We start from the raw sequence: 53,118 nt of genomic DNA, 5'->3' as shown, positions 1-53,118 counted from the left end.
GTGAGCGCGAGCACGTCGAGCGCGCCGCCCGGGCAGATGCCTAGCTGGCGATGGCCGTGGCGGCCCAGGTCCTGCACCGACGCGAGCACGCCGGGCTTGCGGATGACGATCATGTCTGCACGCTCTCCGCCACGAAGCGCACGCGATCGCCGGGGCGCAGCAGCGTGGGCGGCTCGGCCGCGGGGTCGAACAGCTCGAGCGGCGTGCGGCCGATCAGCTGCCAGCCGCCCGGCGACACCAGCGGATAGATGCCGGTCTGCTCGCCGCCGATACCGACCGATCGCGCGGGCACGGCAAGGCGCGGCTCGGCGCGGCGCGGCGTGGCGAGCTCGGGCGGCAGCCCGCCCATGAAACTGAAGCCGGGCAGGAAGCCCAGCAGGTAGACGACGTACTCGGCGCCGGTGTGGCGCCGCACCACCTCGGCCGGCGTGAAGCCGGTGTGCGCCGCGACGTCGGCCAGGTCGGGCCCGTGTTCGCCGCCGTAGGCGACCGGGATCTCGACCAGCCTCCCGCTGACCGCGCCGGCGGCCAGCCTGGGCCAGGCCTCGAGCACCTGGGCGGTGAGCGTGTCCAGGTCGATGACGACGGGATCGAAAGTGAGCGTGAGGTTGTTCATGCCCGGCAGCGTCTCGCCGACGCCGGGCCACTCCCGCGCATGCTCGGCCAGCGCCCAGATGCGCTGCTGCTGCGCCAGAGTGGCCGGCGCGGGCAGCTCGCACAGCAGTGCTGCATCGCCCAGCAGATGCAGGCGGGGCGGAGGGGTGCCGCTCATTGCGGCTTATTCACGGCCGAGGCTGCGGACCTTGGCGGCGAGCTGCTGCTCCACGTTCGGGGAGACGAACTTGTGGACCTCGCCGCCGAGCATGGCGATCTCGCGCACGAAGGTGCTGGAGATGAACTGGTACTTGTCGCTTGGGGTCAGGAACACGGTCTCGACGTCGGGCATCAGCGAGCGGTTCATGCCGGCGAGCTGGAACTCGTAGTCGAAGTCGGTCACGGCGCGCAGGCCGCGCACCATGGCCTTGCCGCCGCGCGCGACGACGAAGTCGCGCAGCAACCCGGAGAAGCTCTCGACGGAAACCTGGTCGCTGTAGGGCTTGACGGCCTCGCGGGCCATGTCGATGCGTTCGGACAGCGTGAACAGCGCCTTCTTGTGGTGGCCCGCCGCCACCGCGACGATCACCTTGGAAAAGAGCTGGGTGGCACGGCGCACCACGTCCTCGTGACCGAGGGTGATGGGGTCGAATGTGCCGGGATAAACCGCGATGACGTTGCTGGCCATGGTTGCTTCTTCCTCATGCTGCCGGTGCGGCTTGTCCGGCGGATTATGCAGTCCCCTGCGCCGCCGGCCTCAGCAGATGCGCGTGAACCGCGCCGGCCTTGAGGTAGCGGAACTCCGCGAGGCCAAGCGCCGCGAGCTCTTCGCCGCTCCAGCGACGCGGCGCCTCGAGGTACACAGAGCCCTCGGCGCGCAGTGCGCGCGCGGCGGCGCGAAGCGCGGGTTCGTAGAGGGCGACGTTGTCGAAGGGCGGATCGAGGAACACGGCGTCGAGGCTGCCGGCCGGCGCGCGTTCGAGCGCCGTGACGCCGTTGCCGCGCTCGATGCGCACGGCCTCGGCCTCGAGCTTGGTCTTCACGGCCTGCAGCTGGGCGACGAGCGAAGCGTCCTGCTCGCACAGCAGCACGCCGGCCGCGCCGCGCGAGGCAGCCTCGAAGCCGAGGGCGCCGGTGCCCGCGAAGGCATCCACGCACTGCCAGCCCGGCAGCTCGCCGCCACCGGCACCGGCCAGGCTCGCGAGCCAGTTGAAGATGGTCTCGCGCACGCGGTCGGGCGTGGGGCGCAGGCCGGGCTTGTCGGCCACGGCGAGGCGGGTGCGCTTCCATTCGCCGCCGATGATGCGCACCTCGCTGGGCTTCGACGGGCGCTTCACCGCAGGCTTGGACTTGCCTGCTGGCGCGGAACGGGAGGCTGGGGCGGCTTTCTTCTGGGGCATGCGGCGAGCTTAACGCCGCCGCATGCGCTGGCTCTCACGCCCCCGTCAGCGCGCGCCGCGCCAACATGGCCGCCAGCACGAGCATGGTGCCGCCGACCAGCGCGTCGAGCATCTGCCAGGCGCGCGGCCGGGCGAACACCGGCGCGAGCAGCCGCGCACCGAAGCCCAGCGAGGTGAACCACAGCACGCTCGCCGCGCTGGCCCCTGCCACGAACCAGACCTTGAGCATGCCCGCGTACTGCGCGCCCGCGCTGCCCACGAGCAGCACCGTGTCGAGGTAGACGTGCGGATTCAGCAGCGTGAAACCGGCCGCCTGCGCCACCACGGCGGTGCGCGACAGCGAGATGCCCTGCGCCGTGGCCTGCAGCGCCGCGGGCTGGCGCGAACGCCACAGCGCCCTGAGCCCGTAGGCGCACAGGAAGGCCGCGCCGAGCCCCGCGAGCACGGTGGCCAGCATCGGCCGTCCCTGGAGCACCTGCGCCATGCCGGCCACGCCGGCGCCGATCAGCACCGCGTCGCTGGCGGCGCAGAACAGCACGACCGCGCCCACATGCTCGCGACGCAAGCCCTGGCGCAGCACATAGGCGTTCTGCGCGCCGATGGCGACGATGAGGACCAGGCTCATGAAGAGCCCGTTGGCGAAGGCGGTGGTGACGTGTACGGCTTGCATGCTTCGAGGATGCCGTCCGCACCGAATTAATTCAAACTAAACTTTCTTAATCCGATTCAGTTTTTCTTCATTCAAACCATGCTGGACTACGCCGCCCTGAACGCCCTGGCCGCCGTCGTGCGCGAAGGCAGTTTCGAACGCGCCGCCCGCGCGCTGCATGTCACGCCCTCGGCGGTGTCGCAGCGCATCAGGCAGCTGGAGGAACGCACCGGCGGCGCCCTGCTGGTGCGCGGCCAGCCCTGCGTGGCCACCGAGGCCGGGCAGCAGCTGTGCCGACACGTCGAGCGCGTGGGCATGCTGGAGCACGAGCTGCGCGAGACCCTGCCCGCCCTGGGCATGGGCGGCGGCGAGGCGGGCGACGAGCGCGTCACGATACGGGTGGCCGTCAACGCCGACACCCTCGCGACCTGGTTCATCGCCGCCGCCTCGGCCTTCGCTGCGCAGGAACCGGGCGCGCTGCTCGACCTCTCGGTGGACGACCAGGACCACACGGCCGAACGGCTGCGCAGCGGCGCGGTGCTCGCGGCGGTGACGGCGCTGGCCCAGCCGGTGGCCGGCTGCAACAGCGAGGCGCTGGGCACCATGCACTACGTGGCGGCGGCCAGCCCGGAGTTCGTACGCGAGCATTTCGCAAAAGGCGTGGGCGCCCGCACGCTGGCGGAGGCGCCGAGCCTGGTGTTCGACCGCAAGGACCGGCTGCAGGCGCGCTGGGTACGGCGCATCTGCCACCGCAACGTCGAGACGCCCAGGCACTGGATCCCGTCGCCCAGCGCCTTCGTCGAGGCGGCGTGCTCGGGCATGGGCTGGGGCATGCACCCCGTCAGCATGGTGGCCGACGCACTCAGGGAAGGAAGGCTGGTCGAGCTGGTGCCGGGCTCGACGCTGCCGGTGCCGCTCTACTGGCAGCACGCGCGCGCGGCGCCGAAGCTGCTGGAGCGGTTGGGAGCCGCCGTGCGCGCAGCCGCCGGCAGCGGCCCGCACGCCTTGGGCTAGGCACTCCCCCCAGGCTTCGCGCGCTTCGTGTCGCTGCGCCCCCCTCGCCTGGGACGACACCTGCGGCCCGGCGGAGCCGGTTCCGCGGTGCCCACGAAGGAGCCTGTCGCAGGTGCCGGGAGAGGGACAGGCTACTGCTGCGCCTTGGCGGTTTTCGCGTCCTTGGCGTCCTTGGCGCCCACCACCACCGTCACCATCCGCTCGGGCTGCAGCTTGCGCTGGAAAGCAGCCTTGATGTCGGCGGCCGTGACCGCGTTCATGCGCGCGGTCCAGGTGTCGAGGTAGTCCAGCGGCAGGTCGTGCCAGGCGATGTTGGCGACGTTGCCGATCAGCTTGCGGTTGCTGTCCAGCAGCAGCGGGAAGCCGCCGATCAGGTTGTCCTTGGCGGCCTTCAGCTCGCTGGCGGTGGGGCCTTCGGCCACGAACTTCGCGAGCACCTCGCGCGACACCTTGACGGCCTCCTCGGCCTGGTCGGGCCGGGTCTGGAAGCCGACGCGGAACGCGCCCGCCTCGAGCCCCGGCGCGAAGCCGCTGTAGATGCTGTAGGTGAGGCCGCGCTTCTCGCGCACCTCGTTCATCAGGCGCGAGACGAAACCGCCGCCGCCCAGCACGTAGTTGCCCAGCGTGAGCGCGAAGTGGTCCGGGTCCTTGCGCGGGTAGCCGGGCTGGCCGATGAGGACGTGGGCCTGCGCCGAGTCGAAGGCGATGCGCTCGTCCTTCGGCCCGGTCAGCGCGGCCACCGGCGCGATGGGCGGCAGCGGCGTGCAGGCCTCGGGGCCGGGCAGGCGCGACAGCAGCGTGGTGGCGATGGTCTCGGCCTCGGCGCGCGTGACGGCACCGACGATGCTGAGCTTGGCGCGGCACGGCACGATGAGCTGCTGGTAGCGCTGGCGCATGGCGGCGGTGTCGATGCGCGCGAGCGTTTCTTCAGTCACTTCCTGGCCGTAGGGATGCGCGCCGTAGACGTCGGCCGCGAACGCGCGGCCGGCAATGGTGGCGGGCTTGGTGTTGGCTTCCTTGATGGCCGCGTTGATGCGCTCGCGCTCGCGCTGCCACACGTCGTCGGGGAAGGACGGCTCGCCGATCTCGCGCGCCGCCAGCGCCACCGCCTTTTTGAGCAGCGCCGGATCGGACAGCGAGCGCAGCGAATAGCTGGTGCGGTCGGTGCCGGCGCTCGCGTCGAAGCTGGCGCCCAGGTCGGCCCAGGCTTCGCCCAGCGCATTCTGGTCGAGCGCGGGCTCGCCGTTCCTGCCGGCGCGCACGCCCTTCTCGACCATGGTGGCAGTGGTGCTGGCGAGGCCGGCCTGCGCGGCGGGGTCGCGGCGGCTGCCGGCGTCGAAATCGATCTGCACGTCGACGATCGGCAGCGCGTTGGTCGACACCAGGTAGATCTTTGCACCGCTGGCCAGCGTCCAGTGCTGGATGGGCAGCGCGGCCTGCGCGACGGTGATGCCCGCGATGGCGGCCGCGCCCGCGAACAGGGCGCGGCGCGCGATCTTCTTGAGGAGAGTCTTCGTCATGGAATCGGGCCCTTTCAGCGCATTTCGCCGGCGGGCGCGGCAAAGCCGCGGCCACGGGGCTTGGCTTCGGGCGGCAGCGGACGCAGCGTCGCGACGGTGAGCTGGTCGTCGCCGAAGTACTTGGCGGCCACGGCCTGCACCTGCGCGGCCGTGACGGATTGCAGCCGCGCGACGATGCGCTCGCTGGCGTCGAGCGGCAGGCCCTGGATCCAGTTGCTGCCGAGTTCGCGCGCCTGCGCCATCACCGAGTCGCGCTTGTAGGTTTCGCTCGCCACCCACTGGGTCTTGACGCGTGCCAGTTCGGCTTCGCCCACGCCGTCCTTGGCGATGCGCGCCACTTGCGCACGCAGGGCGGCTTCCACCACCTCGGCGCTCTTGCCCGCGGCCGGAACGCCGTCGAGCACGAAGAGCTGCGGGCCGCGGCCGACGAAGCCCGAGTAGGCACCGGCCGAATCGGCGACGCGGTCGGGGCCCTGGGTCAGCGCGCGGTCGAGCCGGGCACCGGCGTAGCCGTCGAGCACAGCGGAAAGCACCACCAGCGCCCAGGCGTCGCTGTTCACGTCGTCGATATTGGCGAGCTGCGGCACGCGATAGGCCAGCGACACATAGGCCTGCTCGGCGGGCGCCTTCAGCTCGAGGCGTCGGATGCCGCGCTGGGCCGGCTCGGTGCGCGGCTTGCGCTCGGGCACCGCGCGCGAGGGGATGCGGCCGTAGTACTTCTCGGCCATGGCGCGCACCTGGGCCACGTCGACGTCGCCGGCCACCACGAGCACGGCGTTGGCCGGCACGTACCAGCGCTTGAAGAAGGCGCGTGCGTCCTCGGGCGTCATGGCGTCGAGGTCGCTCATCCAGCCGACCACGGGGCGGTGATAGGGAGAGGCGGTGAAGACGGCGGCGTTCTGCTGCTCGCCGAGCAGGGCGCGCGGCTGGTCTTCGGTGCGCAGGCGGCGTTCTTCCTTGACCACCTCGATCTCGCGCTTGAACTCGTCGTCGGGCCACTGGTTGTTGGCGAAGCGGTCCGATTCGAGCTTCATCACCTGTTCGAGGCTGCCGACCGGGATCTGCTGGTAGTAGCCCGTGTAGTCGCGGGTGGTGAAGGCGTTTTCCTGGCCGCCGAGGGCGGCCACGCGGCGCGAGAACTCGCCGGGCTTGATGTCCTTGGTGCCCTTGAACATCATGTGTTCGAGCGCATGCGCCACGCCGGAGGTGCCGTCGACCTCGTCGATGGAACCGACGCGCACCCAGACCATCTGAACCGCCGTGGGCGAGCGCCGGTCGGGCTGCACGATCAGCGTCATGCCGTTGGCGAGCGTGAATTGCTGGGGGCCGGGCGCCGCGGCTGCGGCGGCGGAAGACGGGCTGGAAGCCGGTGTGGACTGGGCCTGGACAGGCATGGCCCACGACGCCAGAAGCGCCATCGCCAGCACCGCACCAGACGCAGCACGGCGTGGCGGGAGGTGTTTCATAGAATGGCTCGGATTGTAAAAAGCTCCCGATGTTCAGTTTCTTCAAGAAAAAACCGCCTGCCGAAACCCCCGATGCGCCGGCGTCCACCCCGCCGGCCCCGGCGGCGCCTGCCCCGGAGCCCGCGCCGGCGCGCTCGGTGTTCTCGCCTTCGAGCTGGTTCGGCTCGAAGCCGACGGTGGAAGAAACGCCTGCCCCGCCACCCGCACCCGCTCTCACACCCGCTCTCACACCCGTTGCAGCACCGGCACCGGCGCCAGTGCCTTCGCCAGCTCCTGCGCCGGCCCCCGCACCGGTTGCATCGCCCGCTCCAGCCCCTGTTTCCGCTCCTCCGGTTGCCGCCCCCGTTCCGGCGCCAGCGCCGGTCGTCGCGCCGATTGCCGAACCCGTCATCGCCACCGAGCGCAAGGGCTGGTTCGACAAGCTCAAGACCGGCCTGCGCAAGACCGGCACCGGCATCCAGGCCGTGTTCGTCAACGCGAAGATCGATGAGGATCTGTACGAAGAGCTCGAATCCGCCCTGCTGATGGCCGACACCGGCGTGAAGGCGACCGAGTACCTGCTCGACGACCTGCGCGGCCGCGTGAAGCGCCAGATGGCCACCGACGCCTCGCAGGTCAAGGCGCTGCTGGCCGAGACTGTGGCCGACCTGCTGCGTCCGCTCGAGAAGCCGCTGGTCATCGGCCAGTTCACGCCCACCGTGATCATGGTGGCCGGCGTCAACGGCGCGGGCAAGACCACCTCCATCGGCAAGCTCACCAAGCACCTGGCGGACGAAGGCGCCTCGGTGCTGCTGGCAGCGGCCGACACCTTCCGCGCGGCGGCGCGCGAGCAGCTGCTGGTCTGGGCCGACCGCAACACCGTGGAGATCGTGAGCCAGGAAGGCGGCGACCCGTCGGCCGTGAGCTTCGACGCGGTGAACGCCGGCAAGGCGCGCGGCAAGGACGTGGTGCTGGTCGACACGGCCGGCCGCCTGCCGACGCAGCTGCACCTGATGGACGAGCTGAAGAAGATCAAGCGCGTCGTCACCAAGGCCGACGGCACGGCGCCGCACGAGGTGCTGCTGGTGATCGACGGCAACACCGGCCAGAACGCGCTGGCACAGGTCAAGGCCTTCGACGAGACGCTGGGCCTCACGGGCCTGGTCGTGACCAAGCTCGACGGCACGGCCAAGGGCGGCGTGCTGTGCGCCATCGCGCGGGAAAGGCCGATTCCGGTCTATTTCATCGGCGTGGGCGAAAAGCTGGAAGACCTGGAAACCTTCAACGCCCGCGAATTCGCGCAGGCACTGCTCGGATAAGAAAGAAAAAAACGGCCCCGGCTTGCGCCGGGGCCGCTCACTTTCTCTCTCCCCTACCTACTCCGTTCGCGAGAAACGCGATGCCTTGAAGATAGGGCACAGGGCCGGTAGCTGCCAGTGTCGAAAGTCATGGGTTTCGATGACTGTGGCGTCTATTCGCTGCATCTGGCGACAAAACAAATACAAATGAATTCAAAAGCAGGCTCAATGCCTGCGGCCGCCTTTGCCTTCATCTGGCAACCGCGACCTCGGCCATCGCCTGCAGCAGCAGATCGGCCACGACCGGCTTGAACAGCACCGGTACCCGCGATTCGCGCACGCGCTGCAGCCGGTCGGGCGAGGTCTCGCCGGTGATGAGCAGCAGCGGCGTCGTCGCCCCCTCGGCCTGGCTGAGCCGCAGGCCGGCATCGAGCCCGTCGGCGCCGTCGGCGAGCCGGTAGTCGCAAAGCAGCAGATCGAAGGGCCGCCCCTCGCGGGCCGCCAGGCGCAGCGCGGCCGCGGCGCCGGCCTCGTCCGCCACGGCATGGGCGTCGATGGCATGGGAGCGCAGCAGACCGGTCATCGCCTCGCGGATTTCCAGCTCGTCGTCGAGCAGCAGCACACGGCCGGGCAACGCCAGCGCGGAGGCGCCGCGCTCTTCGATCAGGGAGGCCGTCGCGAGCGCTCCGGCCGGCGCCAGGGCCGGAGCACTCGCCACGGGCACCACCACGCGGAAATGCGTGCCCCGCCCTGGCCGTGAGTGCATCTGCACCGGGTGCCCCAGCAGCCGGGACAGCCGCTGCACGATCGACAGCCCGATGCCCAGGCCCCGCGAGCGATCGCGGCCCGGATTGTTGATCTGATAGAACTCCTCGAAGATTCGCCCCGACTGCTCGGCCGCGATGCCGATGCCGGTGTCGCGCACCTCGATCCACACCGTTTCGCCGCGCTCGCGCGCCGTGACCGTCACACCGCCGCGCATCGTGTACTTGAGCGCGTTGTCCATCAGGTTCGACAGCATGCGGTGCAGCAGTTGCGGGTCGCTGTGCACCCACAGGCCGCTGGCGCGCACGCGCAGCTGCAGCTGCTTGTGCTCGGCGCGCGCCGCGAAGGTGTGGTTCAGCGGCAGGAACAGCGCATCGAGCTGCACCGCGCGGGGCTCCGGCGTGATCACGCCGGCGTCCAGGCGCGAGACGTCGAGCATGGTGTCGAGCGAGGCGCCCAGCGCGTTCACCGCGCGCATCAGGCGCTCGGCGTTGCGGCCCTCGGGACGGTCGCGCAGTTCGTTCTCGAGCGCGGCGCCGAAGAGCGCGATGGCATGCAGCGGCTGGCGCAGGTCGTGGCTGGCGGTGCCGAGGAAGCGGGTCTTTTCCTCGCTCGCGCGCTCGGTGGCGGCGATCTGCTCGCCGAGGCGCGCGGCGAGCGCCTCGTTCTCGAAACGCAGCATCAGCGATTCGGTCAGCAGCTTGTGCTGCCCGATGCCCGCGTACAGCGTCAGCAAGAGGTAGGCCGCGCCGGCCGCCGCCAGGAACAGGTGCAGGCCGTCGCCCTGCCACGCCAGCGCGGTGATCATGCCCAGCGACATCGGCATGGTGTAGCCGAAGAGCGCCGGCTTCAGCGGCCAGAGCGACTGCGCCGCCCGCGCGCAGCTGCCGACGATCACCGCCATCAGCAGCGAGGTCATCGGCAGGTTGTTGTGCGGCACGATGAGCCAGGGCACTACCGCCGTGACCATGCTCACCAGCGTGACCATGCGCGAGATCTTGCGCGCCCAGTAGGCGCTCTCCCGCACGGGCCTCGACGGATTCCAGCGCGGCGTGAAGAACACGTAGATGTCGGCCATCAGCAGGCCGCCCAGCCAGAACAGCAGGCTCGGGTCCTTCAGCTGCGAATAGATGATGCTGCCGAACACGACCACGAAGGCCATGTGCGTCAGCGTCGAGACGCCGTAGGTGCTGTAGACCGAGGCGACGTGCTCGCGCAGCACCCGCTGGCCGAGTTCGTGGTCGGCGACGGGGGTGCTCGGCGCGGCGGGCTGCACGCTCAATGCAGGGTGCTGATCAACTGGGCGCGCGAACGCATGCCGAACAGCAGCAGGATGGTCGAGACATGGTTCTTCACCGTGCCTTCGCTCAGGTTCGCGAGCTGGGCGATTTCCTTGTTGGCCTTGCCCTCGAGCACCCACTGCAGCACCTGCATCTGCCGCGGCGTGAGTTCCTGCCATGCGCTGGCGTGGGCGAATTCGGCATACCCGGTGAGCGCCCTGGGCACTGGCTGAGCTGGCGCGGCCTGTTGCTGCTGCGACGACGCGTCGGCGCCGCCGTCGAGCAGGCCGCAGGCGCGGATGAAGCTCACGACTTCCTTCAGGTCAGCCGACTTCGGCAGGAAGGCGGCTGCGCCGAGCGCGAGCACGCCCTGCGCCAGCGTGCTGTTGCCGGTGCCGGAGAGCACGACGATCCGCGCGTCGGGAAAGCGCATCCGGAACTCGGCCAGACCGCTCAGGCCGTGCGTGTCTGGCAGCGCCAGGTCGAGCAGCACCAGGCCGATGGACGCCTGATGGGCCTCGTACAGCCTCAGCGCGTCGGCAACGTTGCTGGCCTCGAAGACCTCGATGCTCGCACCGGACGGGCTCGCCTGGGCCTGGACCAGCGCGCAGACGCCCAGTCGCAGCAGGTCGTGGTCGTCCACGACGAGGATCGCCCGGGGCGTGCGGGCGGCCGTGCCGGTCTCCGCGGCCGGGGACAGGGGTGCGGGTGAGGAGTCGAAGGGAGGCACTCGCCGATCTTAGCGATGTAACCTTCCGGTGACAGTGTAGAAAGTCACGCCAGCCTCCGTGGTTGTAGTGCTTTATGCTACTTATTTGATAGCAATTTCACATGGCATCCGCGCTTGCCATCGGGCTTCTCTGTCGGCACCATCGAAAGTCTCGCCGCATCGCACGGCGCCCACGGAGACTTGCCATGACGCACACCGCCGCCGCCCCTCTGGAATCGAGCGACCGCAAGGTCGACCGCCTGCTCGCCCACTACGAGGAAAGCCACCGCAATCCGACCAACGAGCTGATCCACTTCGTGGCCATCCCGGCCATCATGCTGAGCATCGTCGGGCTGCTGTTCGCGATCCACCCCTGGGTGGCTTATGTCTTCGTGGCCGCCAGCCTCGTCTACTACGTGCTGCTGCGCGCCCCGGCCTTCCTAGTGGCCATGCTCGTCCTGACCGCGCTGGCCCTGGTGCTGGTGCACGCGATGGGAGGACTTGTATTGCCGGTTTCCGCCGCTATCTTTGTAGTGGCCTGGATCTTCCAGTTCGTGGGTCACAAGATCGAGGGCAAGAAGCCGTCGTTCTTCGAAGACATTCAATATCTCTGGGTCGGTCCCCTGTTCGTCTTGTCCAAGCTCTTCCTAAGACTGGGCATCCGCTGGTAGCCCCTGGCTATTCCAGCGATAGAAATTCAAGGGAACCCTTGGATTAGCACTCCCTCTAACCGAGTGCTAATATGGCCAACACAAAGGAGTTCCCCCTGATGACAACGCTGTCTGGAGTCTCTGCCAACCAGCTGGCCGTCGCCAACCCGTGGTCGATGGTTCCCCCGCTGGGCAACCTGGACGCCTACATTTCGGCCGCCAACCGCCTGCCGATGCTCACGCTCGAAGAAGAGCAGGGCTACGCACGCAAGCTGCGCGACCACAACGATCTCGAAGCCGCCGGAGCGCTCGTGCTGTCGCACCTGCGCCTCGTGGTCTCCATTTCCCGCCAGTACCTGGGCTACGGGCTGCCGCACGGCGACCTGATCCAGGAAGGCAACGTCGGTCTCATGAAGGCCGTGAAGCGCTTCGACCCCGACCAGGGCGTGCGGCTCGTGAGCTACGCCATGCACTGGATCAAGGCCGAGATTCACGAGTACATCCTGAAGAACTGGCGCATGGTCAAGGTCGCGACGACCAAGGCCCAGCGCAAGCTGTTCTTCAACCTGCGCTCGATGAAGCAGGGCTTCAAGGCCGACTCGGCCGCGGCCGATACCGGCACGCACCGCGATACGCTGAGCCCCGACGAGGTGTCGCAGATGGCGACCCGCCTCAACGTCAAGCCCGAGGAAGTGCTCGAGATGGAAACCCGCCTGTCCGGCGGCGACATCATGCTCGACCCGGGCCCGACGGACGACGGCGACGAAGCCTTCGGCCCGATCGCCTACCTGGCCGACGCCTCGCAGGAACCCACCGCCCTGCTCGAATCGCAGCAGCGCGACCGCCTGTCGAGCGACGGCATCGCGACCGCGCTCGAGGCGCTGGACGACCGCAGCCGCCGCATCGTTGAAGAGCGCTGGCTCAAGGTCAACGACGACGGCTCGGGCGGCATGACGCTGCACGACCTGGCCGCGGTTTACGGCGTGAGCGCCGAACGCATCCGCCAGATCGAAGTGGCCGCCATGAAGAAGATGAAGAAGGCGCTCGCGGACTACGCGTAAGCCAGCCCGTCGCCCGTCAGGAACAAAGCCCGGCACTGCCGGGCTTTTTCATTTGGAGAGCGTCCGCAGCGCCCGCTTCGCGATGTAGCGGGTTTCGGCCGTGTCCGACTCCGCCACCCACCGCGCGCAGAGCTTGTCGACCCATTCGGGCTGGCTCTTGCTCGCGTCGTTGAGCCAGTTCGCGACCGAGTTCTGCACGTAGCGGCTGGTATCGGCGCGCAACGGCTCGATCAGCGGCAGCGCGCGCCAGGGCTCGGTCTTGAGCGCCTCGATCTGCGCACACCACACGCCGCGCGGCCGCGTGAGCTCGCTGGCGAAGCGGCGGATGTTGGGATCGGCATCGAGCACCCATCGCTGCAGCAGCACGATCGACTCGTCGAGCGACCCGATCACCGCGTCGCGCACGGCCATCCACGCGATCTCGCGCACGCCGAAATGCGGGTCGGCGGCAAAGCGCCGCACCGCCTCCAGTTGCGCCGCCAGCGGCAGGCCCGAGAGCGTGACCCATTGCGCCGCCCAGCATCGCGCCACGTCACTGGCGTGCGTGGCCAGCCGATGGGCGACGGCATCGCGTTCGCCGTGCAGCGCCGTCAGGTCGTAGAGGGCGCGCGCGATGTGCCCGTGCCGCTGCATCGGCTTGAAAGCACCGAGCATCGCGATGGTGTCGGCCAGCCGCTCGCTTTCGGCGTCGAGCCCGATGTGCCCGGCCACGCTGCGCGCCAGCCGGGGCAGCTCGAGCGCCAGGAATTCATTGAGATTGACGGTTTCGAGCAGCCCGTCGTTGAGGGCATCAAGCACCTCTGGCGGAATCAGCGCGATGCGGAAGGCGCCCTTGCGCCCCTTCAGGTGCCCGAGCTGGTCTGCGACAGCCATCTGGTGGCGCCCCTTCTCAGGAAGCCAGCAGCGTCTTCAGGTCGGACACCATCGGCGCCACGCCCGCGCCGTAGCGCGCGTAGAGCCGCAGCCTGCCCTGCGTGTCGTAGACGTAGCTGGCGGCCGAGTGGTCCATCGAATAGCTGGTCGGCGTCTTGCCATCGACCTTCTTGTAATAGACCTTGTAGTCCTTCGCGACCGCGACCAGCTCGTCGGCCGTGGGGATCAGCGCGACGAAGCTCGGATCGAACGCGCCCATGTAGGCCTTGAGCACCTCCGCCGTGTCCCGCGCGGGGTCGACCGTGACGAACAGCACCTGCAGTTTGTCGGCGTCCTTGCCGAGCTGCTGCTTCACTTGAGCCATCTCGGTCATGGTGGTCGGACAGACGTCCGGGCACTGCGCGTAGCCGAAGAACAGCACGACCAGCTTGCCCTTGAAATCGGCCATGGTGCGGACCTTGCCGTCGGCGTCCTTCAGCGAGAAGTCCTTGGCGTAGTCGGCACCGGTGATGTCGACGGCATTGAAGCTCTGCCTGGTCTCGCTGCAGGCCGAGAGGCCCAGGCCGAGGGTGGCGCCAACGCCCACCCAGCCGGCGCCGGCAGCCATCAGTCGAAGAGCGTTGCGCTTGTTCATGGAAACGAAGTCAGTGAATGTAGTGATCGACCAGAAGCGCGAGGAACAGCACGCTCAGGTGGATCAGCGAGAAGCGGAAGGTCTTGCGCGCCAGCGTGTCGGAGTAGCTGCGCCACAGCGCGAAGGCATAGCCCGTGAAGCCGACGCTCACCGCCACGGCCACCGCGAGGTACAGCCAACCGCTCATGCCGTAGATGAAGGGCATCAGGCAGGCCGCGAAAAGGATGAAGGTGTAAAGCAGCACCTGCAGCCGCGTGAACTCGTTGCCGTGCGTGACGGGCAGCATCGGCAGCCCCGCCTTGCGGTAGTCCTCGACGCGGTAGAGCGCCAGCGCCCAGAAGTGCGGCGGCGTCCACAGGAAGATGATGAGGAAGAGAATCAGCGCCTCCGGCCCCACCTCGCCCGTCATCGCGGCCCAGCCCAGCACCGGCGGCATCGCGCCCGAGGCGCCGCCGATCACGATGTTCTGCGGTGTGAGCGGCTTGAGGATCACGGTGTAGATCACCGCATAGCCGACGAAGGTGGCGAAGGTCAGCCACATGGTGAGCGGGTTGACCATGAACCACAGCAGCGCCGAGCCGGCAGCGCACAGCAGCGCGGAGAAAACCAGGGTCTGCCTGTCGCTGAGCTCGCCGCGCGCCGTGGGGCGCCAGGCGGTGCGCTTCATCTTCGCGTCGATACCCTTCTCGACGAGGCAGTTGAACGCCGCAGCCGCGCCGGCCACCAGCCAGATGCCGACGCAGGCCACTGCCGCGAGCTTCACTTCGGCCCACGAAGGCAGGCCCGGAACGGCCAGCACCATGCCGATCAGAGCGCAGAACACGATCAGCTGCACCACGCGCGGCTTGGTCAGCGCGTAGAACTGGCGCAGCACGTTGGCGTTGCCTGTTTGCTGAACGGGGATCGGGGTGCTCACGCAGCGGCCTTTCTTTGATTTCTTTGACTGTTGTTGTTCTGACCAGCCGCATTGTCACTGGCGCGCGCGATCTGCGCCGCCGGGACGCGCCGGCTCTCGCACAGCGCCCAGGTGAGCACCACGGCGAGCGCCGCGGCGCCGCCGGTGTGAAGCACGGCCGCGGCCAGCGGCCAGCCGAGCAGCACGTTGCCCAGGCCGGTGGCCAGCTGGAGCAGCGCCAGGCCCGCGAGCCATCGCGCCTGCGAGCGCAGCGCCTCGATGCGGCGCATGCGCCACGCCAGCACGCCCAGCGCGACGAACACCGCGTAGGCCATCAGCCGGTGTGCATAGTGGATCGCGGTGAGCGCGGAAAAATCGAGCGGCTGGCCTTCGCCGGTCACGCCCAGGTGGCGCCAGATCTCGAAGCCCTGCGCGAAGTTCATGGGCGGCCACCAGCTGTCCTGGCAGGTCGGGAACTGCGTGCAGGCCAGCACCGCATAGTTGGTGCTGACCCAGCCGCCCAGCGCGATCTGCAGCACGAGCAGCACAGTGGTCGCGATGAGGCCATTGCGCAGCGCGGGCGATACGGGCGTGGGCAGCCGATCGGCGGCTGCCTGCCGGTAGCGCACTGCCTGGATGCAAAGCAGCGCCAGCAGCACCACGGCGCCGAGCAGGTGCAGCGTAACGATCGCGGGGAACAGCTTCCAGGTCACCGTGAGCGCGCCGAACGCGCCCTGCAGGCACACCCAGACCAGCGTGAAGGCCGGCCACCAGGCGCTCAGCGTGGCATGGTGCCCGCTCTCGCCCGAAGCGGAAGACGGCGGCGCGAGGCGCTGGCGGCGGCGCACGATCCAGGTGGCGACCGCGAGCGTGAGGATCAGCACGCCGACGCCGGTGGCTAGGTAGCGGTGGACCATCTCGACCCACGCCTTGCTGTGCGTGACGGGGCCGGTCGGCTGCGCGGACTGCGCCATCGCGATCTCGTGGCGCGCGCCGTGCGGGCTGGCGTTGCCGTAGCAGCCGGGCCAGTCGGGGCAACCGAGGCCCGAATCGGTGAGCCGCGTGAAGGCGCCGAACAGCGTGAGGTCGAAGGTGAGGAACAGCGTGAGCACCGTCAGCGCATGCAGCCGCCGTGCGGGGCCGCTGCCCGCATTGCGGCGCCAGACCCACACCAGCGGGCCGAGCGCGATCAGCACGCCGACCGCCATGAGCCAGGCGATTGGCGTCAGATCGTAGAGAGAGCTCGTCGTGTCCATGCTGCGTCTGCCGTGCGGTCAGCGGCCCGGTTCGTCCCACGACGCCGAGGCGCGCAGCAGGCGGTCGAGGTCGCGCTTGGCGCGGCTGGCGCCGGCGGCGTCCATGCGGGCGGGGAAGCGCATCATCCAGTTGCCCATCGGATCGACCACGTACAGATGCTCGGCCAGCGAGTGGCCCTGCGCGGGCGCGAGCCACTTCGCCAGCTGCTCGGCGGGCACGCGCAGCACGGTCGCGCCGTGCAGGCCGTTGTTCAGGCGTTCGGGCACGGGAGCGGCGTCGCTCACGAGCCAGACGCGGTCCATGCGATCCTTTTCGCGGCCGAGGCTTTCGCGCAGCTGCCGCGCCAGGTAGAGCTGCTGCTCGCACAGCGCGTCGCATGCGGCATCGGCCACCGTCACCAGCAGCCACTGGCCCTTGAGCGTGGAGAAGTCGACCGGCGCGCCGCTGCGATCGGCGGCAACAAGCTTCGGCAGCTCGCGCTGCGGATCGATCAGCTCGCCGTAGACGCTGCGGCCTTCGGGCCGGATCACGTAGTAGGTGAAGTACGAGGCGATGACCGGCGAGGCGCACATCAGCATCACCGCGATCATCTTCCAGCGCCCGATGACCGTGCGCCGGCCCTCCGCGCCGTCGAGCGCCTGGTTGGGCGACGGCATCGAGTGCACCGTCAGGCCCAGCGGCTCGTCAGAAGCGGCCATCGCGTGCGCGGCGCCTTGCGCGGCGGAGGGGCGTGATGAATTGGAACCAGACATAGAGGATGACGACGAGGGCCGACAGGCCGAACCACTGGAATGCGTAACCGTAGTGCCTCTCGAGGCCCAGCGCCGGCGCCGGCCAGTCGCGCTGCAGGCCCTCGGAAGCCGGCCCGCCCTGCTGCAGCGACACGTCGGTGCGCAATGGCAGCTTGGTCTCGGCACGGAAGGCCTCGAGGTCGAGATTCTGCCGGATGGGCGAATACCCTTCGGCGACCGGTGCCGCAGCAGCCGGGGCTGCGGGAGCGGAAGCGGCTTCAGCAGGCGCGGAGGCCGCTGGCGCTGGCGCGGGCGCGGGCGCGGGCGCGGGCGCCGGCCCGGCGGCGGAACCCAGCTCCAGCAGATGGCTCGGCGGCGGCTCGATCAGGCCCGTGACCTCGACGATGCCGGCCGGCGTCTCGACCGCTCCCAGCTTCGTGCGATCGACGAAATTGCGCTGGATCCAGCCGCGCTGCACCATCACCGTCTGCTCGGTGCCTTCGAGGGCGAAGGGCGTCAGCACATAGAAGCCCGGCACGCCGTGCATCTGGCGGTTGTCGAGGTACACGGTCTGCGGCGTGAGCCACAGGCCGCGCAGGCGCACCGAGCGGTGCATGGCGTCGGAAGCCTTGCCGAGCGCGAGGAACTCGGCCTGGGTCAGCGGCGGCTTCAGCTTCTCGGCGTCGATGCTGGCCTGCAGTGCTTCTTTCTGCGCGGCGCGAGAAAGCTGCCAGCGGCCAAGCGAAATGGTGGCCGACACGGTCAGCGCGGCGGCGATGGTCAACACCCAGAAGCGGCCTCGCCGGAGGCGCTTCTCGGGATACAGGGGTTCGGGGGTCACTGGAGGGAACGGGGCGTGCGGCCGATAATGCGGGTCATGAAATACTTCGTTGCCCTGGTGTTCGTGGGCATCTTCGCAAGCCTCGCGTTTGCCCTCTACTTCATGCTGAAGGACGGGCGCAACGGGCGTGCCAAGAGCGGCGGCATGGCGCGCGCGCTCACCGTTCGGATCGGCCTGTCGGTGTTTTTGTTCCTCTGCATGCTGCTCGCCTGGAAGTTCGGATACATCCAGCCCACCGGACTGCCGCTCGGCAAGTAGGTGGTGCTCGTTCCAGGAGAACCAAGAAAAAGGCGCCTTCCGGCGCCTTTTTTCTGGAATGCCGAGAGGTCCTTCGCTCAAAGCCAATAGACCAGCAGGTAGAGACCGAGCCAGACCACGTCCACGAAGTGCCAGTACCAGGCCGCACCCTCGAAGCCGAAGTGGCGCTCGGGCGTGAAGTGGCCCTTGCGCAGGCGCAGCGTGATGAACAGCAGCATCAGCATGCCGATGAACACGTGCAGGCCGTGGAAGCCCGTCAGCATGAAGAAGGTGGAGCCGTAGGTGCCCGAGCTGAGCTTGAGGTTCAGTTCGGTGTACAGGTGGTGGTACTCGTAGCCCTGCACGCCCAGGAAGATCAGGCCGAGCAGCACGGTGAGCCACATGAAGCGGATGGTCTGCGCGCGATGGCCGGCGCGTAGCGCGTGGTGGGCGATGGTCAGCGTCACGCCCGAGCTCAGCAGCAGCGCGGTGTTGATCGTGGGCAGCCAGAACGGGCCGACGGTCTGGAAGGGCTCGACGATGCCGGCCGGCGAAGCGGTGGCGCCGGGAGCGACGCTGGGCCACACGGCCTTGAAGTCGGGCCACAGCAGCGCGTTGTCGAGGCTGCCCAGCGCAGGCAGCGCGTGGGTGCGGGCCCACCACAGGGCGGTGAAGAACGCGCCGAAGAACATCACTTCGGAGAAGATGAACCAACTCATGCTCCAGCGGAACGAGAGGTCCACCTTGTGGCCGTACTGCCCGCTTTCGCTCTCGCCGATGGCGGCGCGGAACCATACGAACAGCGTGGCGAGCCAGATCACCATGCCGGCCAGCAGCGACCAGGCGCCCCACGCATGCCCGTTGATCCATTGCGCGGCACCCAGGATCACGAAGAACAGGCCGATCGCGGCCGAGACCGGATAGGACGAAGGTCCGGGCACGAAGTAGTAGGGCGTGGTTCCGTGGGTGGTTGAACTCATTTCTTCAGCTCCTGGCTTTCTTTCTTCTCTCGATTCAATGGATTCTGCTTGTCGTGGAACGCGTCTTTTCCGTCAGGCCGAGGCCGTGGCGACCACATGGCGCACCAGCAGCACAAGCGCGACCACGAAGACGACGACCGCAACGAACGCCACCGCGATGATGTGCAGCGGATTCAGCTTGCGCAGGTCTTCCTGGTAGGCGCTGTTCTTTCGCACGCCGAAGAACGACCAGCCCACCGCCTTCACCGTGTCCCACAGCGAAGCCTTCGGCCGGTTCGAGGGATCGGTCACGAGCGTGGCTCATCGGCGGTGCCGGAAACTGCCGCGACCGGGGCCGCGGGCGTCTTGCCGCCCACCTCGAAGAAGGTGTACGACAGCGTGATGGTCTTCACGTCCTTGGAAATCTTCGGGTCGATCACGAACGCGACCGGCCACTGCTTCTTCTCGCCCGGATCGAGCGTGTACTGGTTGAAGCAGAAGCACTCGAGCTTGTTGAAGTACGGCGCGGCCTGCTGCGGCGCGTAGCTCGGGATGGCCTGCGCCGCCATGCGGCGGTTCTGCACGTTCTGGAACTCGTACATCACCGTGTTGAGCTGGCCCGGATGCACCTGCATGGTCCGCTCCGCGGGCTTGAAGTCCCAGAGGCCGCCGCGCACGTTGGAATCGAACTCGACCGTGATGGTGCGGCTGGTGTCGACCTGCGTGTTGTCGGGCACGCGCACGTTCTTGCCGCCGCTCGCTCCGCCGGGCACCTCGAGCTCGGAGAGCGCGAGGATGTTGATGCCGGTCATCTCGCAGATCGCGCGATACATCGGCACCAGCGCGTAGCCGAACGCGAACATGCCGCAGGCCACGACGGCCAGCTTGCCGACCATGCGGACGTTGGCGCGGCGGATGCGAGGACCGAGGCTCATGCGCGTGTGCTCCCGTTCGTTGCCTGCTCGAATGCCCGGCTCAGCGACCGCTGAACCAGACCATGCGGACGATGAAGCCGATGAAGAACACCACGGCGATGGAGGCCAGCGTGAGCCCCATGCGACGGTTGTTCCTTTTCTGCTCGGGTGTCATCGTGTGCCGCAGAGATCGTTCAACCGATCACCCGGGTGGCGGTCGCGTCGAGCTTGGGCGGGTTCTCGAAGGTGTGGAACGGTGCCGGCGACGGCACTTCCCACTCGAGGCCTTCGGCGCCTTCCCACGGCTTCTGTGCAGCCTTCTCGCCCTTGCCGCGCATCGAGGGCCACACGATGAACAGGAAGAAGTAGAGCTGGGCGAAGCCGAAGAAGAACGCACCGACCGACGCGATGGCGTTGAAGTCGGCGAACTGCATCGGGTAGTCGGCATAACGTCGCGGCATGCCGGCCAGGCCCAGGAAGTGCATCGGGAAGAAGGTCACGTTGAACGAGATCAGCGACCACCAGAAGTGCACCTTGCCGCGCGTCTCGTTGTACATCACGCCGGTCCACTTGGGCGCCCAGTAGTAGAAGCCCGAGAACATGGCGAACAGCGAGCCGGCCACCAGCACGTAGTGGAAGTGGGCCACCACGTAGTAGGTGTCCTGCAACTGCGTGTCGATGGGCGCGACGGCCAGGATCAGGCCGGTGAAGCCGCCCATCGTGAACACGAAGATGAAGCCGACCGCGAACAGCATCGGCGTCTCGAAGGTCATCGAGCCCTGCCACATGGTGGCGATCCAGTTGAAGATCTTCACGGCCGTGGGCACGGCGATCAGCATGGTCGCGTACATGAAGAACAGCTGGCCCGTGAGCGGCATGCCGGTCGTGAACATGTGGTGCGCCCACACGATGAACGACAGGATGGCAATCGACGAGGTGGCGTACACCATCGAGGCGTAGCCGAAGAGCTTCTTGCGGGCGAAGGCCGGCACCACCTGGCTGATGATGCCGAACGCCGGCAGGATCATGATGTAGACCTCGGGGTGGCCGAAGAACCAGAAGATGTGCTGGTACATCACCGGGTCGCCGCCGCCGGCGGGGTTGAAGAAGCTGGTGCCGAAGTGGCGGTCGGTCAGCGTCATCGTGATGGCGCCTGCGAGCACGGGCATCACGGCGATCAGCAGGTAGGCGGTGATGAGCCAGGTCCAGCAGAACATCGGCATCTTCATCAGCGTCATGCCGGGGGCGCGCATGTTGAGGATGGTCACGATGATGTTGATCGAGCCCATGATCGACGAGGCGCCCATGATGTGCATCGCGAAGATGCCGGCGTCCATCGAGGGGCCCATCTGCAGCGTGAGCGGCGCGTACAGCGTCCAGCCTGCGGCGGGTGCGCCGCCGGGCATGAAGAACGAGCCCACCAGCATCAGCGCCGCCGGGATCAGCAGCCAGAAGCTGAAGTTGTTCATGCGCGCGAACGCCATGTCGGAGGCGCCCACCTGCAGCGGGATCATCCAGTTCGCGAAGCCCACGAAGGCCGGCATGATGGCGCCGAACACCATGATCAGGCCGTGCATGGTGGTGAACTGGTTGAAGAGCTCGGGGTTCACCAGCTGCAGGCCCGGCTGGAACAGCTCTGCTCGGATCAGCAGCGCGAGCACGCCGCCCACCATCAGCATCGTGAAGCTGAACAGCAGGTAGAGCGTGCCGATGTCCTTGTGGTTGGTGGCGAACACCCAGCGGCGCCAGCCGGTGGGCGCATGGTGATCGTGATGCTCGTCGTGTGCGTGATCGCCGTGGGCTGCGTGACCGTGGGGGTCGAGAACTGCGCTCATTTCGTTGTTCCTTGCAATTTCTTCGTCGCGGGACGCTCGCGCATCACTTGCCGCGCAGGGCCAGCACTTCGGCCGGCTGCACCAGCTGGCCCGTCTTGTTCGACCAGCTGTTCTTGGTGTACGTGGCCACGGCCGCGAGGTCGGTATCGCTCAGTTGCTTCCAGGAGGGCATCGCGCCGTTGTTCTGACCGTTGAGAAGCACAGCCAGCTGGATCTTGTGGTCGGCGTCGGTCACCTTGGCGGAGCCGTCGAGCGGCTTGATCGGGCCGGCGCCCTTGCCGTTGGCCTGGTGGCAGGCCGCGCAGTTGGCGGCATAGACCTTCTCGCCGCGCGTGAGCATGTCGGGCAGGGTCCAGACCTTGGTCGGGTCGTCGAGCTTGGCGGCGGCTTCCTTGCGCTTGGCGGACACCCAGGCCGTGTAGTCAGCGGCCGAGAGCACCTTCACGTGGATCGGCATGTAGGCGTGTTCCTTGCCGCACAGCTCCTGGCACTGGCCGTAGTAGTCGCCGACGGTCTCGGCGCGGAACCAGGTGTCGCGCACGAAGCCGGGAATGGCGTCCTGCTTCAGGCCCAGCTGCGGCACGGCGAAGGCGTGGATCACGTCGTTCGCGGTGGTGATGATGCGGATCTTCTTCTGCACCGGCACGACCAGCGGGTTGTCGACCTTGAGCAGGTAGTCGTCGGGCATCTGGCCCTTGGCACCTGCGTCGGACATGGCGCGCTGCGAGCTGTCGAGCGTGGAGATGAAGGCCAGGCCCTCGCCTTCGCCGTTCAGGTAGTCGTAGCCCCACTTCCACTGGTAGCCCGTGGTCTTGATCGTGAGGTCGGCGTTGGTGGTGTCCTTCTGGGCCACCAGCACCTTGGTGGCGGGCAGCGCCATGACGATGACGATGAGGAAGGGCACGATGGTCCAGATGACCTCGACCACCACCGATTCATGGAAGTTGGCGGCCTTGTGGCCCACCGACTTGCGGTGCTTCCAGATCGAATAGAACATCACCGCGAACACGCCGACGAAGATGACCGTGCACAGGATCATCATGATCGTGTGGAGCAGATGCTGCTCCTGAGCGATCTTGGTCACGCCGACCGGAAGATTCAACTGGCGCACCGAGGGGCCGCCGGGCAGATCGTTGACTGCGTGCGCCGCGCTGCTGAAAGCCGCGCCGGCCGCCAGCAACAGATTCGCCGGCCTGTACTTATTGCGCCAAATGCTCTTCATCGTGTTCACGTTTCTTCAATTTTTCGACAACCAACCGTGCAGCACTGCGCGAGCCCCCTCAGGCGCCGCGTAACGCCATTCGAATCTCGCGGGCCAAGGCCGCACGCAACTCCGGGCGTACATAGCGCCCCACCCTGACCGATCGACCCTGCCCCGAGACCTCGATCAGCGAGCGATCGCCGGTCTGGGGTTCGATCCGCACCTGGTGCGGAAGAAATTCCGTGCGCTCGTAATGCCCGCCGTTCTCGAGCTCCACGACGAGCCGTCCCTCCTGCAGCGCGATCTTCTCGCCGTCGGTCGCATGTCGTGCGTAGACCATGAACGCAAACCCGACAGCGGCCAGTTCGAGCCAGGCAAAAGGCAGCACCATGGGCGCACCGTGCAGCCAGAACAGGGTGCCGATGCCGAGCGATACCACGCACAGCGAAGCGTAGAGCCAGCCCAGCTGGCCCGGCGTCACCGAGCAGTTGCGCTTCAGGAACCATTGAATGCTCTGGCCTGAAACGGTGGCAAATCGAAACACGGAATTCGACACGGGCGAGTTCAGCAAATCGGTGCGTCGACGGTCGCCAAACCCCTCGTACAAACAGGATTCGACACCCCTCGATCGCGGGACAATACCCGCGAGTTTCACGCAACGGCGGATTGTAGCGGGTAGATATCAGTGCCCGAGTGCCCTGTGGGACGCCTACGGGTCACTACTAGTAGGCAAGAAACGGCCTGTGCGACAGGCGTTTTCGCCGACTCGCCGGCAAGCGATCAGGCGCCCGGGCGACCCCGTTGCAGCATCGATCGCATCTCGCGCAGCGACACCGCGCTTTCGGCCGAAAGCGACACGCGCGGCATCGGCTTGAACGCGTGGCCGTAGACCACTTCGAAGGTCAGCGCGATGCGGCCGTCGCCGCCTTCGGCCGGTGCAAGTTCGGGCAGCGCCTTCTTCAACTCCTGCAGCCAGCCCTTGCCGCGCAATGCGGGAAAGCGCGCCGGATGCAGGTTGCGGCCCAGCGTGCGCAGCTCTGCGAGCGCGGCCTCGGGCGTGGCCCAGGTCAGCACGATGCGCTCCATGTCCATCACTGGCTCGGCGAAGCCGGCATGCACCAGCATGTCGCCCCAGTCGTGCATGTCGGTGTACTCGTGGCCAGCGGCCGGCCAGCCCAGGCGGGCATGCAGCGCGCGCAGCTCGCGCACGGTGTCGGGGCCGAGGCAGGAGAACATGAGGAAGCCGTCGGTCGCCACCAGCTTGTGCCAGTGCGCGATCAGTGCCTCGGGGTCGGCCGCCATGTGCAGCGACATGTTGGCCCAGAGCAGGTCGACGCCGTCCTCGGGCGGTGCCTCGAAGCGTGCCTTGCCGGCCTGCCAGCGGCGCGCGCTCCACCACGGCGCTGCCAGCGCCTGGCCGGTGGCCGCGGCGAGCGCGGGCTCGGGTTCGATCACGAAGGAGGCGGCGTCCTTGTAGCGGCGCGCGACGAGTTCATGCGCCTCGAGCCCGCTGCGCAGCGGCGCCCAGTCGGCCCAGCTGCGGGGCTGGGCCTTGATCCACTGCAGCCGGTCTTCCATGCGGCGACCGATCTCCTCGTGCAGCCAGGGAGAGGCGCCTTCTGCAGGCGCAAGCCGGCGCCAGCGGGCGGCCGCCGTGGCATCGATGGTCGGCGGTCGTCTTGAGGGGTCGGTGGCCATGGGGCCGTGAGTATATTGAGGCGATGCTCAGCCACCGGGCCATGTGGCCTTTCCCGTCTTCAAGACCTCTCGGGGCTTTCACCGCCCTGCTCGCGCGGCTGCCCAGCCAGTGTGCGGTCTGCCGCGCCTGGCCTTCGCGCCCGGTGTGCGATGCCTGCGTGGCCCGCTTCGCCCCGCCCACCGCGCGATGCGGCGGCTGCGCCCTGCCCGTCCCCGAAGGCGTGAGCCGCTGCGGCGAGTGCGTGAAACATCCTCCGCCGCTGGACGCCTGCCTCGCGGCCTGCACCTACGCATGGCCCTGGCCGGACGCCATCGCGGCGTTCAAGTTCCGTGGCGAAGCCGGCCGGGCCGGGCCTTTCGCCACGCTGCTGCGCAGCGCGCCCTGGGTGGAACCGGCGCTGGAAGCCTGCGACATCGTGCTGCCGATGCCGTTGGCGTCCGGCCGTCTGCGCGAGCGCGGCTTCAACCAGGCACATGAGCTGGCACGGCGCCTCGCGCCGACCAAGACCGACGCCACCCTGCTCCTTCGCACGCGCGAGACGCCGGCCCAGAGCGGACTTTCGCGCGCCGACCGGCTGCGCAACCTGCGCGGCGCCTTCGCGGTGGAGCCGCTGCGCGTCGACGAACTGCGCGGCCGGCGCCTCGTGCTGGTCGACGACGTGATGACCAGCGGCGCATCGATCTTCGCTGCCGCCCAGGTACTGCGGCAGGCCGGCGCCGCGCACATCACCGCCATCGTCCTCGCCCGGACCGATCCGCCGCGCTGAGCCGGTCGCGCCGGCCCGCCGACAATCGACGCATGTTCAATATCGTTCTCGTCCACCCCGAAATCCCGCCGAACACCGGCAACGTGATCCGGCTCGCCGCCAACACCGGCTGCAAGCTGCACCTTGTCGAGCCGCTGGGTTTCTCGATGGACGACCGCCTGCTGCGCCGCGCCGGCCTCGACTATCACGAGTACGCCGAAGTGAAGCGCCATGCCGATTGGCAGGCCCTGCTCGCATCAGAGCAACCCGCAGCCGACCGCATGTTCGCCCTCACCACGCGCGGCACGCAGGCCGTGCACGACGTGCGCTTCCAGCCCGGCGACTGGCTGGTGTTCGGTTCGGAAACCAGCGGCCTGCCGCCCGCCCTGCGCGATGGCTTCGCCGAACCGCAGCGCCTGCGGCTGCCGATGCGCGAAGGCCAGCGCAGCCTGAATCTCTCGAACGCGGTGGCCGTGACGGTGTTCGAGGCCTGGCGGCAGAACGGCTTCGGCTGAAGCAACAGTCCCTTCGGGCAACAGGGGCGCATCCGATCGGCCGGACGCGCCGTATGGAAGACATGCCGGCTGTCAGATGGAAGCAGGCCGGCATCGATCCATTCACCACCTTGCTCGAAGGAGTCTCGCCATGAACGCCAAGCCGATCACCCTCGCCGTCTTCGCCACGCTCGCCTTCGCCGGCGGCGCCCAAGCCTTCCAGGGAGAACAGAACCCGCTGCCGCCCGCCCCCTTCCAGTCGACGCTGTCGCGCGCGCAGGTGCAGGCCGATGCGCGCCAGCCGCTGCAGATAAGCAATGGCGGCACCGGCGTGCAGCAGGCCAGGAGCGGAAACATCGACCGCGACGCGGTGCGCGCCAGCGCGCGGAGCATCACCCGCCAGGGCGCGGCCACCTACGGCGAAGTGACCGACCGCAGGATGTAAGAAAAAAGGGAAAGAAAGAGGGCTGCCGCCGCTTCAGCGGTAGCGGCGCACCACCGACTCCGCCACGCAGGCCGGCTTGGCGGCGCCTTCGAGCTCGATGGTGGTTTCCCAGGTCATCTGGAAACCGTCGTCGGCAATGGGCTCGGCCGTCAGCAGCTTCATGCGGGCCCGCAGGCGCTTGCCCACCGGCACCGGCGACATGAAGCGCACCTTGTTCAGGCCGTAGTTCACGCCCATGCGCGACTCGACCACGTCGAGCGCCGTCTCGTAGAAGCGCGGCAGCAGCGACAGCGTGAGAAAGCCGTGCGCGATCGGCCCGCCGAAGGGGCCGGCCTTGGCCCGCTCGATGTCGACATGGATCCACTGGTGGTCGCCCGTCGCCTCGGCGAACTGGTTGACCTGCTCCTGCGTGATGGCGATCCAGTCGCTCACGGCGACCTCCTGGCCGACGCAGGCGGCGAGATCCTGAAGGGTCTGGAATGTCTTTTTGGTCATGCGGGGCATTCTGGCGTCTGGGGCTGCCGCGCGGCTGTCGGCCTTGCGACAACCGGGCTCAGGGAAAACCGGGATCGGCTCAGGCGTCGAGCCACTCGCAGATCGGCTGCCACTGCTCCAGGTCGCGCTGCACGCGGCCGGGCGCGATGTCGAAAAGCGTGAGCCCGCGCGCCGCGAGCTGCACGTAATTTTGCGTGTCGCGCAGCTCGCCGATCACCGGCACGCCGAGCCCCGCGATGAACTCGTGGAGCCGGTCTGCAGCCAGCGTGCGTGCGTTCACGCGCATGCCGACGAGGCCGATCTTCGTCTTCTCGGCGCGGCGGTTCTCCTGCAGACGGTCGAGGAAGTCGCGCGTCGCGTAGATGTCGAAGATGCTCGGCTGCAGCGGCACGATCACCCGGTCGGCCAGCGCCAGCACTTCCTTGAAGCGCCAGCCGTGCAGGCCGGCGGGCGTGTCGAGCACCGCGTGCGTGGTGCCGCGCGGCGGGCGCACCACGGTGCTTTCGCCGGTGGCTTCCCAGGTGGAGATGGTCCGGGCCATCGGCGGTCGCAGGCCCAGCCAGAGCCGGGAGGATTGCTGGCGGTCCACGTCGCCCAGCATCACGGCATGGCCGCGGCTTGCGAAATAGCCCGCGACGTTCGTCGCGATCGTCGACTTGCCCACGCCTCCCTTGGGATTGGCGACCAGAACCACCGGCATAGATGCACTCCTCCAGAACGGCAATAGCGGGGATGTTAGTCGCTGGCGCGTTTTTGCCCGGCGAAACGCCTGCCAGCGTGCTCTTGAGATATGTTCGCGGGATGACGACAACAACATCCACGGGAACCCCCGCCGACCGCCCGGACGGCGGTTCCGGCGGCATCTACGTGCTGGCCGCCCACCCCCACTGGCGCGACTCGCGCGTCAACCGGCGCATGCTCGCCGCCGCTCGCGCCGTGCCCGGCGTCGACGTCAACGATCTCTACGGCAGCTATCCCGACTTCGCCATCGACGTCGAGGCCGAGCAGGCCAGGCTCGCCCGGGCCAGCCTGGTGGTGCTGCTGCACCCGATCCACTGGTACTCGATGCCCGCGCTGCAGAAGCTCTGGCTCGACGACGTGCTCTCCTACGGCTGGGCCTACGGCCCCGGCGGCACGGCGCTGCAGGGCAAGGACCTCTGGCTGGTCGCCACCACGGGCAGCCCCGAGGCGAGCTACCACCCGCAGAACTACCACCGCTACTTCTTCGACGCCTTCCTGCCGCCCTACGAGCAGACCGCCGCGCTGTGCGGCATGCGCTTTTTGCCGCCGCTGATCTTCTACGGCGCGCGCAGCGCCAGCGAGGCCGACGTGAAGTCCCACGTCGAGACCTTCGCCCAGCGCCTGGGCAGCTACCCCGACTGGCCCGAGATCGAGGAGATCGACATCTGCGTGTCCTGCCCCGTACCCGAAAGCGACCGGCCGGCCGACAACGACGACGTCGCCAAGGTGGTCTCCAATGCCTTCCAGGCGGCGATGTCCCACGGCCTGGCTACCGCGACGGCCATCGCCTCCGCGGACGACAACGGCAGGAAGGCGCCCTGAATGGAACACGCACCCGCCTGGCTGACCAACAGCCTGATCTACCTGAGCGCCGCCGTGCTGGTGGTGCCGCTTTCGAAGGCACTGGGCCTCGGCTCGATCATCGGCTACCTCGTGGCCGGCATCGCCATCGGTCCCTGGGGCCTGGGACTCGTTTCCAGCGTCGAGGACGTGCTGCATTTCGCCGAGTTCGGCGTGGTGCTGATGCTCTTCCTCGTGGGCCTTGAACTCGAGCCCAGGCGGCTGTGGAACCTGCGCCGCCCCATCTTCGGCTGGGGCACGGCGCAGGTGCTTAGCTGCGCCGCGGTGCTGTTCGCGGTGGGCTGCGCGGTCGGCGCCGAATGGCGCGTGGCACTGGTGGCTGCGCTGGGCCTGGCGCTGTCGTCCACCGCCATCGCGCTGCAGGTGTTCGGCGAGCGCAACCTGCTGAAGACGCCCAGCGGCCAGGCCGGCTTCTCGATCCTGCTGTTCCAGGACGTGGCGGCCATTCCGATCCTCGCACTGCTGCCGCTGCTGGCCGGCGCCACAGCGGCCGAACAATCGATCACAGGGCTGGAGCGCGCGCTGGAGGCCGCCAAGATCATCGGCGTGATCGGCGGCATCATCCTCGGCGGCCGGCTGCTGCTGCGCCCCATCCTGCGCTGGATCGCGCGCAGCGACACGCCCGAGATCTTCACCGCCGCCGCCTTGCTGCTGGTGGTGGCCATCGCGGCGCTGATGCAGCTGGTGGGCCTGTCGATGGCGCTGGGCGCCTTCCTCGCCGGCGTGCTGCTGGCCGAGAGCGAATACCGGCGCGAACTCGAGACCGACATCGAGCCCTTCAAGGGCCTGCTGCTGGGCCTCTTCTTCATCGCGGTGGGCATGTCGATCAACTTCGGCGTGCTGGTCGCGAGCCCCTGGATCATGGCGATGCTGGTGGTCGGATTCGTGGCCATCAAGCTGGTGGTGATCTACGCGCTGGCCAAGGCGATGGGCATTGCCTACCAGGAGCGGCCGGTGTTCACGCTGCTGCTCGCGCAGGGCGGCGAGTTCGCCTTCGTGGTGTTCCAGGCGGCGGGCCCCGACGTGCTGCCGCCGCAGGTCACCTCGCTGCTGATCGGCGCGGTGGCGCTGTCGATGCTGCTGTCGCCGCTGCTGCTGGTGCTCCTCGACAAGTTCGTGCTGCCGCGCTACAGCCAAGGCACCGGCACCCGGCTGGAGGAAATCTCCGAGCAGCAGGACGCCAAGGTGCTGATCTGCGGCTTCGGCCGCTACGGCCAGATCGTCGGTCGCATGCTGATGTCGCAGGGCCTGCGCGTGACGGTGCTCGACCACGACGCCGACACCGTCGAAGGCCTGCGGCAGTTCGGCTTCCGCGTGTTCTACGGCGACGCGACACGGCTCGACCTGCTGCGCACCGCGGGCGCGGGCACGGCCAAGGTGATCGTGGTGGCGGTGGACGACATCGAGCAGTCGCTGGAAATCGTCGACCTCGTGCAGGAGAACTTCGGGCAGGCCCGCATCATCGCCAGGGCACGCAACGTGACACACCTGTTCCAGCTGCGCGACCGCGGCGTGACGGAAGTCGAGCGCGAGGTGTTCGAGTCGTCGCTGCGCAGCGCGCGCGCCACGCTCGAGGCGCTGGGCTGGCCGGCGCACGAGGCACGCGAATCGGCAATGCGTTTCCGGCGCCGCAACATCAAGCTCAGCGACGAGATCTATCCGCACTACAAGGACCGCGCCAAGCTGATCGCCGCCAACAAGGCGGGCCGCCAGCAGTTCGAGGAACAGATGGCGCGCGAGCGCGAGGAGCGGCAGCGCCGCTCGGGACGCGACTGGGAACGGCTGGAGGAAGAAGAGCAGGCGGAGCAGACGCCCTGAAGCGTCTGTAGCGCCTGCAGCGCCGACTAGATCGCGACGGTCAGGTACACGCCCTCGCGCCCCACCAGCGGCGCGCGGGTCGGCATGAAGATCGTGCAGTCGTCGCAAGGGGAGCGGATCTCGTGGCCGTCGTCCACGGCGATCAACTCGCCCTTCTGGAAGACCTCGAAGCCCAGCACAGGCCGCGCGAAGGCGAAGCTCTTCGTCTTCACCATGTGCACTTCGAGCAGGCGGAAGCGTCGCGCGGGCGCCTTCGCCGCGGCGGTCGGCGGCGGGTCGACCAGCCCCAGGTGCGCGAGGAAGCGCAGCGTGACGTCGGTGGCCAGGTCTGCGGCCGACCGGCTGAAATGCTGTCCGCATTCCACGACCACCGCTGCGCCGTCGACGCCCTCCTCGCCGTGGCGGCCGTACGCCGTCACGCCCGTGCCGGGCGCGCCGCCCACGGGCATCACCAGGTGCACCAGCGGATTGCCGACGGCCAGCGCCAGCCCGGCGTTGCGCTCGAATTCCGGGTACACCCAGAAGGGCTGCACCGGCGCGCGCGTGGAATGGATGTCGAGCACGTAGTCGGCCGCGTCCAGCACCGGCCGCAACTCGCGCGCGCGGCGCAGCTCGGGGCTGTCTTCGCTGCCGTCGAGCATGGCCTTCGACCAGATGCGGTTGAGGTTGTGCACCAGCTGGCGGTTCTCGTAGGGCCGCTCGACGTCGAAGGCGCTGTAGGCCTCGACGTTTGCAAAGCTCACGGTGAGCGTGCCGGCCTTCGGGCGCACGCCGGTGTCCAGCAGATGAGTGGCGGCGACCATGCCGCAGATCTCGTTGCCGTGGGTCAGCGCGTTGACCAGCACGTGCGGCCCCGGCCGGCCCGACTCGAAGCGGTGCACGTAGTCGATGCCGGTGTTGCCCTGCCGGTAGGCGGAGATGTCGCGCGGCAGCACCTCCAGCGGCGCGGTGTCGGGCGCGAACGATGACTCGGTCATGCTGTCGTCGCTCATTCGCCGCGGATGCCGGCGCGCTTGACCAGGTCGCCGTAGACCGCGAGCCGCTCCGACATCATGGCGGTGAACTGCGCGGGCGACTGCGCCTCCGGCGGCAGCGAGCCGCGCGACTGCAGCGCCTCGACCATCGAGGGCTGGTCGGCCACCGAGCGCACGGCCTTGTGCAGCGCCTCGACGATCTCCGGCGGCGTCTTCGCGGGCGCGGCCAGGCCGATCCACGAGGTGGTGTTCAGCACCGGATAGCCCAGCTCCGCGAAGGTCGGGATGTCGGGCAGCGCCGCCACGCGGGTGGGCGCGGCCACGGCCAGCGCGCGCAGCTTTCCGGACTGGATCAGCGGCAGGAAGGGTGCGAGGTTGTCCAGCCCGAACTGCACTTCGTTCGAGATCAGCGCGGTGACCAGCGGGCCGCCGCCGCGGTACGGCACGTGCGTGGCGTTGAGCTGCAGCTGAGACTTCATCAGCTCCACGTTGAGCTGCCCCATGCTGCCCGGCCCCGCGCTGCAGAAGTTGAGCTCGCCGGGGCGCGACTTCACCAGCGCGACGAACTCCTTGAAGTTCTTCGCGGGCACCGCCGGGTTGACCAGCAGCACGTTGATCGAGCGCGCGAGCTGGCTGATCGACGCGAAGTCCTTGATCGGGTCGTAGCCCGGGTTGGGCTGGGTGAGCGGGTTGGCCAGGTGCGAGCTCTGCGACGAGGCGACCAGCGTGTAGCCGTCGGGCTTGGCGCGCGCCACCTGTGCGCTGGCGATGGAGCCGCCGGCGCCGGCGCGGTTGTCGATGACCACCGGCGTGCCCAGCGCCTTGGCGAGCGGGTCGGCGTAAAGCCGCGCGATCAGGTCCACGGAGCCGCCCGCGGGGAACGGCACCACCAGCGTGACCGGCCGCGAGGGCCAGGCCTGCGCCTTGGCGGCCAGCGGCAGCATCGAGGCGAGGCCGGCGGCGAGGATCTCGCGGCGGCGCAGTGCCGCGGCGGTGAAGATGGGTTCCATGGGGCGTCCTGTCGTGCAGTCAAAAGTGCGCGCATTGTTGCAAGATGATTTCAATTTTGCAATGACCATTGCAAAATCAGGTCCAACGCGACTCCACGTGCAGAATGCGCGCGACCATGAACCTGAACCAACGCATCTCGGGCTACGGCAGGAAGCTCACCAAGAGCGAGCAGCGCCTGATCGACGAGTTGCAGACGCGCTACCCCCAGGGCCTGCTCGAATCTGCAACGAGCCTTGCAAAGAAGGTGGGCACCAGCGCCTCCACCGTGGTGCGGCTGCTGGCCAAGCTCGGCTACCCCAGCTATGCCGAGGCGCAGATCGAGGCCCGGTCGGAGGTGACCGCGCGGCTGTCGTCGCCGGCCACGCGCGCGGACGCCGTCATCGCCGACGACGCATCGGTGCGCAGCTGCCTGGCCAACGCGCTGCTGCACGACCAGCACAACCTGGCCTCGACCTTCGCCGCGCTCGACGTCGCCGCCTTCGAGGGCGCCGTGCGGCTGCTCACGCAACGCAAGGCGCGGGTGCACGTGACCGGTCAGCGGCACGCCGCCGCGCTGGCCGGCCACCTTTCGCTGCACCTGAACATGTGCCTGCCCGACGTGCGCCCCATGAGCGGCGGCGGCCCGCTGCTCATGGAAGACCAGCTGCTGTGGATCGGCGAGAACGACGTGCTGCTGGCCCTCACCTTCAGGCGCCACGCGCTCGCCACCGCGCGCGCGGCCAAGTACTTCAAGGAAAAGGGCGCGAAGGTCATCGTCATCACCGACGGCCCCTCGGTGGCCGCGGCGGCATCGGCCGACCATGTGATGCTGGCGCGCACCTCGAGCGCGTCGCCATTCGATTCGTACACGGCGGCGTTCTCGCTGTGCAACGCGCTGGTCACCGCCGTCGTGCAGCGCCGCAGGAAGGAACTGGGCGCCGCGCTCGAACGCGGCGACGCCCTGTGGGAGCAGCACTGGAACGACTCGGCCGCGCAGGCCGGGCGTTCGCGCAGGAAGCCGTCGTCAGCTGCCTGAGGCCGCGTCCAGCTTCAGCAGCCGCATCGCGTTGCCCTTGAGGATGCCAGGCATCACCTCGGGCTTGAAGCCGGCGTTCTCGAAGTCGCGCATCCAGCGGTCGGGCGTGATCAGCGGGTAGTCGCTGCCGAAGAGCACGCGATCCTTCAGCAGCGTGTTGGCGTACTGCACGAGCTGCTTCGGAAAGTACTTGGGGCTCCAGCCCGACAGGTCGATCCACACGTTGGGCTTGTGCGTGGCCACGCTCAGCGCCTCGTCCTGCCAGGGGAAGCTGGGGTGTGCCATGACGATCTGCATGTCGGGGAAGTCGATGGCCACGTCGTCCAGGTGCATCGGATTGCTGTACTCCAGCCGCAGCCCGCCGCCGCAGCGCATGCCCGAGCCGATGCCGCTGTGGCCGGTGTGGAAGATGGCCGGCAGGCCGTACTCGGCGATCACCTCGTAGATGGGCCAGGCCATGCGGTCGTAGGGGTGGTAGCCCTGCACCGTGGGGTGGAACTTGAAGCCCTTCACGCCGTGCTCCTCGATGAGCCGGCGCGCCTCGCGCGCACCCATCTTTCCCTTGTGCGGATCGACGCTGCCGAAGGCGATCATGATGTCGCTGTTGTTCTTCGCGGCCTCGGCGATCTCCTCGTTCGGGATGCGGCGACGGCCCATGTTCGACTCCGCGTCGACCATGAACATCACCAGCCCGATCTTCCGTTCACGGTAGTACGCCACGCTCTCGGCGATGGTCGGCCGGCCGCTGGAGCCGAAGTACTTGTCGGCCGCGCGGTCGTACTCCTCGCCGTAGTTGTCGAACGGGTTCCAGCAGCTGACTTCTGCGTGGGTGTGGATGTCGATGGCGATCAGGTTCTGGTGGTCCATGTCTTGTCTCCGATACGGGTAAGTCCCTAGGCTCTGGGGGCTCCAAATTCCTTGAATTGATTATTTCCCATAACCATAATTCGACGCAACCCCGGACTCATCATGACCAATCCAGACCTTCAACTCGACATCCGCGACGAAGTCGCCATCGTCCGCCTGACGCGCGGTTCCAAGCGCAACGCGCTGTCCGACGGACTGATCCTCGCCCTGCGCGACACCTTCGAGAAGCTGCCCTCCAGCGTGCGCGCGGCGGTGATCGACGGCGAGGGCCCGCACTTCTGCGCCGGCCTCGACCTGAGCGAGCTGAAGGAGCGCGACGCCGGCCAGGGCATGCAGCACTCGCGCCTGTGGCACGGCGCGCTCGACCTGATCCAGCACGGCCCGGTGCCGGTGATCGCCGCGCTGCATGGCGCAGTGGTGGGCGGCGGGCTCGAGTTGGCCAGCGCCTGCCACATCCGCGTGGCCGACCGCTCCACCTTCTACGCGCTGCCCGAGGGCTCGCGCGGCATCTTCGTGGGCGGCGGCGGCTCGGTGCGCATTCCGAAGCTGATCGGCGTGGCCCGCATGACCGACATGATGATGACCGGCCGCGTCTACAACGCCGAGGAAGGCGAGCGCGCCAACTTCGCCCAGTACCTCGTCGACGAGGGCCAGGCTTTCGACAAGGCCTTCGAGCTCGCGAAGCGCGTGGCCACCAACGCGCCGCTCACCAACTACGCGCTGATGCACGCCCTGCCGCGCATCGCAGAGCAGTCGGCCGACCACGGCTTCTTCACCGAAGCGCTGATCTCCGGCATCACCCAGGCCGCGCCCGAAGCCAAGCAGCGCGTGCGCGACTTCCTCGAAGGGCGTGCCGCGAAAGTGAGCAAGGGATGAGCGCCGTCCGATACCGCCCGCTGGTCTTCGGCGTGACGCGCGCGGTGCTACGCGACGGCGCGCCAGGCACGCAGTACCTGAGCGCCGAAACGCAACTCGAGCCCTACCGCGAGCGCATGACCGACCGCCTCGCCTACTGGGCAGAGCGCACGCCCGAGCGCACCTTCATCGCCCGTCGCGAACGGCTGGCCGACGGCAGCACCGGCGACTGGCTGCGCGTGAACTACGCGCAGGCGCTGGAGGAAGCACGCGGTATCGGACAAGCCCTGCTGGACCGCGGCCTGAGCGCCGACCGCCCGGTCGCGATCCTCAGCGAGAACGGCATCGAGCACGCGCTGATGGCGCTGGGCTGCCTCTACGCCGGCGTGCCCTACTGCCCCGTATCGCCGCCCTACTCGCTGGTGAGCCAGGACTTCGAGAAGCTGCGCCACGTCTTCGACACGCTCACGCCGGGCCTCGTTTTCGCGAGCGACGCCGCGCGCTTCGCCAAGGCCATCGCCGCAGTCGTGCCGGCCGGCACCGAAGTCGTGCTGGCGCAGGGCACGCTCGAAGGCCGCCCCACCACCGCGTTCGACGCACTGGCCTCGACGCCCGCCACGCCCGCCATCGACGCGGCGATGCGCGCGACCGGCCCCGACACCATCACCAAGTTCCTCTTCACCTCGGGCTCGACCAAGATGCCCAAGGCGGTGATCAACACGCACCGCATGTGGTGCGCCAACCAGCAGCAGCTGCGCCAGTCGATTCCCGCACTGGGCGACGAGCCGCCGGTGCTGGTCGACTGGCTGCCCTGGAACCACACCTTCGGCGGCAACCACAACGTGGGCATCGTGCTGGACAACGGCGGCACGCTCTACATCGACGACGGCAAGCCCACGCCCGCCGGCATGGCCGAGACGCTGCGCAACCTGCGCGAGATCGCGCCCACCATCTACTTCAACGTGCCCACCGGCTTCGAGGCCATCGCGCAGGCGATGGAAACCGACGCGGTGCTGCGCCGCAACCTGCTGTCGCGCGTGAAGATGTTCTTCTACTCGGGCGCGGCGCTGTCGCAGCCGGTGTGGGACAGCCTGCACCGCACGCAGGAGTCGGAAGTCGGCGAACGCATCGTGATGGGCACGGGCCTGGGCATGACCGAATCAGGCCCCTTCGCGCTCTACGTGACCGGCCCCGACGTGAAGTCGGGCGACGTGGGCCTGCCCGCGCCGGGCATCGAGCTCAAGCTGATCGAGGTCGACGGCAAGACCGAGGTGCGCTACCGCGGCCCCAACATCACGCCCGGCTACTGGCGCGCGCCCGAGGCCACTGCCGAGTCCTTCGACGAGGAAGGCTTCTTCTCCACCGGCGACGCGGTGAAGTGGATAGCCGAAGACAACATCCATCGCGGCCTGCGCTTCGACGGCCGCATCGCCGAAGACTTCAAGCTCGCCACCGGCACCTTCGTGAGCGTGGGCCCGATGCGCGCGAAGATCATCGCGGCCGGCGCGCCCTACGTGCAGGACGCGGTGCTGACCGGCATCAACCTGAAGGAAGTCGGCGCGCTGATCTTCCCGACGCAGAAGGTGCGGCAGCTCGCCGGCCTGAGCGCCGACGCATCCATGCGCGAGGTGCTCGAGAGCGCCCCCGTGCAGGCGCACTTCCAGCAGGTCGTCAACACGCTGGCCGCCGGCGCCACCGGCAGCGCCAACCGCATCGCGCGGCTGCACCTGATGGCCGAGCCTCCGTCCATCGACAAGGGCGAGGTCACCGACAAGGGCTCCATCAACCAGCGCGCCGTGCTCAAGCACCGCGCCGCACTGGCCGATGCGATGCACGACGCCAGCCTGCCCTTCACCCTCAAGCCCCGCTAGACATTCCAGGAGACGACACACCATGAAGATCGAAGGACAAGCCGCACTGGTCACCGGCGGCGCATCGGGCCTCGGCGAAGCCACCGCGCGCGAACTCGCGCGGCTGGGCGCGAAGGTCGCGGTGCTCGACCGCAACGCCGAACTCGCCGCGAAGGTAGCGGCCGACATCGGCGGCATTGCATGCGCCTGCGACATCACCGACACCGACAGCGTGGTCGCCGCGCTCGACAAGGCCGAGGCCGTGCACGGCCCCGCGCGCATCCTGATGAACGTGGCCGGCATCGGCAGCGCCAAGCGCATCGTCGGCAAGGACGGCAGCCCCGCGCCGCTCGAAGACTTCGTGCGCGTGGTCAACATCAACCTGATCGGCGGCTACAACATGGCGCGCCTGTTCGCCGCGCGCTGCGCGAAGCTCGACGCGCTCGACAACGGCGAGAAGGGCGTGATGCTCTTCACCGCCTCGGTCGCCGCCTTCGACGGCCAGGTGGGCCAGCAGGCCTACAGCGCCTCCAAGGGCGGGCTTGTCGGCATGACGCTGCCGATGGCACGCGACCTCGCGCAGCACGCCATCCGCGTGTGCACCGTGGCGCCGGGCATCTTCGCCACGCCGCTGTTGCTGGAGCTGCCCGAGCCGGTGCAGCAGTCGCTGGCCGCGTCGATTCCGTTCCCGCCGCGCCTGGGCAAGCCCTCGGAGTTCGCCGAGCTGGCCTGCCACATCGTCACCAACGGCCACCTCAACGGCGAGGTGATCCGCATCGACGGCGCCCTGCGCATGGCGCCGCGCTGATTCCGCTTTCAGTCAGCCACCGCAAACCAGGAGACAAGACCATGACCAACAGACGCCAGTTCGTGACGGCGCTCGGCGGCACCGCCGCCATCGCCGCCCTGCATCCCTTCGCCGCGCTCGCCCAGGCGGTGCAGCAGGTAGTGAAGATCTACTACGGCTTCCCGGCCGGCAGCGCCGGAGACAGCGTGGCGCGCCGCGTGGCCGAGAAGCTGGGCGACACGCCCTTCACGAAGGTCAATCCGGTGGTCGAGAACAAGCCGGGCGCCGGCGGGCGCATCGCGCTCGACACGCTCAAGAGCTCGGTGGCCGACGGTTCGGTGCTGTGCCTCGCGCAGGCTTCGGCGCTGTCGATCTATCCGCACATCTACACCAAGCTGGGCTACGGCATGGCCGACTTCGCGCCGATCTCCATCGGCGCGGTGATGACGCACGCACTGACCGTCGGGCCCGCCGTGCCCGCGAGCGTGAAGACGCTGAAGGACTTCGTCGCATGGGCCAAGGCCAACCCCGGGCAGGCCAGCTACGGCTCGCCGGGCGCGGGCTCCACGCCGCACTTCCTGGGCGCGCTGCTGGGCCTGAACAGCGGCGCCGACCTGCGCCACGTGCCCTATCGCGGCTCGCTGCCGGCCATCAACGACGTGGTGGGCGGCCAGATCGCATCGAGCATGACGCCCGCCGGCGACGCCATTCCCTTCGCCAAGGCCGGCAAGCTGCGCGTGCTCGCCATGTCGGGCTCGCAGCGCGCGGCCTACCTGCCCGACGTGCCGACCTTCACCGAGCAGGGCTTCCCCGAGATCGTGGCCGACGAATGGTTCGGCTTCTTCGCGCCGGCGAAGACGCCCACGGCCGTCATCACGGCCGCGAGCACGGCGATCCAGACCGCGCTGAAGGACAAGAGCGTGGCCGACGGCCTGCTGTCGGTGGGCCTTCTCGCCCATGGCTCCTCGCCGGAGGACATGCGCAAGTCGCTGCAGTCCGAGTACGAACGCTGGGGTCCGCTGGTCAAGAAGATCGGCTTCACGGCCGAATCCTGATTCGCCGATTCGTTCTCCTGCTTCCCTGCCCCGATGGATTACAAGCCCCGCCCCGAAGACGTCCGGTTCATCCTGAACAAAGTGCTCGACGCGCCCGCGCGCCTGGCCGCGCTCGCCCCCTTCGCGGAGGTCGACGAGGCGCTGCATGCGCAGGTGCTCGAGGAAGCCGGGCGCTTCGTCGGCGAGGTGGTGGCGCCCATCAGCCGCGGCGGCGACGAGACCGGCTGCCGCTTCGCCGATGGCCAGGTCGCCTCGCCGCCGGGCTTTCGCGAGGCCTACCAGGCCCTCGTCGATGGCGGCTGGCCTGCTCTCTCCGCCGCGCCGGAAGACGGCGGCCAGGGCCTGCCCGCCGTGCTCGAAGCCGTTCTCTACGAATGGCTGGCCGCCGCCAACCATGGCCTGACGATGGCGCCCGGCCTGCTGCACGGCGCGTACGCCTGCCTCAAGCATCACGGCAGCGAGGAGCTGAAGCAGCGCTATCTGTCGAAGATCGCGACCGGCGAATGGCTCGCGACCATGTGCCTCACCGAAGCGCACGCAGGCAGCGACCTGGGCCAGGTGCGCACACGCGCCGTGCCGCAGGCCGACGGCAGCCTGCGGGTAAGCGGCGGCAAGATCTTCATCTCGGGCGGCGAGCACGACCTGACGCCCAACATCGTCCACCTCGTGCTGTGCCGGCTGCCCGATGCGCCGGCCGGGCCCAAGGGCCTGTCGCTGGCGCTGGTGCCCAAGCTGCTGCCCGACGGCGCGCGCAACGCGGTGCACTGCGAGCGCATCGAGGAAAAAATGGGCCTTCACGGCAGCCCCACCTGCACGATGCGCTTCGACGAGGCCACCGGCTGGCTGGTCGGCGAGCCCGGCCGCGGGCTGGCTGCGATGTTCGTGATGATGAATTCGGCGCGCCTGCACGTGGCGCTGCAGGGCATCGGCCTGCTCGACGCCGCCTGGCAGAAGGCCGATGCCTATGCCGCCGAGCGCCGCCAGATGCGCGCGCCCGGCCCCGTGCCCGCCAGCCGCGGCGGCGAGAGCGCCGACCTGATCGCCGAGCACCCGGCCGTGCGCCGCATCCTCGATACGCAGCGCGCCTGGATCGACGGCGCGCGCACCATCGCCTACCGCAGCGCGCTGATGCTCGACGTGGCCGCGCACGACGCCGACCCGAAGGCGCGCGAGCGCGCGCAGCGCTGGTGTTCGTTCGTCACGCCGGTGCTCAAGGCCGCGTGCACGCACCAGGCCTTCCACGGCGCGAGCGAATGCCTGCAGGTGTTCGGCGGCCACGGCTACGTGCGCGAATGGGGCATCGAGCAGATAGTTCGCGATTCGCGCGTGACGATGATCTACGAGGGCACCAACGAGATCCAGGCCATCGACCTGCTGGTACGCAAGGTGCTGCCCGACGGTGGAGCCGGCATGTCGGCGGTGCTGCTGGAGCTGCGCGACACGCTGGACGCCTCGCGCGAGGCCGACGCCGACGTGCAGCGCCGGCTGGCGCAGCTGCGCTACCTGGGCACCACCGTCGCAATGGCAGCGCATGCCAATCCGGTGCTGCCGTACGAGGTGGCCGACGACTATCTGCGCGCGACCATGCTCGCGATGATGGCGTGGGCCTGGGCCCGCATCGAGGCTGCCTCGCCTGGCGACGCGGAGAAGGCGCGCGTGGCGGCCGCCTTCAGGCGCTGGGTGCTGCCCGAATTCGAGATGCGGATGGGCATCGTCAAGAAGGCCTGCGAGACGGTCGCCCTGACGCATGCGGCCGCGCCTGGCGGCGCTGTCTCCAACTAGCCACTGAAACCTCTCGTTGCAGTGCGCCCGCGGTTACGCTCGGGCCATGGCCTCCACCCCGAAATCCGCCCCCGCGAAAGCCGAGCAGGCCGCCGTGCCACAAGGCAGGCCCGACCGGCTCGACGCGCGCATGCTCGAAGCCCTGGTCGGCTACAACGCCCGCCGGGCGTGGCTGATCGTCAGCGCCTTCTTCGCGGAGCGCATGGCGCCCTACGGGCTCAAGCAGATCGATTTCTCGGTGCTGTCGCTGCTGGCGCACAACCCCGGCGCCACCTCGCGACAGCTGTGCAATGCGCTGGAAATACTTCCGCCGAATCTCGTGAGCCTGGTGGCCACGCTGGACAGCCGGGGGTTGATCGAACGTCGCCCGCATCCGCATGACGGCCGCGCCGTGGGGCTGCACCTCACGCCGGCGGGCGAGTCGCTCATCCGCGAAGCCGAGCAGACGGTGGTGCAACTGGAAGCCGACGCCAGCGCCAAGCTCACCGCGCGGGAGCGCGAGACGCTGATACGGCTGCTGCAGAAGATCTATCTGTAGCGCAGGCCGCGGGCCTCAGAGGCCCCGCTCGACCATGTCGATGAGCTGCTGGCCGAGCTTGTAGGTTGCCTCGGCCGGCATCTCGCGCAGCGGCCCGTCGATGATGAGCAGCGCCAGGCCGTGCACCGCGCTCCACGCGCAGTACTCGGCGTTCGGGCGCCGCGCCGGGTCGAGCACGCCGGCGTCCACCAGCCGGTCGATGGCCTTGCCCAGGAGCTGGAACGAGTCCAGCCCGCTCGCGCCCGCCTTGCCGGGGCCCAGTTCGCCGCTGCCCTCGTCGGAGATCACGAAGGCCGTGCGGAACAGGCCGGGCTCCGCCTGGGCGAAGCGCAGATAGGCCGTGCCGATGGCGCGCACCTGCCCGCGGGCGAAGTCGGCGGGCGGCTGGTCGCAGGGCTGCGCCGCCAGTTCCTTTTCCATCGCGACCGCCGCGGCGGCCAGCGCCGCCTCGCGCACCGCCAGCAACAGCTCGTGGCGGCTGCCGAAATGCCGGTACGCCGCGTTGGGCACCACGCCGGCGCGCCGGGTCGCCTCTCGCAACACCACCGCGCCGGGGCCGCCGTCGCGGGCCAGTTCTATGCCTGCTTCCAGCAGCGCGCGGCGCAAATCGCCGTGGCGATAAGTGCTGCGGGCGGGCGGCAGGCTGTCGGGGACGTTGTTGAGCTTCATTGCATCTCCATGTGGACACTGTCCATTATCTCTGTTATTCTTTGTGGACGGTGTACACAAAGTAATCCGATTGTTTGCGGCCCGTTGCACCGGGGGCCTCCGAGTCACCTCTTCAGTCCAAAGGAATCGTCATGAAAGTCCAGTCTTACCTCTCGTTCGAAGGCCGCTGCGACGAAGCGCTCGGCTTCTACAAGAAGGCGCTCGGCGCCGAAGTCACCCAGCTCATGCGCTACGAGGAAGCGCCCGCGGGCGCCCCGTCGGAAAACGCCGAGGCCGGTTGCGCAGGCGGCATGCCGCAGCCGGACAAGGTGATGCACGCCGTGTTCCGCATCGGCGAAACCGAGTTGATGGCCTCCGACGGCGGCTGCTCGGGCAAGGCCGAGTTCAAGGGCGTCATGCTCGCGCTCACCGCCAACACCGACACCGAGGTCGTCAAGTGGTTCAACGCGCTGGCCGAAGGCGGCCAGGTCATGCAGCCGCTGATCCCGACCTTCTTCACCTCCAACTTCGGCATGCTGACCGACCGCTTCGGCGTGGGCTGGCTGCTGGTCGTCGCGCAGCCGACCTGACCGTCGGCCTTTCCCCCCGCACCCCGATCTCCAGAGAAAGCTCCCGCCATGCTCAAGAAAATCGCCCTCGTCGTCGTGCTCGCGATCGCCGCGCTGCTGATCTACGCCGCCACCCGGCCCGACACCTTCCGCGTCGAACGCACCGCTCGCATCGAGGCCCCGGCCGAGAAGATCTTTCCGCTGATCGACGACTTCCACCGCTGGGGCACCTGGTCGCCCTACGAGAAGCTCGATCCCGCCATGAAGCGCAGCTTCGGCGGCAGCGCGAGCGGCAAGGGCGCGACCTATGCCTGGGAAGGCAACGACAAGGCGGGAGCGGGCCGCATGGAGATCGTGGAGTCGGCGCCTTCGTCGAAGGTCGCGATCAAGCTCGACTTCATCAAGCCCTTCGAGGGCCACAACACGGCCGAATTCACGCTGCAGCCCCAGGGCGGCGCAACGCAGGTCACCTGGGCCATGTACGGCCCGAGCCCCTACGTGGCAAAGCTCATGGGCATCTTCTTCAACATGGACCAGATGATCGGCAAGGACTTCGAAACAGGCCTGGCCAATCTCAAGGCGGCTACCGAAAAGTAGTCAGCGAACACAACCAGTCATCCAAGGAATACACATGTCTCAAATCCACGCCTACCTCACCTTCGACGGCAACGCGGCAGAGGCCATGCGCTTCTACGAGAAGACCCTCGGCGGCACCATGCAGATGATGATGACTGTCGGCGAAGCGCCCGACACCGAGCAGTTCCCGCCCGAGGCGAAGAAGCGCATCATGCATGCCTCGCTCGCCTACGGTGGCGGCATGCTGATGGCCTCCGACTCCATGCCCGGCCAGCCGTACGAAGGCATGAAGGGCTTCGGCGTCGCGCTGACCCTCGAGACCGTGGCCGAGGCCCGGCGCATCTTCGACGCCTTCGCCGAAGGCGGCCATGTCGGAATGCCCTTCGAGAAGACCTTCTGGGTCGAAGGCTTCGGCATGGTGACCGACCGCTTCGGCACTCCGTGGCTCATCAACGGCGGCAAGCCGCTGGTCTGAGCCGTCCCTTTCCGTTCCAAAGGAATTTCGCTTCCCATGACCAACCAACTCGACAGCCGCAAGCGCTGGCTCGCATTGATGGTGCTGTGCCTCGGCGTCCTGATGATCGTGCTCGACACCACCATCGTGAACGTGGCGCTGCCCTCGATCCGTACCGACCTTGGCTTCACCGAGACCTCGCTGGTCTGGGTGGTGAACGCCTACATGCTGACCTTCGGCGGCTTCCTGCTGCTCGGAGGCCGGCTCGGCGACCTGTACGGTCACCGCCGCGTGTTCCTCGCGGGCCTGGTGCTGTTCACGCTGGCATCGCTGGCCTGCGGGGTCTCGACCTCGCAGGGCCTGCTGGTGGCCGCGCGCGCGGTGCAGGGCCTGGGCGGCGCGGTGGTTTCCGCCGTGTCGCTCTCGCTCATCATGAACCTCTTCACCGAACCGGCCGACCGCGCCAAGGCGATGGGCGTGTACGGCTTCGTGTGCGCCGGCGGCGGCAGCATCGGCGTATTGCTGGGCGGCCTGCTCACGAGCACGCTGAGCTGGCACTGGATCTTCCTGGTGAACCTGCCGATCGGCATCGCGGTGTATGCGCTGTGCGTGGCGCTGCTGCCCAGCGCGCGCGGCCATGCGCACGGAGAGAAGCTCGACGTGGCCGGCGCCATCACCGTCACGCTGTCGCTGATGCTCGCGGTGTACGGCGTGGTCAACGGCAACGAGGCCGGCTGGGGCTCCACGCAGACGCTCGGCCTGCTCGGCGCTGCCGTGGTGCTGCTCGCGATCTTCATCGCCATCGAGTCGCGCGTGCAGCATCCGCTGATGCCGCTGGGCCTCTTCAAGCTGCGCAGCGTGTCGGTGGCCAACGTGGTCGGCGTGCTGTGGGCCGCGGCCATGTTCGCGTGGTTCTTCATCTCGGCGCTCTACATGCAGCTGGTGCTGAACTACACGCCGATGCAGATCGGGCTGGCCTTCCTGCCCGCCAACATCATCATGGCGGTGTTCTCGCTGGGCCTGTCCGCGAAGATCGTGATGCGCTTCGGCATCCGCAAGCCGCTGGCGGCCGGGCTCTGGCTCGCGGCCATCGGGCTTGCGCTGTTCGCGCGCGCGCCGGTCAACGGCAGCTTCGTGGTCGACGTGCTGCCTGGAATGATGCTGCTCGGCTTGGGCGCGGGCATGGCGTTCAACCCGGTGCTGCTCGCCGCGATGAGCGAGGTGAGCCCGTCCGATTCGGGCCTGGCCTCGGGCGTGGTCAACACCTCTTTCATGATGGGCGGAGCGCTGGGCCTGGCCGTGCTGGCCAGCGCGGCGGCCGCGCGCAGTGCGTCGATGGAAGCGGCCGGCGCGCAGATGCCGCTGGCGCTCACCGGCGGCTACAACCTCGCGTTTCTCGTCGGCGCCGTGTTCGCGGCGGCGGCGGGTCTGCTCGGTGCCTTGCTGCTTCGCTCCGCCATGCCGGGGCAGATGCAGAACAACGAGGAAGCAGCGGCACCCCACGGAACGGCGGCATCGCAATGAGCGACACCACGCCATGCAACCACCGGTCTTCTTTCTTCAACGGTTCCACAGACTATTCAGGAGAACAACCATGGCTCGTTATGTAGACGGCTTCATCGTCGCCATTCCCACCGCCAACGTCGAGGCCTACCGCAAGCTGGCGCGCAAGGCCGGCAAGGTCTGGATGGAATACGGCGCGATCGAATACGTGGAGTGCATCGCCGACGACGTGAAGCCCGGCAAGCTCACGTCCTTTCCCCAGAGCGTGAAGCTGAAGTCCGACGAGACCGTGGCCTTCTCGTGGATCGTCTACAAGTCGCGCAAGCACCGCGACACGGTCAACGCGAAGGTGATGGCCGACCCGCGCATCACCGCGATGGACCCGAAGACCATGCCCTTCGATGCGAAGCGGATGATCTTCGGCGGCTTCAAGAGCATCGTCGAGTTTTAAGCTCGCCCCCAGGCTTCGCGCACTTCGTGTCGCTTCGCCCCCCTACCGGGGGCAACACCTGCGGCCCGGCAAAGCCGGTTCCGCGGTGTTCCGCGAAAAGGCCTCGCTTCGCCGGCCTCAGGCCAGGAAGCCGTCATAGACGAGCTTGAGCCCGGTCAGGAACATGCCCAGATAAACGAAGCGATAGAACCACGTCGCATCGATGCGCCTCGCGATGCGGATGCCGATCCACACGCCCAGTGGCGCAAGCGGCATCAGCACCAGCGAGGTGGCCAGGGTGCGGAAGTCGAGCAGGCCGAGCCACGCGTAGGGAATCCACTTGCTGAGATTCACCACGAAGAAGAAGTAGGCCATCGTCGCCGTGAAGATCACCGGCGACAGCCGCAGCGGAATGACGTAGGCATTGATGGGCGGCCCGCCCGCGTGCGCGATGAAGCTGGTGAAGCCCGACACCGTCGTCAGCACCGCGCCGATGCCGCGCGAGGGCAGCGGATCATTTGGCTTGGGCGGAAACACCAGCCGCTGCGCGAGGAAGAGCAGCGTGAACACGCCGACGATGCCCGCCACCGTGTGCGCCGAAAGCATGCGGAACAGCAGCGTGCCGATCACCGTGCCCAGCAGCCCGAACGGAATCAGGAACTTCAGCAGCGAGCGATCGAAGTCGCGCCGGAACGCCGCGAGGCCAAGCACGTCCATCAGCAACAGCAGCGGCATGAGGATGGCGGCCGCCTGCGGCACGGTGACGGCCAGCGCCATCATCGGCACGGCGAGCGAGCCGAAGCCCGCGCCGAAGCCGCTCTTGCTGATGCCGAGCAGCAGCACGGCGGGAATGGCGACCGCGTAGAAATGCGGGTCGGTGATCAGGGGAAAAGCCATGGGAGGGAAGAGCGCAGAAAAAAGCCTGCCGTGGAGGCAGGCTCGGCGAGCGTAGCAGGATGGGGCGTTCCCTGCTGGCGCGCTTCCCTTGGCCGCCTCGTCAGCGCTCGAGCGCGCCGCCGGCGAGCCAGCGGGCACCGCGCCGGTACAGCTCCTCCACCGCCGGCCCCTTGAGCATCGGCATGTCGAGCTTCACCGTGTAGCCGATGCGCTGCTGGATGTAGGTCAGGTGGCGATAGCCTTCGGGCAGGCCGGCCAGCACGTCCGCGTCCAGCTTCACCGTGGCGGCCGGGTCCACCGGGTCGATGCGGTCCTTTTCGTAGATCGGCTGGCGGTGCAGCAGCTTCCATTCGCCTTCGTGCTTTTCCACGAAGTCGTAGAAGCGGCCGGTGCACACCGCGTCGCACAGTACGCCCTCGACCATGCCGCGCTGCGAAATGGTCATCTTGGTCTGCGCGATGGCGCGCTCGCCGGCCACCTCGATGGCCGAGCCGCCGAGGAAGTGCAGGATGCTCACGCCCTTGGCCCAGCCTTCCTTCGTGACACGGATGAACTCGGTGTACGGCCCCTGGAACCAGGTGGCCATCATCACCCCCTCGGGATGCCACACGGTGGCGAAGCGCTCCCAGTCGCCGGCATCGCGCCACACGGCCCAGCGCTCGATCATCCGGCGGATCAGCAGTTCCTGCTGCAGGGTTTCGTTCATTTGCGTTGTTTCCTTGGTTGGTCTTGCTGGATCAGGCGGGCTGCGTCAGCGGGTTCAGCACGAAATCGAAATCGAGGCGCCAGCGGCCGTTGTCCTGCTTCTTCCACGGCGCGACCAGCGACTGGCGCACCGCGAACACGGCGTCCGAGTCCAGGTACTCGTCGCCTTCACGGAACACGTGCGTGATGAGCCGCTCGTAGCCCGGCGCCTCGATCTTGAAATGCAGGTGCGCGGGCCGCCACGGATGGCGCTTCGTCGCGCGCAGCAGGTCGCCCACGGGCCCGTCGACCGGGATCGGATACGCCACCGCCACCACGCTGCGGAAGTGCAGCGAGCCGTCGGGCCCGGTGCGCAGCGTGCCCCGGTTCTCCGCATGGTCGAGCCCGGCGTGCTGCACGTCGTAGTGCCCGCCCGCGTCGGCCTGCCACACGTCGACCACGGCATTGGCCAGCGGCTCTCCGTCGAGCCCGCGCACCGTGGCGTACACGTCGCAGGGCTCGCCCTCGGCGCCGTTGGCCACGTCGTCGCCGTGCTCGTACTCTGGCGCGCCGTCGAAGTAGAAGGGGCCGAACACGGTGGCCTCGGTGCAGCCGGCCGGCTTGTCGTTGTTCATCGCGATGGTGAGCATCGAAAGGCCCAGCACGTCCGACAGCAGGATGAACTCCTGCCGCTTGTCGTCGCACTTCTGTCCGGTGGCCGTGAGGTACTGGATGCCCTGGAACCACTCGTCCTCGGTGAGCTTCACCTCGCGCGCGAAGGCGTGCAGGTGCTGCACCAGGCTGGTCAGGATCTCGCGCAGGCGCGGATCGGGCGTGTCGGCGAAGCGCGCGAGCACGGCCTGCGTGATGTTGTCCTGGTTGAGGTTGCGCATCGTGGCTGTCTCCGTGGTGTTGTCTCCGGGGTCTCCGGGAATAGGGCGCACTGTAGGCCGCGCGCGGTTGGCACGAAAGCATCGGGGCGCAAATCATTTTTCCGCCCAGCGGAACGGTCGGGCGCGGCCTGCGCCAAAATCATCCGGACCTGAAAAACAATCCCGGAGACGCCGCCCCATGGACCGCTGGACCGAAATCGCCCTGCTCGTGCAGATCGCCGATGCCGGCAGCCTGAGCCGCGCCGCCGAGGCGCTGGGCCTTTCCAACGCCGCCGCGAGCCGCCACCTGAGCGCGCTGGAAGAACGGCTGGGCGCGCGGCTGGTCGAGCGCAACACGCGCCGCCTGTACCTCACCGACACCGGCCGCGAGTTCTGCGGCCGGGCCCGCACCATCCTGGCCGACCTGTCGGACGCCGAATCGGCGGTGAACGCCACCGCGTTCAATCCCACGGGCACGCTGCGCATCACGGCCTCGCTGTCGTTCTCGATCCACCACATCGCGCCGCTGCTGCGCGAGTACACCCAGCGCTACCCGGGCGTGACGGTGCACGTGGAGACGGCCAACCGCTACTTCGACCTGATCGACAACAACATCGACGTGGCGATCCGCACGCGCGAGTACGAGCCCGACTCGAACGTGACGATCCGCCGCCTCGGCGAAACGCGGCGCATCCTGGCGGCCTCGCCGCGCTACTTCGCGCAGCACGGCTTCCCGAAGACGCTGGACGAGCTGAAGCAGCACAAGCTGCTGATCTACACCCACGCCAACAACCCGAACGAGCTGCGCTTCAGGCGGGGGAAGGAAACGCACACGGTGTCGGTCACAGGCCTGCTCGAGTCGAACGACGGGCAGGTGCTGCGCGCCGCCGCGCTCGACGGCATGGGCATCCTGGTGCAGCCGACCTACATCGTCTACGACGACATCGTGGCCGGCCGGCTGGTGCCCACGCTGGACGACTGGGACCTGCCGCACCTGACCATCAACCTGGCCTACCCGAGCCGAAAGCACCTGTCGGCCAAGGTGCGCAGCTTCATCGACTTCATGGCGGCGCATTTCCGCAAGATGGACTACGAGCGCAAGTGGACGGCCCACTTCGGCCCCCACTGACCCGGCCATGGGGCCTTTTCGCCAAAACATGTGCGTAAACGCACATTCCGCATTTCCGCAGCCCCGCACACTGGAACCGCAACCGTCGCATTCCGCGGCGGACCCACCGTTTTCCAGCAAGGATCTGCCATGAACACCCAGGCCACCGCCGCCAACACCCCGCGTGCGCCGATCGCGTCGCCGCTGTCCGCCCTCTCCCCCGCCACGCTGGACGATTCCGGCAAGCTGCTGATCCGAGTGACGATCGGCTTCCTGGTGCTGCTGCACGGCATCTTCAAGCTGTCGGCCGGCGTGGGCTTCATCGCCGGCATGCTGGCCAAGGCCGGGCTGCCGGGCGGCATCGCCTACCTGGTGTACGTGGGCGAGATCGTCGCCCCGCTGCTGATGATCGCCGGCATCTACACCCGCGCCGCCGCGGGCGTGGTCGTCATCAACATGCTGGTGGCCTTCGGCCTGGTGCACATGGCCGACCTGTTCGCAATGACGAAACAGGGCGGCTGGGCGCTGGAACTGCAGGGCCTGTACCTGTTCGGCGCGCTGACCGTGGTGCTGCTGGGCGCCGGCCGCTTCTCCATCGGCGGCACCAAGGGCCGCTGGAACTGATCGACCCGGGACTCAGCCGGCGTCGCCGCGCACCTGCGAGACCATAGCCTCCAGGCGGGCCACGTCGGCGACCAGAAGAGCCTTGTCGTCCTTGCGCAGCACGCCGCTGCGCGCCAGCACGTTGAGCTCGCGGGTCACCTGCTCGCGGTTGGTGCTGATCTGGCTGGCCAGCGCCGCATGCTTGGGCGCCGGGTCCAGCCGGGCCTGGTTGCCCTCGACGCCGGCGGCGCGAGCCAGGCGCAGCAGCTCGGCATGCAGCCGGTTCTGCACGCCCAGGGTGCTCAGGTCGATCACCCGCTCGGAGAGCTGCCGCACCAGCGTCGCCAGCCGCAGCATCACCCGGCCGGCCACCAGCGGCTCGTCGCGCAGCAGGGCCATGAAGGCGGTGCGGTCGAGGCTGGCCACCACGCTGGGCTCGAGGGTGACGACATCGGCCGAGCGCGGGCCGCCGTCGATGGCGGCGATGTCGCCGAAGTGCTCGCCGGCCTCGGAATCGCGGAAGGTCACCTGCCGGCCGTTGGCCGAATAGGTCGTCACCCGCACCCGGCCCGAGACCAGCAGGAACACCTCGCCCTGCTGCTCGGCGCGCAGCAGCAGGGGCTTGTCGGCTTCCACGCTGTGCCAGAGGCATTGCTGGGCCAGCAGGTCGAGGCGCTGGTCTGAAAGGCCTTCGAGCAGCGCGATCTGGCGCAGTGCGAGGCTGGAGCGGAGGGTAGGTTCGGGTTTGGCCATGCCGGAGGTCGGTGGTCAACGGGAATAGGCGCGCGGATTATGCTCGGGTGCCGCTTCGAACCCGTTCATGGCCAGACGTTCCCCTCAAGCCGCCTCCGCCGCTACTTCCGCCCCCTTTTCGCTGAGACCGCCGACACGGCGCAATCTCCGCTGGGCGAGCGGCCTGGTGCTGATGGCCTACGTCACGGCGCACCTGCTCAACCACTCCCTCGGCATCTATTCCTTTGCCGCGGCCGAAACAGTGCTGCGCGGCGTGCAGGCGTTCTGGCACAGCCTCGCCGGCACGGTGCTGCTGTACGGCGCCGCCGCCACGCACCTGGCCCTGGCCGTGGTGGCCCTGTGGGAGCGGCGCACCCTGCGCATGCCGCCGCTGGAGGGCCTGCGCGTGGCGCTGGGCTTCGTGCTGCCGCTGCTGCTGATCAAGCACCTCGCCGCCATGCGCGGCGCCTACCTGGCCTACGGCATCGAGGGCTCCTACGTGCGCGTGGTCTGGGGACTGTGGGAATGGCAGGGCGCGGCAGCGCAGCTGCTGATGATGCTGGCGGCCTGGACCCATGGCTGCCTGGGCCTGCACTTCGCGCTGCGGGCGCAGCCGGCGTGGCGGCGCTTCTCCCACCTGCTGCTTGCCGTCGCGGTGGTGCTGCCGCTGGCGGCGGCGATGGGCTTCGTCTCGATGGGGCGGGAGTTCCAGTGGAGCGGCGTGCCGCCCGTCGTGCTGCCGACGCCCGAGCAGGCCCAGGCGCTCGGCACGGCGGAAGACGCCATCAAGTGGCTCTACGGCCTGTCGCTGGCCGCGCTGCTGGCGGCGCGCTGGGGCCGCAACAGCTTCGCGCGCTGGTCGCGGCAGCCGATGGTCGCGCTGAGCTACCCCGAGCGCACCGTGCAGGTGCCGCGCGGCTGGAGCGTGCTGGAGGCGAGCCGCTCGCACGGCATCGACCATGTGTCGATCTGCGGCGGCCGGGCGCGCTGCTCCACCTGCCGCGTGCGCGTGGCCGGCCCCGCCGAACACATCGGCGAGGCCGGCCGCGACGAGCGGCGCACGCTCGAACGGGTGCGCGCGCCGGCCGACGTGCGGCTGGCCTGCCAGCTGCGCCCGCGCGGCGATATCGAAGTCACGCCGCTGTTCGCGCCGCTGCCCAACGAGGGCCGGCCCGCGCCGGTCGGCCGATTCGGGCACGAGCGCGACGTGGCGATCCTGTTCGTCGACCTGCGGCGCTGGTCGGGCCTGTCGGAGCGGCAATGGCCCTTCGACCTGGCCTACGTGCTCGACCGCTATTTCGCCACCGTGGGCGCGGCCGTGCGCGAGAGCGGCGGCGTGCCCAACCAGTTCATCGGCGACAGCGTGATGGCGATCTTCGGCCTCGAGTGCGACCTGCCCACCGCCTGCAGGCAGGCGCTGCGCGCGACCGAGCTGATCGGCCAGCGCATGGACGCATGGAGCGAAGGCTTCGAGGCGCAGTTCGGCCAGCGGCTGGAGTTCGGCATGGGCCTGCACGCGGGCCGCGCGGCGGTGGGCGAAGTGGGCTATCTGGAAACCACCACCTTCACCGCCATCGGCGAAGTGGTCAACACCGCGAGCCGGCTGCAGGACCATTCGAAGACCGCGTCGTCGCGCCTCGTCGTGTCGCTGTTCGCAGCCGAGCAGGCCGGCGTGGCACAGGCCATGGGCACGGCCGAGATGCTCGTCGTGCGCGGCCGCTCCGAACCTCTCGCGGTGCTCTACGCATCGCGCGACACCGTCCCGCTGTAATTGCCGAAAGCGGTGCGCAAACGCACATCGCGAACCACGATGCGGTTTCACACTGCATCCCGTGGCAACGACGAATGTCCGCCGCCCACACCAGTCAGCAAAGGGACTCGCATCATGAACACCAAGCAACGCATCGCCGCTCTCTCCGCCATCGCATTCGCCATGCTGGGCGCAGCGGGCGCGGTACACGCCGAAACCTATGAAGGCGTGCATCCGATCACCTCCGCCGCCAGCCGCGCCGACGTGCGGGCCGAAGCGGTGGCAGCCGCTCGCGCCGACAACCCCTACGCCGACGGCGCAGACGCCGGCCCCGCCGCGGTGATCGCCTCGTCGACCACCCGCGCCACGGTTCGCGCCGAAGCCGTTGCCGCCGCGCATGCCGACAACCCCTACGCAGAAGGCGCTTCGTCGGGCGTGGCCCCGATGGTGGCCAGCACGGTCGACCGCGCCGCTGTGCGTGCAGCAGCCCGCGCTGCCGCACGTGGCGACGCGCTGCCGCTGTAATCGGCACCCGCCATCCGCCTCGCTTCGGCGAGCGAGCGCACCGAAGCCGGCCCTTGCGAAAGCAGGGCCGGTTTTTTCTTGTGCGTGTATATCGACGGCGGCTTGCCCTATTGCCTGATACCCGATTGCGCGAAGCGGTGCGCAAACGCACAGCGCCCATCGCGCCGCGGTTCGACACTGCATGCCGTGGCAACGACGAATGACCGCCGCCCACGCAGTGAACCAAAGGGACTCCCGCAATGAACACCAAGCAACGCATCGCCTCTTCCGCTTTCGCCGCGGCCTTCGCCCTGCTGGGCGCCGCCGCCGCGCATGCCGAAGCCTATGACGGCGTGCATGCCATCACCTCGTCGGCCAGCCGCGCCGACGTGAACGCCGAAGCCGTGGCTGCCACGCGCGAAGGCAACACGTATTCGGACACCGCCGCCGAAGGCGCCGTGGCCTTCAAGTCCACGCTCGATCGCAACGCCGTTCGCGAGCAAGCCGTGGCCGCCGCGAACAACCCGCTGCAAAGCCTGGACCGCCGCGCCTTCTATCGCGACGAAGTGCCTGCCGCCTACAAGAAGCCCAGCGTCTCGTTCACGCAGCAGGCCGGCCTGCCGGGCACGGCACGCCCCTGACGCCCGAGCTCAGGGCCGCACGCCTTCCCAGGCGTTCTGCAGCAATGCTCGGATCGCCGCGCGCTCCAGCGGGCGCGGGTTGGGGTACTGGTTCTTGAGCGCGTGCTCGCAGGCCAGGTCCAGGTCGGCTTCCTTCATGCCGATGTCGCGCAAGGCGACCGGCGCACCGTTGTCGCGCGCCAGGTCGTACACCGCCTGCGCGGCGCTGCCGCTTCCCTCCAGCGCCTTCACGATGCGCTCCATGGCCCGCGGCGCCGCTTCGGCGTTGTAGGCGAGCGCGTGCGGCAACACGATGGTGTGCGTCTCGGCATGCGGCAGGTTGAAGCTGCCGCCCAGGGTGTGGCACAGCTTGT

Annotated in this window: 61 protein-coding genes (2 of these 61 running past the window's edge); 27 read left to right on the top strand and 34 right to left on the bottom strand. The window is 68.6% G+C overall.

Features of this window, described 5'->3' with window-relative positions; all coding sequences use genetic code 11:
* The 5 genes in view from EJP69_RS16235 to EJP69_RS16215 are tightly spaced (at most 43 nt apart) and all read right to left on the bottom strand, a layout consistent with a single transcriptional unit that may run on beyond the window.
* Positions 1-113, bottom strand: the 5' end (the start) of a protein-coding gene (locus EJP69_RS16235; protein ID WP_126471431.1) for a 5-oxoprolinase subunit C family protein. The gene continues 886 nt to the left of window position 1, outside the view; only the first 113 of its 999 coding nucleotides appear in the window; it begins with the start codon at positions 111-113; its stop codon lies beyond the left edge, outside the window.
* The gene (gene pxpB, locus EJP69_RS16230) at positions 110-772 is read right to left on the bottom strand and encodes a 5-oxoprolinase subunit PxpB (RefSeq protein ID WP_126471429.1); all 663 of its coding nucleotides are present in this window, start codon (positions 770-772) and stop codon (positions 110-112) included. Before pxpB ends, EJP69_RS16235 begins: the two co-directional genes overlap by 4 nt.
* Positions 773-778: 6 nt before the next feature.
* Positions 779-1,282 carry a pantetheine-phosphate adenylyltransferase gene (coaD, locus tag EJP69_RS16225; protein ID WP_019658578.1) on the bottom strand — a complete coding sequence of 168 codons (504 nt, stop codon included), beginning with the start codon at positions 1,280-1,282 and terminating at the stop codon, positions 779-781.
* A 43-nt stretch (positions 1,283-1,325) separates the two neighbouring features.
* Positions 1,326-1,994 (bottom strand): RsmD family RNA methyltransferase, encoded by a 669-nt coding sequence (locus EJP69_RS16220; RefSeq protein ID WP_126471427.1) that lies wholly within the window; start codon positions 1,992-1,994, stop codon positions 1,326-1,328.
* 34 nt (positions 1,995-2,028) lie between these two features.
* Entirely contained in the window at positions 2,029-2,664 is a 636-nt protein-coding gene (locus tag EJP69_RS16215; RefSeq protein ID WP_126471425.1) for a LysE/ArgO family amino acid transporter, read from the bottom strand.
* Between the two features lie 78 nt (positions 2,665-2,742).
* On the opposite strand from EJP69_RS16215, the gene EJP69_RS16210 reads away from it, so the two are divergent.
* On the top strand, positions 2,743-3,657 hold the full coding sequence (locus EJP69_RS16210; RefSeq protein ID WP_093206686.1) for a LysR family transcriptional regulator ArgP: 915 nt from the start codon (positions 2,743-2,745) through the stop codon (positions 3,655-3,657).
* A gap of 131 nt (positions 3,658-3,788) precedes the next feature.
* On the opposite strand, the gene EJP69_RS16205 is transcribed toward EJP69_RS16210, so the two are convergent.
* Together EJP69_RS16205 and EJP69_RS16200 are read right to left on the bottom strand one after the other, a co-directional pair.
* Positions 3,789-5,177 (bottom strand): M16 family metallopeptidase, encoded by a 1,389-nt coding sequence (locus EJP69_RS16205; RefSeq protein ID WP_126471423.1) that lies wholly within the window; start codon positions 5,175-5,177, stop codon positions 3,789-3,791.
* Positions 5,178-5,191: 14 nt separating this feature from the next.
* Positions 5,192-6,643 carry a M16 family metallopeptidase gene (locus EJP69_RS16200; RefSeq protein ID WP_420824219.1) on the bottom strand — a complete coding sequence of 484 codons (1,452 nt, stop codon included), beginning with the start codon at positions 6,641-6,643 and terminating at the stop codon, positions 5,192-5,194.
* A 29-nt stretch (positions 6,644-6,672) separates the two neighbouring features.
* Here EJP69_RS16200 and ftsY point away from each other — a divergent pair, with 29 nt between their 5' ends.
* A complete protein-coding gene (gene ftsY, locus EJP69_RS16195; RefSeq protein WP_126471421.1) occupies positions 6,673-7,941 on the top strand; it encodes a signal recognition particle-docking protein FtsY in 1,269 nt (422 codons plus the stop codon).
* 229 nt (positions 7,942-8,170) lie between these two features.
* Here the strand turns inward: ftsY and EJP69_RS16190 are convergent, their stop codons facing one another.
* Together EJP69_RS16190 and EJP69_RS16185 are read right to left on the bottom strand one after the other, a co-directional pair.
* Positions 8,171-9,967 (bottom strand): ATP-binding response regulator, encoded by a 1,797-nt coding sequence (locus EJP69_RS16190; protein WP_126471419.1) that lies wholly within the window; start codon positions 9,965-9,967, stop codon positions 8,171-8,173.
* Positions 9,964-10,695, bottom strand: coding sequence for a response regulator transcription factor (locus EJP69_RS16185; protein ID WP_093206683.1), 732 nt, complete (start codon positions 10,693-10,695; stop codon positions 9,964-9,966). Before EJP69_RS16185 ends, EJP69_RS16190 begins: the two co-directional genes overlap by 4 nt.
* 185 nt (positions 10,696-10,880) lie before the next feature.
* Between EJP69_RS16185 and EJP69_RS16180 the strand changes: the two genes are divergently transcribed.
* Complete coding sequence (locus EJP69_RS16180; RefSeq protein WP_093304234.1) at positions 10,881-11,345, top strand: Mpo1 family 2-hydroxy fatty acid dioxygenase; 465 nt, start codon at positions 10,881-10,883, stop codon at positions 11,343-11,345.
* A gap of 98 nt (positions 11,346-11,443) precedes the next feature.
* Positions 11,444-12,385 (top strand): RNA polymerase sigma factor RpoH, encoded by a 942-nt coding sequence (rpoH, locus tag EJP69_RS16175; protein ID WP_093206681.1) that lies wholly within the window; start codon positions 11,444-11,446, stop codon positions 12,383-12,385.
* A gap of 48 nt (positions 12,386-12,433) precedes the next feature.
* Here the strand turns inward: rpoH and EJP69_RS16170 are convergent, their stop codons facing one another.
* From EJP69_RS16170 to EJP69_RS16145, 6 genes are read right to left on the bottom strand one after another with little or no spacing between them, the layout of a single operon-like run.
* Positions 12,434-13,258 (bottom strand): DNA alkylation repair protein, encoded by an 825-nt coding sequence (locus EJP69_RS16170; RefSeq protein ID WP_126471417.1) that lies wholly within the window; start codon positions 13,256-13,258, stop codon positions 12,434-12,436.
* A 16-nt stretch (positions 13,259-13,274) separates the two neighbouring features.
* On the bottom strand, positions 13,275-13,892 hold the full coding sequence (locus tag EJP69_RS16165) for an SCO family protein (protein WP_126471415.1): 618 nt from the start codon (positions 13,890-13,892) through the stop codon (positions 13,275-13,277).
* 10 nt (positions 13,893-13,902) lie between these two features.
* Positions 13,903-14,808 carry a heme o synthase gene (gene cyoE, locus EJP69_RS16160; protein WP_093206678.1) on the bottom strand — a complete coding sequence of 302 codons (906 nt, stop codon included), beginning with the start codon at positions 14,806-14,808 and terminating at the stop codon, positions 13,903-13,905.
* Positions 14,805-16,043, bottom strand: coding sequence for a COX15/CtaA family protein (locus EJP69_RS16155; RefSeq protein WP_126471413.1), 1,239 nt, complete (start codon positions 16,041-16,043; stop codon positions 14,805-14,807). The genes cyoE and EJP69_RS16155 overlap by 4 nt, the downstream gene beginning before the upstream one ends.
* A gap of 18 nt (positions 16,044-16,061) precedes the next feature.
* Positions 16,062-16,742 carry an SCO family protein gene (locus EJP69_RS16150; RefSeq protein WP_093304242.1) on the bottom strand — a complete coding sequence of 227 codons (681 nt, stop codon included), beginning with the start codon at positions 16,740-16,742 and terminating at the stop codon, positions 16,062-16,064.
* Positions 16,729-17,616 (bottom strand): SURF1 family protein, encoded by an 888-nt coding sequence (locus EJP69_RS16145; RefSeq protein ID WP_126471411.1) that lies wholly within the window; start codon positions 17,614-17,616, stop codon positions 16,729-16,731. Before EJP69_RS16145 ends, EJP69_RS16150 begins: the two co-directional genes overlap by 14 nt.
* 27 nt (positions 17,617-17,643) lie before the next feature.
* Between EJP69_RS16145 and EJP69_RS16140 the strand changes: the two genes are divergently transcribed.
* The gene (locus EJP69_RS16140; RefSeq protein ID WP_093206674.1) at positions 17,644-17,874 is read left to right on the top strand and encodes a twin transmembrane helix small protein; all 231 of its coding nucleotides are present in this window, start codon (positions 17,644-17,646) and stop codon (positions 17,872-17,874) included.
* 77 nt (positions 17,875-17,951) lie between these two features.
* Here EJP69_RS16140 and EJP69_RS16135 read toward each other — a convergent pair whose 3' ends face one another.
* From EJP69_RS16135 to EJP69_RS16105, 8 genes are all read right to left on the bottom strand, one after another.
* A complete protein-coding gene (locus EJP69_RS16135) occupies positions 17,952-18,833 on the bottom strand; it encodes a cytochrome c oxidase subunit 3 (protein WP_093206673.1) in 882 nt (293 codons plus the stop codon).
* A 72-nt stretch (positions 18,834-18,905) separates the two neighbouring features.
* Positions 18,906-19,124, bottom strand: coding sequence for a DUF2970 domain-containing protein (locus tag EJP69_RS16130; RefSeq protein ID WP_093206672.1), 219 nt, complete (start codon positions 19,122-19,124; stop codon positions 18,906-18,908).
* Positions 19,121-19,747 (bottom strand): cytochrome c oxidase assembly protein, encoded by a 627-nt coding sequence (locus tag EJP69_RS16125; RefSeq protein ID WP_093206671.1) that lies wholly within the window; start codon positions 19,745-19,747, stop codon positions 19,121-19,123. Before EJP69_RS16125 ends, EJP69_RS16130 begins: the two co-directional genes overlap by 4 nt.
* 40 nt (positions 19,748-19,787) lie before the next feature.
* The gene (locus tag EJP69_RS29870) at positions 19,788-19,901 is read right to left on the bottom strand and encodes a cytochrome oxidase small assembly protein (protein WP_019656111.1); all 114 of its coding nucleotides are present in this window, start codon (positions 19,899-19,901) and stop codon (positions 19,788-19,790) included.
* Positions 19,902-19,920: 19 nt separating this feature from the next.
* Entirely contained in the window at positions 19,921-21,561 is a 1,641-nt protein-coding gene (gene ctaD, locus EJP69_RS16120) for a cytochrome c oxidase subunit I (RefSeq protein WP_093206670.1), read from the bottom strand.
* 43 nt (positions 21,562-21,604) lie between these two features.
* Positions 21,605-22,783, bottom strand: a complete 1,179-nt coding sequence (gene coxB / locus EJP69_RS16115) for a cytochrome c oxidase subunit II (RefSeq protein WP_093206669.1) — start codon at positions 22,781-22,783, stop codon at positions 21,605-21,607.
* Between the two features lie 58 nt (positions 22,784-22,841).
* Positions 22,842-23,318 carry a DUF2244 domain-containing protein gene (locus tag EJP69_RS16110; protein WP_093206720.1) on the bottom strand — a complete coding sequence of 159 codons (477 nt, stop codon included), beginning with the start codon at positions 23,316-23,318 and terminating at the stop codon, positions 22,842-22,844.
* Between the two features lie 224 nt (positions 23,319-23,542).
* Positions 23,543-24,460: a class I SAM-dependent methyltransferase gene (locus tag EJP69_RS16105; protein ID WP_126471409.1), complete on the bottom strand. Its 918-nt coding sequence runs from the start codon at positions 24,458-24,460 to the stop codon at positions 23,543-23,545.
* Between the two features lie 41 nt (positions 24,461-24,501).
* On the opposite strand from EJP69_RS16105, the gene EJP69_RS16100 reads away from it, so the two are divergent.
* From EJP69_RS16100 to EJP69_RS16090, 3 genes are all read left to right on the top strand, one after another.
* Complete coding sequence (locus EJP69_RS16100) at positions 24,502-25,227, top strand: ComF family protein (RefSeq protein ID WP_126471407.1); 726 nt, start codon at positions 24,502-24,504, stop codon at positions 25,225-25,227.
* 32 nt (positions 25,228-25,259) lie between these two features.
* Complete coding sequence (trmL, locus tag EJP69_RS16095; RefSeq protein WP_126471405.1) at positions 25,260-25,721, top strand: tRNA (uridine(34)/cytosine(34)/5-carboxymethylaminomethyluridine(34)-2'-O)-methyltransferase TrmL; 462 nt, start codon at positions 25,260-25,262, stop codon at positions 25,719-25,721.
* A 130-nt stretch (positions 25,722-25,851) separates the two neighbouring features.
* Positions 25,852-26,145 (top strand): DUF4148 domain-containing protein, encoded by a 294-nt coding sequence (locus tag EJP69_RS16090; RefSeq protein WP_093206666.1) that lies wholly within the window; start codon positions 25,852-25,854, stop codon positions 26,143-26,145.
* A 33-nt stretch (positions 26,146-26,178) separates the two neighbouring features.
* Here EJP69_RS16090 and EJP69_RS16085 read toward each other — a convergent pair whose 3' ends face one another.
* A complete protein-coding gene (locus tag EJP69_RS16085; RefSeq protein WP_093206665.1) occupies positions 26,179-26,649 on the bottom strand; it encodes a MaoC family dehydratase in 471 nt (156 codons plus the stop codon).
* 70 nt (positions 26,650-26,719) lie between these two features.
* The gene (locus EJP69_RS16080) at positions 26,720-27,340 is read right to left on the bottom strand and encodes a ParA family protein (RefSeq protein WP_093304246.1); all 621 of its coding nucleotides are present in this window, start codon (positions 27,338-27,340) and stop codon (positions 26,720-26,722) included.
* A gap of 101 nt (positions 27,341-27,441) precedes the next feature.
* Between EJP69_RS16080 and kefF the strand changes: the two genes are divergently transcribed.
* Together kefF and kefC are read left to right on the top strand one after the other, a co-directional pair.
* Positions 27,442-28,203, top strand: a complete 762-nt coding sequence (gene kefF, locus EJP69_RS16075) for a glutathione-regulated potassium-efflux system oxidoreductase KefF (RefSeq protein ID WP_126471403.1) — start codon at positions 27,442-27,444, stop codon at positions 28,201-28,203.
* Positions 28,204-30,060 (top strand): glutathione-regulated potassium-efflux system protein KefC, encoded by a 1,857-nt coding sequence (gene kefC / locus EJP69_RS16070; RefSeq protein WP_093206662.1) that lies wholly within the window; start codon positions 28,204-28,206, stop codon positions 30,058-30,060.
* Positions 30,061-30,086: 26 nt separating this feature from the next.
* On the opposite strand, the gene EJP69_RS16065 is transcribed toward kefC, so the two are convergent.
* Together EJP69_RS16065 and EJP69_RS16060 are read right to left on the bottom strand one after the other, a co-directional pair.
* Complete coding sequence (locus tag EJP69_RS16065) at positions 30,087-31,037, bottom strand: M14 family metallopeptidase (RefSeq protein ID WP_126471401.1); 951 nt, start codon at positions 31,035-31,037, stop codon at positions 30,087-30,089.
* An 11-nt stretch (positions 31,038-31,048) separates the two neighbouring features.
* Positions 31,049-32,044, bottom strand: a complete 996-nt coding sequence (locus tag EJP69_RS16060) for a Bug family tripartite tricarboxylate transporter substrate binding protein (protein ID WP_126471399.1) — start codon at positions 32,042-32,044, stop codon at positions 31,049-31,051.
* Between the two features lie 116 nt (positions 32,045-32,160).
* On the opposite strand from EJP69_RS16060, the gene EJP69_RS16055 reads away from it, so the two are divergent.
* Positions 32,161-33,060, top strand: coding sequence for a MurR/RpiR family transcriptional regulator (locus EJP69_RS16055; RefSeq protein ID WP_093206718.1), 900 nt, complete (start codon positions 32,161-32,163; stop codon positions 33,058-33,060).
* On the opposite strand, the gene EJP69_RS16050 is transcribed toward EJP69_RS16055, so the two are convergent.
* Positions 33,049-33,927, bottom strand: a complete 879-nt coding sequence (locus EJP69_RS16050) for an amidohydrolase family protein (protein WP_126471397.1) — start codon at positions 33,925-33,927, stop codon at positions 33,049-33,051. The genes EJP69_RS16055 and EJP69_RS16050 overlap by 12 nt on opposite strands.
* A 102-nt stretch (positions 33,928-34,029) precedes the next feature.
* Here EJP69_RS16050 and EJP69_RS16045 point away from each other — a divergent pair, with 102 nt between their 5' ends.
* From EJP69_RS16045 to EJP69_RS16020, 6 genes are read left to right on the top strand one after another with little or no spacing between them, the layout of a single operon-like run.
* Positions 34,030-34,803, top strand: a complete 774-nt coding sequence (locus EJP69_RS16045) for a crotonase/enoyl-CoA hydratase family protein (protein ID WP_093206658.1) — start codon at positions 34,030-34,032, stop codon at positions 34,801-34,803.
* On the top strand, positions 34,800-36,653 hold the full coding sequence (locus EJP69_RS16040) for a feruloyl-CoA synthase (protein WP_126471395.1): 1,854 nt from the start codon (positions 34,800-34,802) through the stop codon (positions 36,651-36,653). Before EJP69_RS16045 ends, EJP69_RS16040 begins: the two co-directional genes overlap by 4 nt.
* A gap of 22 nt (positions 36,654-36,675) precedes the next feature.
* Positions 36,676-37,440, top strand: a complete 765-nt coding sequence (locus EJP69_RS16035; RefSeq protein ID WP_093206656.1) for an SDR family NAD(P)-dependent oxidoreductase — start codon at positions 36,676-36,678, stop codon at positions 37,438-37,440.
* A 41-nt stretch (positions 37,441-37,481) separates the two neighbouring features.
* Complete coding sequence (locus EJP69_RS16030; protein ID WP_093304262.1) at positions 37,482-38,474, top strand: Bug family tripartite tricarboxylate transporter substrate binding protein; 993 nt, start codon at positions 37,482-37,484, stop codon at positions 38,472-38,474.
* Positions 38,475-38,507: 33 nt separating this feature from the next.
* A complete protein-coding gene (locus EJP69_RS16025; protein ID WP_126471393.1) occupies positions 38,508-40,256 on the top strand; it encodes an acyl-CoA dehydrogenase family protein in 1,749 nt (582 codons plus the stop codon).
* A gap of 46 nt (positions 40,257-40,302) precedes the next feature.
* A complete protein-coding gene (locus EJP69_RS16020; protein WP_093206653.1) occupies positions 40,303-40,794 on the top strand; it encodes a MarR family winged helix-turn-helix transcriptional regulator in 492 nt (163 codons plus the stop codon).
* Positions 40,795-40,809: 15 nt separating this feature from the next.
* Here EJP69_RS16020 and EJP69_RS16015 read toward each other — a convergent pair whose 3' ends face one another.
* The gene (locus EJP69_RS16015) at positions 40,810-41,463 is read right to left on the bottom strand and encodes a TetR/AcrR family transcriptional regulator (protein ID WP_093206652.1); all 654 of its coding nucleotides are present in this window, start codon (positions 41,461-41,463) and stop codon (positions 40,810-40,812) included.
* A 131-nt stretch (positions 41,464-41,594) separates the two neighbouring features.
* On the opposite strand from EJP69_RS16015, the gene EJP69_RS16010 reads away from it, so the two are divergent.
* The 5 genes from EJP69_RS16010 (at position 41,595) to EJP69_RS15990 (ending at position 44,995) form a co-directional block, all read left to right on the top strand.
* Positions 41,595-42,032 (top strand): VOC family protein, encoded by a 438-nt coding sequence (locus EJP69_RS16010; RefSeq protein WP_093206651.1) that lies wholly within the window; start codon positions 41,595-41,597, stop codon positions 42,030-42,032.
* 48 nt (positions 42,033-42,080) lie between these two features.
* Entirely contained in the window at positions 42,081-42,608 is a 528-nt protein-coding gene (locus EJP69_RS16005; protein ID WP_093206650.1) for an SRPBCC family protein, read from the top strand.
* Between the two features lie 34 nt (positions 42,609-42,642).
* Positions 42,643-43,062 carry a VOC family protein gene (locus EJP69_RS16000; protein WP_126471391.1) on the top strand — a complete coding sequence of 140 codons (420 nt, stop codon included), beginning with the start codon at positions 42,643-42,645 and terminating at the stop codon, positions 43,060-43,062.
* 36 nt (positions 43,063-43,098) lie between these two features.
* Positions 43,099-44,565 (top strand): DHA2 family efflux MFS transporter permease subunit, encoded by a 1,467-nt coding sequence (locus EJP69_RS15995; RefSeq protein WP_093206648.1) that lies wholly within the window; start codon positions 43,099-43,101, stop codon positions 44,563-44,565.
* A 70-nt stretch (positions 44,566-44,635) separates the two neighbouring features.
* Entirely contained in the window at positions 44,636-44,995 is a 360-nt protein-coding gene (locus EJP69_RS15990) for a DUF1428 domain-containing protein (protein WP_093206647.1), read from the top strand.
* Positions 44,996-45,112: 117 nt separating this feature from the next.
* On the opposite strand, the gene EJP69_RS15985 is transcribed toward EJP69_RS15990, so the two are convergent.
* From EJP69_RS15985 to EJP69_RS15975, 3 genes are all read right to left on the bottom strand, one after another.
* Entirely contained in the window at positions 45,113-45,871 is a 759-nt protein-coding gene (locus tag EJP69_RS15985; RefSeq protein WP_126471389.1) for a sulfite exporter TauE/SafE family protein, read from the bottom strand.
* Between the two features lie 100 nt (positions 45,872-45,971).
* On the bottom strand, positions 45,972-46,577 hold the full coding sequence (locus tag EJP69_RS15980) for a nuclear transport factor 2 family protein (protein ID WP_126471387.1): 606 nt from the start codon (positions 46,575-46,577) through the stop codon (positions 45,972-45,974).
* A gap of 31 nt (positions 46,578-46,608) precedes the next feature.
* On the bottom strand, positions 46,609-47,448 hold the full coding sequence (locus EJP69_RS15975; protein WP_126471385.1) for an intradiol ring-cleavage dioxygenase: 840 nt from the start codon (positions 47,446-47,448) through the stop codon (positions 46,609-46,611).
* Positions 47,449-47,626: 178 nt separating this feature from the next.
* Here EJP69_RS15975 and EJP69_RS15970 point away from each other — a divergent pair, with 178 nt between their 5' ends.
* Both EJP69_RS15970 and EJP69_RS15965 read left to right on the top strand, forming a co-directional pair.
* On the top strand, positions 47,627-48,556 hold the full coding sequence (locus EJP69_RS15970; protein WP_093206643.1) for a LysR family transcriptional regulator: 930 nt from the start codon (positions 47,627-47,629) through the stop codon (positions 48,554-48,556).
* Positions 48,557-48,685: 129 nt separating this feature from the next.
* Positions 48,686-49,159: a DoxX family protein gene (locus EJP69_RS15965; RefSeq protein ID WP_126471383.1), complete on the top strand. Its 474-nt coding sequence runs from the start codon at positions 48,686-48,688 to the stop codon at positions 49,157-49,159.
* 12 nt (positions 49,160-49,171) lie between these two features.
* Here EJP69_RS15965 and EJP69_RS15960 read toward each other — a convergent pair whose 3' ends face one another.
* Positions 49,172-49,891 (bottom strand): Crp/Fnr family transcriptional regulator, encoded by a 720-nt coding sequence (locus EJP69_RS15960; RefSeq protein ID WP_126471381.1) that lies wholly within the window; start codon positions 49,889-49,891, stop codon positions 49,172-49,174.
* Between the two features lie 67 nt (positions 49,892-49,958).
* Here EJP69_RS15960 and EJP69_RS15955 point away from each other — a divergent pair, with 67 nt between their 5' ends.
* The 3 genes from EJP69_RS15955 to EJP69_RS15945 all read left to right on the top strand — a co-directional run bounded on the left by EJP69_RS15955 (position 49,959) and on the right by EJP69_RS15945 (position 52,765).
* Positions 49,959-51,641, top strand: coding sequence for an adenylate/guanylate cyclase domain-containing protein (locus EJP69_RS15955; RefSeq protein WP_126471379.1), 1,683 nt, complete (start codon positions 49,959-49,961; stop codon positions 51,639-51,641).
* Positions 51,642-51,755: 114 nt separating this feature from the next.
* A complete protein-coding gene (locus EJP69_RS15950; RefSeq protein ID WP_093206639.1) occupies positions 51,756-52,145 on the top strand; it encodes a helicase SNF2 in 390 nt (129 codons plus the stop codon).
* A 239-nt stretch (positions 52,146-52,384) separates the two neighbouring features.
* On the top strand, positions 52,385-52,765 hold the full coding sequence (locus EJP69_RS15945) for an alpha/beta hydrolase (RefSeq protein ID WP_126471377.1): 381 nt from the start codon (positions 52,385-52,387) through the stop codon (positions 52,763-52,765).
* Positions 52,766-52,774: 9 nt separating this feature from the next.
* Here EJP69_RS15945 and EJP69_RS15940 read toward each other — a convergent pair whose 3' ends face one another.
* Positions 52,775-53,118: the final stretch of a maleylacetate reductase gene (locus EJP69_RS15940; protein WP_126471375.1), read on the bottom strand. The gene runs 721 nt beyond the window's last position; the window shows 344 of its 1,065 coding nt (coding positions 722-1,065); its start codon lies beyond the right edge, outside the window; the stop codon is at positions 52,775-52,777.

The organism is Variovorax gossypii, from assembly GCF_003965815.1.
Classification (GTDB): Bacteria; Pseudomonadota; Gammaproteobacteria; order Burkholderiales; family Burkholderiaceae_C; genus Variovorax; species Variovorax gossypii.
This window is presented reverse-complemented; position numbering and strand designations above follow the sequence as displayed.

Bases quoted from the DNA above. Each gene is read 5' to 3' on its own strand.
- pxpB (WP_126471429.1), bottom strand. From the start codon at position 772: ATGAGCGGCACCCCTCCGCCCCGCCTGCATCTGCTGGGCGATGCAGCA.
- coaD (WP_019658578.1), bottom strand. From the start codon at position 1,282: ATGGCCAGCAACGTCATCGCGGTTTATCCCGGCACATTCGACCCCATC.
- EJP69_RS16220 (WP_126471427.1), bottom strand. From the start codon at position 1,994: ATGCCCCAGAAGAAAGCCGCCCCAGCCTCCCGTTCCGCGCCAGCAGGC.
- EJP69_RS16215 (WP_126471425.1), bottom strand. From the start codon at position 2,664: ATGCAAGCCGTACACGTCACCACCGCCTTCGCCAACGGGCTCTTCATG.
- EJP69_RS16210 (WP_093206686.1), top strand. From the start codon at position 2,743: ATGCTGGACTACGCCGCCCTGAACGCCCTGGCCGCCGTCGTGCGCGAA.
- EJP69_RS16205 (WP_126471423.1), bottom strand. From the start codon at position 5,177: ATGACGAAGACTCTCCTCAAGAAGATCGCGCGCCGCGCCCTGTTCGCG.
- EJP69_RS16200 (WP_420824219.1), bottom strand. From the start codon at position 6,643: ATGAAACACCTCCCGCCACGCCGTGCTGCGTCTGGTGCGGTGCTGGCG.
- ftsY (WP_126471421.1), top strand. From the start codon at position 6,673: ATGTTCAGTTTCTTCAAGAAAAAACCGCCTGCCGAAACCCCCGATGCG.
- EJP69_RS16180 (WP_093304234.1), top strand. From the start codon at position 10,881: ATGACGCACACCGCCGCCGCCCCTCTGGAATCGAGCGACCGCAAGGTC.
- rpoH (WP_093206681.1), top strand. From the start codon at position 11,444: ATGACAACGCTGTCTGGAGTCTCTGCCAACCAGCTGGCCGTCGCCAAC.
- EJP69_RS16170 (WP_126471417.1), bottom strand. From the start codon at position 13,258: ATGGCTGTCGCAGACCAGCTCGGGCACCTGAAGGGGCGCAAGGGCGCC.
- EJP69_RS16165 (WP_126471415.1), bottom strand. From the start codon at position 13,892: ATGAACAAGCGCAACGCTCTTCGACTGATGGCTGCCGGCGCCGGCTGG.
- EJP69_RS16155 (WP_126471413.1), bottom strand. From the start codon at position 16,043: ATGGACACGACGAGCTCTCTCTACGATCTGACGCCAATCGCCTGGCTC.
- EJP69_RS16150 (WP_093304242.1), bottom strand. From the start codon at position 16,742: ATGGCCGCTTCTGACGAGCCGCTGGGCCTGACGGTGCACTCGATGCCG.
- EJP69_RS16140 (WP_093206674.1), top strand. From the start codon at position 17,644: ATGCGGGTCATGAAATACTTCGTTGCCCTGGTGTTCGTGGGCATCTTC.
- EJP69_RS16135 (WP_093206673.1), bottom strand. From the start codon at position 18,833: ATGAGTTCAACCACCCACGGAACCACGCCCTACTACTTCGTGCCCGGA.
- EJP69_RS16125 (WP_093206671.1), bottom strand. From the start codon at position 19,747: ATGAGCCTCGGTCCTCGCATCCGCCGCGCCAACGTCCGCATGGTCGGC.
- EJP69_RS29870 (WP_019656111.1), bottom strand. From the start codon at position 19,901: ATGACACCCGAGCAGAAAAGGAACAACCGTCGCATGGGGCTCACGCTG.
- ctaD (WP_093206670.1), bottom strand. From the start codon at position 21,561: ATGAGCGCAGTTCTCGACCCCCACGGTCACGCAGCCCACGGCGATCAC.
- coxB (WP_093206669.1), bottom strand. From the start codon at position 22,783: ATGAAGAGCATTTGGCGCAATAAGTACAGGCCGGCGAATCTGTTGCTG.
- EJP69_RS16105 (WP_126471409.1), bottom strand. From the start codon at position 24,460: ATGGCCACCGACCCCTCAAGACGACCGCCGACCATCGATGCCACGGCG.
- EJP69_RS16100 (WP_126471407.1), top strand. From the start codon at position 24,502: ATGTGGCCTTTCCCGTCTTCAAGACCTCTCGGGGCTTTCACCGCCCTG.
- trmL (WP_126471405.1), top strand. From the start codon at position 25,260: ATGTTCAATATCGTTCTCGTCCACCCCGAAATCCCGCCGAACACCGGC.
- EJP69_RS16090 (WP_093206666.1), top strand. From the start codon at position 25,852: ATGAACGCCAAGCCGATCACCCTCGCCGTCTTCGCCACGCTCGCCTTC.
- EJP69_RS16085 (WP_093206665.1), bottom strand. From the start codon at position 26,649: ATGCCCCGCATGACCAAAAAGACATTCCAGACCCTTCAGGATCTCGCC.
- EJP69_RS16080 (WP_093304246.1), bottom strand. From the start codon at position 27,340: ATGCCGGTGGTTCTGGTCGCCAATCCCAAGGGAGGCGTGGGCAAGTCG.
- kefF (WP_126471403.1), top strand. From the start codon at position 27,442: ATGACGACAACAACATCCACGGGAACCCCCGCCGACCGCCCGGACGGC.
- kefC (WP_093206662.1), top strand. From the start codon at position 28,204: ATGGAACACGCACCCGCCTGGCTGACCAACAGCCTGATCTACCTGAGC.
- EJP69_RS16065 (WP_126471401.1), bottom strand. From the start codon at position 31,037: ATGACCGAGTCATCGTTCGCGCCCGACACCGCGCCGCTGGAGGTGCTG.
- EJP69_RS16060 (WP_126471399.1), bottom strand. From the start codon at position 32,044: ATGGAACCCATCTTCACCGCCGCGGCACTGCGCCGCCGCGAGATCCTC.
- EJP69_RS16055 (WP_093206718.1), top strand. From the start codon at position 32,161: ATGAACCTGAACCAACGCATCTCGGGCTACGGCAGGAAGCTCACCAAG.
- EJP69_RS16050 (WP_126471397.1), bottom strand. From the start codon at position 33,927: ATGGACCACCAGAACCTGATCGCCATCGACATCCACACCCACGCAGAA.
- EJP69_RS16045 (WP_093206658.1), top strand. From the start codon at position 34,030: ATGACCAATCCAGACCTTCAACTCGACATCCGCGACGAAGTCGCCATC.
- EJP69_RS16040 (WP_126471395.1), top strand. From the start codon at position 34,800: ATGAGCGCCGTCCGATACCGCCCGCTGGTCTTCGGCGTGACGCGCGCG.
- EJP69_RS16035 (WP_093206656.1), top strand. From the start codon at position 36,676: ATGAAGATCGAAGGACAAGCCGCACTGGTCACCGGCGGCGCATCGGGC.
- EJP69_RS16030 (WP_093304262.1), top strand. From the start codon at position 37,482: ATGACCAACAGACGCCAGTTCGTGACGGCGCTCGGCGGCACCGCCGCC.
- EJP69_RS16025 (WP_126471393.1), top strand. From the start codon at position 38,508: ATGGATTACAAGCCCCGCCCCGAAGACGTCCGGTTCATCCTGAACAAA.
- EJP69_RS16020 (WP_093206653.1), top strand. From the start codon at position 40,303: ATGGCCTCCACCCCGAAATCCGCCCCCGCGAAAGCCGAGCAGGCCGCC.
- EJP69_RS16015 (WP_093206652.1), bottom strand. From the start codon at position 41,463: ATGAAGCTCAACAACGTCCCCGACAGCCTGCCGCCCGCCCGCAGCACT.
- EJP69_RS16010 (WP_093206651.1), top strand. From the start codon at position 41,595: ATGAAAGTCCAGTCTTACCTCTCGTTCGAAGGCCGCTGCGACGAAGCG.
- EJP69_RS16005 (WP_093206650.1), top strand. From the start codon at position 42,081: ATGCTCAAGAAAATCGCCCTCGTCGTCGTGCTCGCGATCGCCGCGCTG.
- EJP69_RS16000 (WP_126471391.1), top strand. From the start codon at position 42,643: ATGTCTCAAATCCACGCCTACCTCACCTTCGACGGCAACGCGGCAGAG.
- EJP69_RS15995 (WP_093206648.1), top strand. From the start codon at position 43,099: ATGACCAACCAACTCGACAGCCGCAAGCGCTGGCTCGCATTGATGGTG.
- EJP69_RS15990 (WP_093206647.1), top strand. From the start codon at position 44,636: ATGGCTCGTTATGTAGACGGCTTCATCGTCGCCATTCCCACCGCCAAC.
- EJP69_RS15985 (WP_126471389.1), bottom strand. From the start codon at position 45,871: ATGGCTTTTCCCCTGATCACCGACCCGCATTTCTACGCGGTCGCCATT.
- EJP69_RS15980 (WP_126471387.1), bottom strand. From the start codon at position 46,577: ATGAACGAAACCCTGCAGCAGGAACTGCTGATCCGCCGGATGATCGAG.
- EJP69_RS15975 (WP_126471385.1), bottom strand. From the start codon at position 47,448: ATGCGCAACCTCAACCAGGACAACATCACGCAGGCCGTGCTCGCGCGC.
- EJP69_RS15970 (WP_093206643.1), top strand. From the start codon at position 47,627: ATGGACCGCTGGACCGAAATCGCCCTGCTCGTGCAGATCGCCGATGCC.
- EJP69_RS15965 (WP_126471383.1), top strand. From the start codon at position 48,686: ATGAACACCCAGGCCACCGCCGCCAACACCCCGCGTGCGCCGATCGCG.
- EJP69_RS15960 (WP_126471381.1), bottom strand. From the start codon at position 49,891: ATGGCCAAACCCGAACCTACCCTCCGCTCCAGCCTCGCACTGCGCCAG.
- EJP69_RS15955 (WP_126471379.1), top strand. From the start codon at position 49,959: ATGGCCAGACGTTCCCCTCAAGCCGCCTCCGCCGCTACTTCCGCCCCC.
- EJP69_RS15950 (WP_093206639.1), top strand. From the start codon at position 51,756: ATGAACACCAAGCAACGCATCGCCGCTCTCTCCGCCATCGCATTCGCC.
- EJP69_RS15945 (WP_126471377.1), top strand. From the start codon at position 52,385: ATGAACACCAAGCAACGCATCGCCTCTTCCGCTTTCGCCGCGGCCTTC.